This is a genomic window from Archangium sp. (genome assembly GCF_036277355.1).
GTDB lineage: Bacteria > Myxococcota > Myxococcia > Myxococcales > Myxococcaceae > Archangium.
The window spans coordinates 1-56785 of sequence record NZ_DASUNC010000078.1 but is presented as its reverse complement, the minus strand read 5'-3'; the positions used below and the strand labels follow the sequence as shown (position 1 = coordinate 56785).

The following is a 56785-nucleotide window of genomic DNA, read 5'->3' as shown; positions in this document are numbered from 1 at the left end:
TGGGGAGCGCCGCCTACAACTATCCGGCTCCCACCGGTCCGGCTCCCGCCTACTACTGGGGGGACATGCCCACCCGGCGCTGAGGCCTGACCCGCTACCACCCGGGCGGATCGGCACTCCCGGTCCGCCCTCCTGCCCCACCTGCTCGAAACCATGGACCCCAACGCTCCCGAGGCCGCGCCCCACGATGTCAGGGATTGGAGGGACCATGCGGCTTTCTTCCTCAACCTGAGCCGTCTCTGTCCGGATGAGGTCGTCCCCTACATGGCGCAGGGGCAGCCGGCCTTCCTCATCAACCGTCCAGAGCACGTCACGCATGTGCTGAGCACGGCCCAGGCCAACTACCGCAATCCCTATCATCCCTATGCGGAGCTGGCCGGGCTCTATCGCCCCGAGGGCTCCTTCCTCCTGCGGCTGGGGCACCGCGCCGAGCACCGCTCGGGCTATACGCACCTGCTCACGCGAATGGTGGCGTCCGCGCGGGCACGGTTTCACGCCCTGGGCGAGTCCTCGCGCCAGGGGCCCGTCGAGATGGAGCGCGAGCTGAAGGAGCTGATACTGTGCGTCTTCGCCCAGGCCCTCTTCGGCGTGGACGTGGCCGCGGAGAGCGAGCCCTTCGTCCGAGCGGTCACCCTCCTCGAGGAGGTCCAGGCCAACCACGTCTTCGCCCGGGGCGCGGACACCGGGGCCCTGCGCCTGCGCTATCAGCAGGCCGTGGAGGACCAGGGGCGGTTGGTGGAGCGCATCGTCCAGGGATGCCCGGAGATGCGCGAGGCCGTGGAGGAAGCACCCGAGCGGCACTCGCTCGTGCACACGGCCATCATCCGCACCCTGCTCAACGGGTACAACGCGATGGCCACGGGGGTGGGCTGGACGCTCCACCTGCTGGCCCAACATCCGGAGATCCAACGGCAGGTCCGGGACGAGGCGCGGGCGCTCGAGGACGAGCTGCTCTCCGTCAGGGACCTGCCCCGGCTGCACCTCACCCGCGGCGTGGTGCAGGAGTCGCTGCGGCTGTACCCACCGGCGTGGATGCTCGGACGCCACGCGCGGGGGGAGGACCGGCTCGGCGGCATCACCCTTCCCGCCGGGGCCGTCATCTCCGTCTCGCCGTATACGATGCAGCGTCACCCCGGGGTGTGGGAGGAGCCCGATGCCTTCCGTCCGGAGCGCTTCCTCCGAGCGGAAGGCCGTCCACCCGGAGCGTACTTCCCCTTCGGGGGTGGAATACGCTCGTGCCCGGCCGAGCATTCCGTGGTGGGGCCGCTGCAGCTCCTGGTGGCCACCCTGGTTCGAGAGCACCAGGTCGAGCCGGTGCCCGGGGTCACGGTACGTCCGCGTGGGCTCGTCTCGCTCCGCCCTTCCCCGACCCTCCGGCTGAGCCTGCTGCCCCTGGCATAGAGCAGGGAGCCAGCACGGGGAGTGTGGTGGGCGCCGATCTCGAAGATCGGGTGTGCTCGGGGCTCGTCCTCTCCTAGAATCCCCGGCGTGATGAACCTTCGACCTTCACGTTGGGTTTCGGTGCTGTCTCTCGCCCTGGTGCTCGGGCTCGGCATGCCGGGGCCGAGTGCCTGGGCCGCCAGGAGTGCCAGGTCTGCCAAGAAGGCCGGCAAGGCCAAGGCCCGGAAGGGGCCACAGCCCAAGCTGCTCCTGCCCGCGGAGGACGCGGAGATCGAACCGGGCAAGCGGGTCACCTTCACGTGGAAGGTGGCCGCGAAGCTCGTGCGCCTCGAGGTGGCGCGCGACGAGGAGTTCACCGACAAGGTCGTCGACCGTCCGGTGAAGGGGCGCTACGCGGTGCTCCCCATCGACGCCGGCACGTACTACTGGCGGGTGACGGCCCCGCGGGGGGGACCTTCCGACCCGCGCAGGCTGACCGTGGGCGCCGAGCCGGCACCGGAGCCGCTAGCCGAGGCGCCATCGGAGGCGCAGGCGCAGGCGGAGCCGATGACGACCGGAGGCCTGGGACTGGATCTCACCGGGGCCACCACCCCGAGCGACACCAGCACGGCCGCGCCGAGCGACACGGCCGCCCTGGCCTCCGCCGCGGAGACGCCGGTCGCGGCCCCCGTGACGAGCGAGCCCCCCACCCCGGTGGTGGCCGAGGCGGAGCGGCCGTCGTCCTCCTCGCAGCGCGGCAACCAGAAGCGGTGGAGCCTGTTCGTCGGCGGCTCGGCCGCGTTGGGCTCGACCGCGCCCAACTCGATGACGACGCTGCGGTACGAGGCCAGCGTCGCGTTCCGGATCGCGAATCCCTTCGAGCTGAGCCTCGCGGTGGGTGGCTCGTCCCTCCAGGTGTTGGGCACGCGTGACGCGACCTGGCCGTACTACACGTGGAGCGGGCAGTACTACTTCGACCTCGGAGCGCGGTACCGGCTGGTGCGCTTCGATGGCGGAGCGCTGTTCGGGCTCGTGTCGGGGCGGCTCGCCTTCTTCACCGCGGCGCAGGATCAGCTGGGCTTCCTGGTGGATCGCAGCCCGTTCTCGGCCGGTGCCGGCATCGCCTTCCGCTTCCGGGCGGGCCTCCCGTTGGAGCTCGGTCTGCGCGGCAACGTCCTCACCGGCAAGAGCCTCGGCGGCGAGGCCGAGCTCGGCCTGCGCGTCATGGTGTTCTGACGCGACCGGAACGAGCGTGAATCTCTCCTGCGACGCCATCGTGGACTGATACCGCCCACGACTCGTGTCAGGAGAGCGAGCGCTATTCGCTCCGGACTTCCTCCTCCCTGGAAGACAGATGCCTCGCCGGCCGTCCGCTTGATGTGCCGTCTGGCGCATCCAGATTTATCTGGATCTGGAATGCCAGCCGCGGGCATGGAGGGATGGCCGGTGGACGTCCGAAGGACCGCGATGGTGAGCAGCACCGTGCGGGATCTGGCCGAGCATCGCGACGCCGTGCTCCAGGCGTGTCTCGAGGTGGGCGTGTTCCCCAGGATGATGGAGCACCTGCCGGCGAGCGACGCCGAGGCGGTATGCGTCTCGACGGAGATGGTCGACCAGTCGGAGCTGTACATCGGCGTCTTCGCGCACCGCTACGGCTACGTGCCTCCGGGTGCCACTCGCTCCGTCACGGAGATGGAGTACGAGCGTGCCGTGCAGCGCTGCATTCCCCGGCTGATATTCCTGATGAGCGACGACTACCGCGGGCTGCGAGCGAGCGACGTCGAAACGGGAGCCGGCGCGGAGCGTCTGAAGGCGCTCAAATCACGGCTGCAGACCGAGCGTGTGGTCAGGTACTTCACGTCACCGGAGGATCTGCGCGCCAACGTGGTCGAGGCCCTCGTGAAGTACATGGCGACGGCCGAGCGGACGCCCTCGGGCTCGCCCGCCGGTAGCTCCGACCTGAACGTCAGCTCGCTCGACTCGCCGCGCCGGCTCACACCGCTCGACGGCCATCCGGTGCTCGCCCCGCCCGGCGGGCCGCCCCGGCTCTTCACAGGCGGCGTCCACGTCTCGTTCACCCTGGCGCACAACGGGGAGGGCAAGCACTCCATCAATCTGCACGCGATGGAGCTCGAGGCCGTTCGATTCACCTCCGGCCTCCGTCCGGAGTACGCGTATGAGCTCGAGGGCACGAGCCTGATCGGAGCCGGGATCGCAAGACCTCACGTCTTTACCGTCATGGTCTTCGGCAACCGCGTCATGCCAGCGCGGTGGGTCATCGACAGCAAGCTGGGCACCTTCCGCGAGGCGAAGAGCGCGAACTTCTTCGATACCGACGACCCTCGCATCCTCACCTTCCCCGCCGATGGAGCGGACATCGAGGAAATCAAGGGGACCGTGATGGCGTGCGAGCAAGGCCTGTACGAGCTGCGGTTCGTCTTCCACTACAGCGTGGCCGGCGTGGACCGGCAGCGAGCCTCCGAGGTGGCCCATGTCTACTCCGACGAGTGAGTACCTGAGTGGTCTCGCCATCCCCACTCCGCCACGGCGCGCCGGGCGGCCGCGACGGGACCCACGGATCGAACAGCTCGCGGGAACCATCCTCGCCTTCGAGGCCCTCTCCCAAGGCCTCATGGATTACGCAGGCGACACGCAGAATCCGAGGCCGGTGCGGCCGCGAAGCCTCTACGACCTCAAGAAATGGATCGCCGACTACTTCCCCTACGCGAACTACCGCGTGGCATTTCCCGATACGACGCTCTATTTCGCGTTCTGTAGCAACAAGGTGAAGCTGCCACTCGACCAGGCCGTGCCGGTCCCTCGCGAGGACCTCTGGTGGCTCGCGGCCCCGAATGACATGCTGCTCGTCTCCGACCGCCTCACCCACCACTACACCTCCGTGTGGTACGTGGACGACGACGCGGGCCGCATCCACCTGCTCGACCCGTGGCCCGACCGGATCTTCCTCAAGAAAGGGCTCAACGCCGCCGGAGTGGAGGCACGCGTCGAGTCAGTCACGAGCGATGCCAGGCACAAGCGCATCAGCATCACACGTGAGGAATTCCTGCGAGTCACCGTGGGCCTGCTCACCCGGGACACGCCGGAGCTGCTCGAGAACTACCTGGCCGCGCACTCCGATGCGCGCGAGCGGTTCGAGGTGCGGCTGGCCTTCGGCCTGGCGCTGATGGACGCGGAGCAGTACGTGCTCGCCCGGTTCGCGGCCGTGCACCTGGAAGCGGCCCTGCGCCTGGCCGAGGCGGCGGGAGAGGCCGAGCGCGCACAGGATGCAGCGGCGCGACTCCATGTCGCCCTCGTCTCCGCCATCCACCACCAGCGCTGGTCGAAGGACGACCTCGCTCCGAGGCCGTTCCAGGACGCACTGCGCCACCTCACGGCACGCTACGGGGAGGATCGCCTGCTCGCCGGGGCGTGGCTTCGGGAGTTGTGCGGCCTCGGCAACGCCGCGGGCCTCTCAGGGGCTCATGACGAGGCGCTCCGCTTTCTCGAGGCAGCGGTCTCCCGCTTTCCGGACGAGGAAGAGCCGTACCGGCTGCGGGCGAAGGTCCGGATGAGCCTCGGGGACCACGAGGGCGCGCTCGACGATGCCACCAGGGCCCTCGCGCTCAATGCAGCCGGCATTCGCGCGTTGGAGGCACGAAGGGACAGCTGGCATCCGGACGATCGCTTCAGCCGTGAGGACGATCAGGCGCGAATCGGCGGCCTGCGGAATCGCCGGTTCGATGAGCTCGACATGCGCGCCGCCGCGCTCATCGCGCTCCGGCGCCTCGTGGACGCCCGCGCGGCGGCCGGGGAACTGATGGCTCACGCACCGGCGAGCTCCGACGGTTACGCGAAGCTGGCCAGCATCGAGCACCTCCTGGGGAACGACGCCGCGGCGGCGAGCCACCTTCGCGAAGCGCGCGGGCGGGAGCAGAACCCACGACAGCGTGCGCTGATCGACGCGATGCTCGCGTCGCTCCAGGCGCCACCCGCCGTTGCCCCCAGCGCCGAAGCACCCGGCGCCGGCTCGGAGGTGCACCCATGACCCCCCAGACGTCAGCCGACGAGCACCTGCACGCCGGACAGGATGCGCTTCGGCGCGCCGTGCAGGCGCACGGCGCCGCCGGGTCCCGTGTCGAGGACGTGCCGTACGACCCTGCCCTGCTGAGGCTCGCGCGCGAGCACTTCGAAGCCGCCTCTTCGCTGTTCGACACCGAGGGCCGGGCCACGGAGTGGGCGCGGGCCCGGCTGGGGGCGGCGGAGGTAGGGCTCAAGATGGCATCGAGCGCGGAGGCGTACGCCGCCGCCGAGGCAAGCAGCCGCGCGGCCCTCGCGAGCCTCGATACGGTGACCGACCGGGCAACGAGCCTCGACGCGTACCTCCTGCTGGCCGAGGCGATGGCGGTCCCGATCGAGCACCTCGCGGATGGCGCCGAGAAGGAAGGCCGCATCGACCAGGCGCTTGGCGTGCTTCGGGCGGCCGAGTACCTCGCCAGTCAGCAACCGGATGCGTTCGCGCGGGCGCGTGTGGGCTCGCTGCTCTCGCACGTGCTCGGCGAGCGCTTCCGCGGCGACCGGGACGCCCATCTGCTGGATGCGATCCGCGCGGGCCAGCGGGCGCTCCCGGCCCTGCGCGAGCGGCAACAGGAGTCGCCCCTGAGCTACCCCGCGCTCCTCGTGCACCTCGGCAACTGCTTCATGAAGCTCGATGGACCCCGGGAGCGTTGGCTCGCCGAGGGGCTTGCCGCGTACCGCGACGGCCTGGCCGCCACGGACCCGCGGATTGCCCCACGGCTACACCACCTCCTCGACGCGAACGTGAGGATGGCGGAGTCGCTCATCGCCGCGCACGACGAAGCGCTTCCCGAGAAGGAGCGGGTGGGGCGCTTCGGCGCGCGGGTACAGGCCGCGCTCGATGCGGGTGACTTCGACACCGCGGAGGCAGTGGCGCTGGAGATGCTGCGGTGGGCGTGGTCGCTGCGGCAGGCTCCCAACCTCTGGGTGGGCGAGGCCCACAAGCTCCTCGGCAACCTGTTGCTCCACCGAGGCGACGCCGCCGGGGCGCAGAACCACTTCTATTGCGCGACCGTGGTGCTGTCCGCCGCGGCGGCGACGGGCGGGCCGCGCGAGGCGGCGCTCCTTGGCGGCGCCGAGCAACTCCTCGCGAGCGCGATGGAGCGGCTGGGACAGTCGGCGCTCACGGCACCGCTCACCGCGCAGGCCCGGAGAGCCTTCGCCGCGGCCCGTTCGAGCGTGGAGACGGGAATGCAGCTCCTGGCCCGCGATCCCGCTGCGGCGCACGCGCACTTCGACCGCGCGATCTCCCTCTATCCCCGCGATCCGCTCGCACTCTTCTGTCGTGGCGCCGCGGCGATGGCGCAGTCGGCAGTCGACGCCGCGCTGCGCGACTTCGACGCCGTGCTCTACCTGCAGCCACGGAACGTGGCGGCACTGTACAACCGCGCGCTCCTGCGAGAGCAGCGCGGCGACAACGACGGCGCGGTGGCGGACCTGGAGCACGCGCTGGGTGAGGTGTCGGATCCCCAGGAGCGCGCGTCAATCGAGGCCCACCTCCGTCGACTACGAGGCAGCGAACGGTGAGACGCGCCCCCCTCAGGCGGGAGAGACGCTGCGCACGCCCAGGGGAGGACGCGTGACGGGGGTGGGCTCCTCGGGCGACAGGATCGCCACGCTCGGCAGCCGCACGGTGAAGCACGTGCCCTTGCCGGGCTCCGACTCCACCTCGATGCGGCCGCCATGCGCGGTGATGATGCCGTAGGCGACGGCGAGCCCCAGGCCCGTCCCCTGCCCCACCGGCTTGGTCGTGAAGAACGGCTGGAAGAGCTTGTCACGCACCTCGGCGGACATGCCCACGCCGTTGTCGCGCACACGCACCAGCACCTCGCCGGGCTCGGCATGGGTGCTCACCTTCACCACGCCGCCCTTCTCGGGCAAGGCCTGCGCGGCGTTGACGATGAGGTTCACGAGCACCTGCCCTATCTGCCGGGCCTGGCCCACGAGCGGGGGCACTTCGCCGAGCTCCACCTGCACCTCGCAGCGGCCCTTGAGCTCGCCCTGCGAGAGCCGGAGCGCCGAGCAGACCTCGGCGTTGAGCTCGAAACGGGTGGGCGTGCCCGGATCATCGCGCGCGAAGCGCCGCAGGTCCGCCACGATGGCATTGACGCGGCGGATGCCGTCGAGCGTCGCGGGCAGCACTTCCTCCACGTACTCACGCAGCTCCTCCGGGCGCTGGTGCAGTTCCTGCAGATCCTTGGAGAGCGCGTGGACGTTGCTCGTCACGAAGGCCATGGGGTTGTTGATCTCATGCGCCACGCCCGCCGCCAACATGCCCAGGCTGGACAGCTTCTCCTGCGCCACGAGCCGGGCCTGCATCCGCTGGAGCTGCCGGTGGTTCTCGCGCGACGCCTCCAATGACGAGAGCAGCAGCTGGCAGCGCTCCTCTCCGATGACGTACAGCAGCCAGGCCACGATGCAGAACGGAACCACCGTCGAGAATGCGCAGCCCGCGTGAAACGCCTGCGCGGCCGTCACCGCGAGGAAGATGACGAGCGCGAGCCGCTGGACGAAGTGGTTCTCCCGCTCGCGGAAGCCATTGATGAAGACCGCCTGGAAGAGCACGTTGCACCAGCCCAACGCGTTCCACTGAAGGAGCTCGGACGTCACCGTGCTGATGAGCAGATTGCCGCCCAGCATGAGCGCCGTGCCTATCCTGTCGTGGCCGCTCCGGTTCACCCAGGCAGGCACCCCGGCGTTGATGCAGGCGCGCACCACGTTGAGCGCGCACAGCGCCCCCACCAGTGTCCACCGTCCCCAGGCGTCCACGACCAGGATGACCTGGAAGATGGCCAGGGAAACAAAGGCCCAGAAGATCAACCGCTGGTTCTCGGGATTGACTTCCGCCTCACCGCCGGTCCCCGTCGTCCCAACGGGTGGTGGTTGTCCCATGTTCATGCCGAGCGTTCCCCCCACTCGGAAGCGTAGAGCACTCCCAACGGAAGGGAGCGATCCAGCGGTAAGAGCGCGAGCACTTCTGTGAACTGGGAGACGAGGACCGTCCCGCGTTTCACGCGGAGTGGTTCACGGATTCACTCCGGCACGGCATCGGTGTCCTCCAGGAAATGGAAGACGGAGCCAGGCTCAGCGGAGCTTCCGCGACAGGAAGTCCACGAAGGCCCGTGTGCGCGGCGCCGCGAACCGTGTCGGCGGCGAAACGGCGAAGACCTGGTAGCCGCTGGGGTGGTACTCGCCCAGCACGCGCTCCAGCCGCCCTCGCTGGAGCGACTCGGCGACAACGAAGTCGGGCGCGAGGAGGATGCCCGCCCCTCCCTCGGCGGCCGTGCACAGCGCGATGCTGTTGTTGAGCTGGAGCGGCCCTCGCACGGAGACCGCTTCATGCCCGGTGGGCCCGGTGAACTCCCACTTTCCGGGGGTCGCGTGCAGCGCGTACGTCAGGCAGTTGTGCGCCGCCAGCTCCCGCGGGTGCTTCGGGGAGCCTCGCTTGCGCAGGTAGCCCGGCGATGCGCAGAGCACGCGCGCGCCCGTGGCCAGCTTGCGCGCGACGAGGGAGCTGTCGTCGAGGCTCGCCGCGATGCGCACCGCGACGTCGAAGCCTTCCTCCAACAGGTCGACGAAGCGGTCATTGAAGACCACGTCGAGCCGCACCTCCGGGCAGGCGGCCATGAAGGGGGCCAGCAGGGGCGCCACCCGCACCAGTCCGAAGGACATGGGCGCGGTGATGCGCAGACGCCCACGAGGCGATGACTCGAGATCGATGACCGAACGCTCGGCTTCCTCCAGGTCGTCGAGGAGCTGCGCGCAGCGCGCGAGGTACACGCGCCCCGCATCGGTGAGCGCCACCCGCCGCGTGGTGCGCACCAGCAACTGCACGCCCAGGTGCTCCTCGAGCTGGGCGACACGGGCGCTCACCCACGCGGTGGTGATGCGCAGCGAGCGGCCCGCCCCCGCGAAGCTGCCCACCTCGGCCACCGCGCGAAAGGCCCGCATGCACTCGAAGACGTTCATGGCTGGATTAGCAACGAATCATTGATGATGAGTCAAGGGGATGGCCGATTGTCGTTGATTCGTCGGGCTCCTACCGTGAGGGCCATGAACGAACCCACGACGCCCCTTGCAACCACGCCGCACTGCCCCTCGCCCGGGCGCCTCGCCGGGCGCGACGCCGCGGGAGGGGCGCGATGAATTCCCGCAGGGATCTCATCGTCAGCGCGGTGGGGCTCGGGTTCTCGTGGAGCCATCCCGTGCTCCGGCGAGCGGCCCCGGCCGTGCGCATCCAGCCGGAGCCCGCGCCCTCCGCTCCCGGCAAGGGCCCCGTGCCGGCCCTGGGCCCGGCCGGCGTGGTGCATGATGGGCGCGACCTGGGCCCGTTCGGCATCGACCCCGCGGTGCGCTACCCCAACGTCCGAAGCCATCGCAGGAAGTTCGGCGTGCTCCTTCCCGCGACGAACACCACGGTCGAGCACGAGCTGTGGCGGCTGATTCTCGACAACCGGGCGGCGCTCGACGGCGTGGGGTTGCACGCCACGCCGGTGTCCACCCCACGCCCGGTGCTGCGCACCGAAGCCGATCTCGACGCCTACCGCCGCCAGTTCGTCGGAGGGCTCGGCGCGGCCATCGACCAGGCCCTGCTCGCGGAGCCCGACGCATTCATCCTCGCCATGAGCATGGAGCATATCCTGTACGGGCTCGAGCCCATTCGGGCCACCCTGGCCAGCGCGGCGTCACGCACGAAGCTGGCGTGGGCGACGTGGCACGACGCGGCCTCCGCGGCGCTGCGCGCGGTGGGAGCCCAGCGCATCGGCCTGCTCACCCCGTTCGACCGCCAGGGGAACAAGAACGCCCGCCGCCTCTTCGAGGACCTGGGCTTCGAGGTCGTCTCGAGCGTGGGCTTCGCCTGCGCCAACGCGCAGCACATCGCGCACGTGCCCGACGCCGCCAAGGAGCGCGCGGTGCTCGAGCTGCTCGCCACGAAGGAGAACCGGCTCGACGCCGTCGTGCAGTGCGGCACCAACATGAGCTTCGTGGACGTCGCGGAACGGCTGGAGCCCCGCCTCGGCCTGCCGCTGCTCAGCATCAACGCCGTGACGTTCTGGCATGCACTGCGCCAGGGCGGCATCACCGCCCCGTTGGTGGGTGGCGGCCGTCTGCTACGCGAGTGAGCGGCTCCAGCCCACGCGCGGTGGGCGGGCACGGACAGGAACACCTGTAAGCGGACGGGGCCTCGCGCGTCGAGGTTCCCAGAACGGCATCATGGGCACTGAGAGGGGGGGCACGGTGCACCCCCCGGTCCCGCGGCTCGGGAGGGAGCACAGATGGCGATCAGGCGATGGCAGGGCTGGGTGGTGGCGGCACTGGGGCTGGCCGTGGCGGCGTGTGGGGGCGGCGCCGGGACGGGAGGAGACGGCACGCACTGCGCGGCGCCGCCCGCCGAGCGGCTGAGCCACCCGGAGGAGGACACGGCGCACCGGGATGCCGGCGCGCCCAGCGTGGCGGTGGATGGGGCGGGCAACGTGCTGGTGGTCTTCGGCGCGGGCGGCGAGGTGTGGGCGCGCCGCTACGTACTGGCCGAGGCGCGGTGGGAGCCCCTGGTGCGGCTGGACGTGGGCGGCCTGCGGGCCTGGACACATCCGCTCGTGGCGGCGGATGCCTCGGGCCACGCGCTGGCGGCCTGGGCCACGCCCGCGCAGGGGCTCGCGGTGGCCCACTTCCGGCCGGGGACGGGGTGGCAGGCGCCCCAGTTCCTGCTGAACGAGGGCGAGCTGCCGGACACGCGGCTCACCGGCGTCGCGCTGGATGCCGGGGGCCACGCGGCCGTCGCCTTCGCCGCCTTCAACACGCTCAGCGCCCGCTTCGACCACTTCGTCCAGCTGCTGCGGCCAGATGGGGACCCGCGCGCCGAACTGCCCATGGGCACCTCGGCGAATCCCGAGGCGGCGCTCGCGCTGCACGGCTCGGAGGAGCGGCTCGACGTGGCGCTGGTGTGGCTGGGCTCGGTGGGGCGTACGCTGGTGACGCGTGGCAGCTGGTGGTTCCCCAGGGACTCGATGGTGATTCAGGACGCGGAGGTGCTGCAGGCGGAGCTGGACGGCGACGTGCGCGGGCCGCGCGCGGCCTACGACGGCACCGGCCGGCTCCACGCCGCGTGGGCGCGCCAGCTCGTGTCCTCGGACGCCCTCATCCTCGAGCACCAGTGGACGGGGCCGGACGGACGCTGGCAGTCCGCGCCCGTGCGGCTCGGCGTCCTCGCGGGCCGGGACGACTGGGCGCTCGCCACGGACGGCAGCGCGAGCTTCGTGTGGGTGGAGGACGGCGGCGCGCGGCTATGGGCCTCGACGCTCACGGACGGCGGCTGGAGCGCCGCGGAGCCGGTGGCCGGGAGCCCCGCGCCCGCACGCACGCCCACCGCCGCGCTGGATGCGCGGGGGGCGCTGCGCGTGGTGTGGAGCGCGCCCGTGCAGGGCATGCCCGCGCTCCACCGCACGGTGCGTGAGGCCGAGGGCTGGAGCACGCCCACCGTGGCACACGCGGGCACGGACGAGGCGCACACCACCCCGGTGCTGCGTGCGCTGCCCGCGCGGGGAGAGGCGTTGGTGTGGCTGCGCCAGCGCGGCGGCGTGCACGCGGTGCTCGGAGCGCTCCCTCCTTGAGTCCGGGGCCGCGACGGAGGAGGCGCCTTGGAAGGAGCGCACTCCGTGGTCAGCGCCCCTGCTGCCCGGTGCCGCTTCCGCTCATGCGGCGCTGCATCTCAAGGGGTGATGGGGGCGAGTGGACCGTGGGCGGTGTCGGGCGGAGCCAACGCGATGTGGGTGGAGTACTCCGTCGACGGCAAGCCGAGCGTCGCCGAGCTGCGCGGGCCCGACCCCTCCACGCAACACGCCGGTGCGGGTGTGGGCTGGGGCGACAAACTCTACGGCCAGCTCGGCAACGGGACGACCACCCACCGCTCCACGCCAGGGCAGGTGCCGGGCTTCAGCTTGTAGGCCTCCCCGGTGCGGATGCCCGCGGAAGCCCACCTGCCAACCTTTGCGCTGGCCCCGCGGGAGTTGCTCCCCACAGCCTGGGGTGTGCACACCGTCCGAGACCCGGACGGTCCGGGCTGCGTGCGCGCAACCCCTTGCACCAACGGGCGATTCACCAGGAAAGGTCAGGACTCCTTACACGAAGTCCCAGGACGGCTGGTGCATCCATGCTCCAGGCCCCACCTCGCCCTGCCTGGTAAATCCCTGTCTTCCGGAGTGCCCGGGAGTTGGCCCGAGGGTTGCTCGCGGGCAGGGAGTCGGCGGCGTCCAACTTCAGTACACAAGGGAGAATGAAAATGTTCAAGCGAGCGGCAGTCCTCGTGGTGAGCTGTGGCGCGGTGCTGGCCGGCTGCGGAGCCGGCCCGGAGGCCGGGAGTCAGGAGCTCGTCTCCAACCTGCGCGAGGCCGGCTTTCCGGCCGGCGACATCCAGGTCCATGACGGGCAGGTGTTCGTGGGGAACGACGCGCACGTGACCCTCGAGGCGTCGCGCGAGCTGCTCCAGCGCGGCGAGGGGAGCCAGGAGCAATACAGTACGACCAATCTCGTCGGCCCCAGCGTGACGAAGATCTGCATCAATCCCACCGCCGCGTTCAACAGCTACGCCCGCCTCAGCCAGGGGCTGGATCTGGCCATCCAGAACTACAACGCCCTGGGGCTGCGCATCTGGTTCGCGCGGGGGCCGGCCACCGGCTGCACCGCGAACATCACCGCGCAGACCATGTCCGGCGCTGGCGGCTCCGCGGGCTTCCCCTCGGGCGGCCTGCCCTACGGCACCCTCAACATCGGCACCGGCCTGCAGAGCTACAGCATTGACGTGAACGAGCACGTCATCACCCACGAGATTGGCCACACCATCGGCATGCGCCACACGGACTACTACGACCGGTCCATCAGCTGCGGCACGAGCGGCAACGAGGGAACCGCGGGCGTGGGTGCCATCCTCATCCCCGGGACGCCGGTCAGCGATCCGAACTCGATCTTCAACTCCTGCTTCAACTCGACCGCGAACGGCGAGTTCAGCCAATACGACGTCGTCGCGCTGAACTACCTCTACTGAGAGATGGCGCGGCAGCCCCCGGAGTCCCTCCAGGACTCCGGAGGCTCGAGCTGGAGCCCCCCTCGCTGGGAAGCCCGCCTCGCCTTTGGCCTCGGCCCGGGCCACACCAGCTCCAACGGGTTTCTAGCAGGTGCCCTTCATCGTCACGTGGGTGTACGCCGTCGCCTCGAAGGGCATCGAGGCCGGGAAGCCCGCGCTGTTCCACGAGGCGTGGTCCGAGCAGCCGTAGCCGCACGTGATGTTGGTGTACGTCATCCCCGGCTGGTACGTGGAGATGAGGTGGGTGACGAAGGTGTTCTGCGCCGCGTGGGTATTGTCGCCGTCTGCCGCGCGAGCACTGAGCCGCGCCTCCGCGGGAATCACCCCCAGAGTCCGGGGCCGCCGCCCCCGTGGTCAGCGCCGCTGCTGTCCGGGTGCAGGCTGCTGACCCTGCTGTCCGGTGCCGCTTCCGCTCATGCAGTGCAGCATCCCCTGCACCATGCTCTGGACCTCCGCGACCTGGGCGGGGTCCTTCGCGGTGAAACGCAGGACGGCGCCCGTGGGGGTCTGCTCCACCTTCACGTCCGCCATTGCGCGCAGGGGACAGCTCATTCCCGCGCCGCCCATGCCCGGGCCCATCCGGCCGCCGCCCATCATCCCGTGTGGACAGCAGGGGTGCTGTTGCGCGTCCGTCCGTGGGTCCGGTGCCTGCCCGGTGCCCTGGGCCCCGGCGAGCGGTCCGATGAGAAGTCCCGTGGTGATGAGCAGTCCGTATCCAAGCTTCCTCATGGGGTTTCCTCCGTGAAGGGGTGGCTTCCTGGAGAAAGGTGATGCCGGCGGCGGTATCCCGCTGGCGCCTCGCTCCCGTGAGAGGTCCCCACGGGTGGCGAGCCCTCGAACTGGCAGGGCCCTCCCGCGATGGTCAGAGTTGAGCTGGAATCCATGGCACGCGGGAGGGAGCGTCGCTTCCATGTCTCGAGCTGGCAGCATGTTTCCCCTTCGGGGCGCCCGGTGGAGGGCGGCCAGGATGGGGCTGCCGGCCAGTCGCTGGGTGGAACTGCTGGGCTTCGCCCTGTTCTACATGGCGGTGGCCCGGCTGAGCATGCGTACGCTCGGAGCGGATGGAATCGCCGTGGTGTGGCCGGCCTCCGGACTGTCCCTCAGCGTGCTGCTCCTGCGGGGCAGCTGGTTGTGGCCCGGGATCGTCCTGGGCGCCATGGGGGCCAACCTGCTGGCCGGCTTCCCGCCCCTCCTGGCGCTGGCCCTGGGCTTCGCCAATGCCCTGGAGACGCTCCTGGCCATCTTCCTGATGGTGGACGTGGCCGGCAGCTCGCCCCGGTTCGATCGGTTCAGGGATCTCTTCTCCCTGGGACTGGCCAGCCTGCTGGCCACGCCGGTGGGAGCCCTGCTGGCGGGCGTGTCCTTCCTGCTGCTCGGGCCCCCGGGAGTCCAGCCCCTGAGCGTGGCACTGACCTGGTGGGCGGCGGATCAGCTCAGCATCTGGTTGATGACCCCGGCCGTGCTCGTGGTGATGGACCGCCGGGGCCTTCCCCACCGGACCTGGGGCCGCCGGCTCGAGATGGCCGTGTCCTACGCCTGCCTGCTGTGGCTGGGATGGAATCTGTTCTGGCGGCCCTTCCGGATGGACCTGTTCAGCCTGCCCTTCCTCGTCTTCCCCCTGCTGGTGTGGCTCGCCCTGCGCACCGGCTCCTTCGGCACCGTGCTCGGCAACCTGCTGCTCGGGGCCCTGGCGGTGGGCGGGACGCTGGCCAGGGGCGGGGTGTTCGGCGGCATGGAGAAGGAAGACTCACGCGTCTCCCTCCAGGTGTTCCTCGGGGCCGCGCCCCTCACCAGCCTGGTGCTCGCCCTGGTGACGGAGGAGCGGCAGCGCAACGCCGAGCGTGCCCGGCGCTCCGAGCAGTGGCTGCAAGCCTCGCTGAAGGCGGCCCACGCCGCCATCTGGGAGTGGGATGTGCGCGGCCAGCGGATGCTCCGCTCCTCCAACCATGACGCGCTCTTCGGCTGGCCCCAGTCCACCGAGGACTGGGGGCGCGAGTCCTTCCTCCTGCACATCCACCCCGAGGACCGGGAGCGCATCGCGGCGGAGTTCGACCGGGCGCTGCGCGAGCGGACCCCCTACACGCCCGAGTTCCGCGTGCGCTGGCCGGATGGAAGCATCCACTGGCTCGCCACCCAGTCCACCCCCCGGATGGACAGCGGTGTGTTCCACAGCCTGGGCGGCGTGGTGATGGACATCACCTGGCGCAAGCAGCAGGAGCAGGCGCTGGCCGAGAGCGAGCGGCGCTTCCGCCTCATGGCCGACACGGCCCCCGTGCTCCTGTGGATGTCGGAGCCGGACAAGGGCTTCAACTACTTCAACCGTCCCTGGCTCGACTTCACCGGCCAGACGCTCGAGCAGCAGCGCGGGGAGGGGTGGGCCGCGTCCGTGCATCCCGAGGACCGGAGCCGGTGCCTCGAGTCCCACGCCACGAGCTTCGCCGCGCACCAGTCCTTCGAGCTGGAATACCGGCTGCGCCGCCACGATGGCACCTACCACTGGCTGCTGGAGCACGGCGTCCCCCGCTTCGCCGGGGAGAGCCTGGTGGGCTACCTCGGCGCCTGCGTGGACATCCAGCGCCTCAAGGAGGCCGAGGCCCTGCTGCGCGAGCGCTCGCACACCCTGGCGGACCTCAACCAGGAGCTGGCCCGCTCCAACGCGGACCTGGAGCAGTTCGCCTATGTCACCTCGCATGACCTGCGGGAGCCCATCCGCATGGTGCTCAGCTATGGCGAGTTGCTGCGGCACCGCTACGGTGAGCGGCTCGACGACAAGGGCCTCAAGTATCTGGGCTACATGGTGGAGGGGGCCTCGCGGCTCCAGGAGCTGGTGTCGGATCTGCTGGCCTACTCCCGGGCGGGGCGGGCCAACCAGCGCCCGGTCCCCACCAACCTGGAGCAGGTGCTCGCGAGCGTCCGGAGCTCCCTGCGCCAGGCCCTGAGCGAGTCCCAGGCCCGGCTCACCTCCGCCCCCCTCCCCACCCTCGAGGCCTTCCCCAGCCAGCTGGAGGTGTTGTTCCAGAACCTCATCGAGAACGCCGTGAAGTTCCGGCGCGCCGTGCCCCCGGAGATCCACGTGGACGCGCGCGAGCTGCCCGAGGGCTGGGAGTTCGAGGTGCGTGACAACGGCATCGGCATCGAGCCCCCGTACCTGGAGCGCATCTTCGGGCTCTTCCAACGGTTGCACAGCCGCCAGGAGTACCCGGGCACGGGGATGGGCCTGGCCATCTGCAAGCGCATCGTGGAGCGCCACGGTGGCCATGTCTGGGCCAGCTCGACACCGGGGGTGGGAACCTCCATCCATTTCATATTGCCCCGGCACATGCCCCAGCCCATTTCCCAGGGAGCCGCCCCATCATGATGAGGCCCATCGAGGTATTGCTCGTCGAAGACAACCCCGCCGATGCGGATCTGACGAGGGAGGCCCTGGCCGAGAGCAAGCTCCTGGTGCACCTGGAGTCCGTGGACGATGGGGAGAAGGCCGAGGCCTACCTGATGCGGCTCAGCCCCTATGAGCATGCCCTCCGGCCGGATCTCATCCTGTTGGATTTGAACCTGCCGCGGCGCAACGGCCGGGAGGTGCTCAAGACGATCCGCGGGATGCAGCAGCTCAAGCACATCCCCGTGGTGGTGCTCAGCTCCTCGGACACGGAGATGGACATCCTCAAGAGTTACGGGCTGGGGGCCAACTGCTACGTCGTCAAGCCGGTGCGCTTCGCCGATTTCTTCGAGATCGTCCGCCATGTGGGCGAGTTCTGGTTCTCGGTGGTCCGCCTGCCGCCCCACGACGTGGAGGAGTCGGGCCTGCTCCAGGCCACCCCGCCGCCGGCTCCCCTCACCACGCCGGCGGAGACGCCCCTGCGCATCCTGGTGGTGGAGGACAACCCGGCCGATGTCGACCTGGTGCGGGAGTATCTCCAGGAGCGGCGGTTGTGGACGCTGTCCGCGTGCGACCTGCTGCGCAAGGCCCTGGCGCTCGCCGAGCAGGAGCCGCCCGACGTCATGCTGCTCGACCTGGGCCTGCCGGACAGCCAGGGCATGGAGACGCTGAACCGTGCGGTGGATCGGCTGCCCCATGTGCCCATCATCGTGCTGACGGGCCGGGAGCAGCTCGGGCTCGGACCGCTCGCGGTGCGGGCCGGGGCCCAGGACTACCTGGAGAAGGACGAGCTGAGGGGCAGCATCCTGTCGCGCTCCATCTGCTATGCGGTGGAGCGGGCCTGGGCCAACCGCGAGCGCGACATGCTGCTGGCCCGCGCCAACGCGGCCCGAGGCCGCGCGGAGGAGGCGGTGCTGCTGCGCGACGAGTTCCTCCTGGTGGCCTCCCATGAGCTGAAGACCCCGCTCACCTCCCTGCTGCTGCAGGAGCGGATGCTCGAACGCTCGGTGGAGCAGGCCGGGACCCCCTCCGGGATGGAGCGGCTGCGGCGCTGCTCGGTGGCCATGCGCCGGCAATGCGAGCAGCTCGCGCGCCTCATCGACTCGCTGCTGGACGTGTCCCGCATCACCTCCGGCCGGCTGGTGCTGGAGCGGAGCCGGGTGGACCTCGTCCAGCTCGTCCAGGACAGCATGGAGCGGCTGCGCTCCCAGGCGGAGTCCGCCCGCTGTCCCCTGCACCTGGAGGCCGGGCCGCCGGTCTTCGGACAGTGGGATCGCTTCCGGCTCGAGCAGGTGGTGGTCAACCTGCTCACCAACGCCCTCAAGTACGGGGCGGGCAAGCCGGTGGACCTCCGCGTGCACGCCGAGGGCTCACAGGCCGTGCTGGTGGTGCGGGACCACGGCATCGGCATCCGCGAGGAGGATCAAAAGCGCATCTTCGGGCGCTTCGAGCGCGCGGTGCCCACCCGGCACTTCGGAGGCGTGGGCCTGGGCCTCTACATCAGCCGGCAGATCGTCAACGCGCACGCGGGCACCATCGAGCTGACGAGCCGTCCGGCAGAGGGCGCCACCTTCACCGTCCGCCTGCCGCGCGGCGAGGGCTGACAAGAGCGCGGAGCGTCTCGCGCACGCGCCAGAGCCGCTCGGGATCCAACCCCCGCCGGGCGGCCCAGTCCCGGGCCCGGCTAGATGCAGCACATGACGGGCACGGGGTAGCTCCACACCCTGAAGCGGAGATCCCCCAGCGGGTCCGAGCCGGAGCTGGGCATGCACTGGTTCAGGATCGTGTTCTTGTCGGCGACCTGCGTGACGGTCCCCGCGGGGCACGCTCCGGCGGACGCCGCATCCTGCGTCACGATCTGGACGATCTGGCTGTAGTTCGCCGTGATCCACGCATCGGTGAAGGATCTCGCCGCGGCACAGTCCGCGAACTGATTCGTGTGGGTCGACGCCGGCAGCCCGGGCATCGAGATCTGTCCCAGGTAGGTGGGAGACGTGTAATTGCTGACCACGATCCCCGCGTGCCGCCAGGTCGCCATCGTACACGGCGGAGGCGGAGGCGGCCGCTGGCTGCATCCTCCCTCGATCTTCATCATCACCCCCGTGATGTTCGGCTGACCGTTGATGGACCCGGTCACGTGGTTGGTGCACGAGACCACCAGCGAGTTCGGCGTCAGGATGTAGGGATCGGGGCAATCACAGAAATACGGATCGTACCCATTGCCGACGTTGGCGTTGTATTGCCCCGTCAGCGGATTGTACTGGATGCCAAAGGTCCCGTAATCCGTCCGGATCTGCGACAGCAGGTTCGTCACGGCCGAGGCGCTGCAGCTCGTGACGCCGGTCAAGTCGTAGCTCTTGCCACAGAACGACAGCTGCCGGTTCGAATCGGAATTCAGCTTGGTGATTTGATTGATGAAGGCATGGGCCCCCGCGGGCAGGACCAACATCATCAGCATGACGATCTTTTTCATGTGTCTCCCGTGTAGCGCCACTGTTGACTGAAATCCGGATGAGCGCGCCCTCCTGGACCCTCACAGGAAGCCATCGAGCCAGGTGAGCTGCGCGTCGAGGGTCTCGGAGATCACGCGCGGTTGATCCGACGTGCTGGGCTCGGTGTAGGGGTTGCCGATCTCCTTGTGCTGCCAGCGCACCCAGGTCTGCTTGTACCAACCCCAGTCGAGGTCGCTGCCCGTCGACGGGGGCGAGCTGCCCGAGTACGCCGAGAAGGCGCGGATCCCCGAGGCCGGAGCCACCTCCTCCCCACCCGCGATGTGGTAGATGCGCAGCCGCCCCTTCCGGGGGAACTGCGCGGAGAGATCCGTGGCCCAGCCGCCGTAGAACGTGCCCCAGGGGCGGACGGGGTTGTTGATCTTCTCCCCGAACGTGCCCAGCTCGCCCTGGCTGTACTTGCACACCCCGTCGAACGACGACACGTAGAGATCGATGCCGTCGTAGGCCGGGTTGGCGCGCAGCGCCTGGGCCATGCGCATCACCAGGCAGCCTCCGCGCGAGCTGCCCGCCAGGTAGATGGACCGCGTCTCGGGGCGCACCTGCGCCTGGAGCCAGCCCACGAAGCCATTCACGAGCTGTTGCTTCTTCCCGCTGTCGAACAGGTGATCGAAGTTGTTGTCGTTGACCACGGCCAGGTAGGTGGAGCCCGTGGGGAACCAGCCCAGGGTGCGCAGCTTCATCGCCAGCGAGCGGCCATCCAGCGTCACGTTCGGACAGGAGACGGCATCACAGGTGGCGTCCCAGCTCGCCCCCTGCCCCGTCACCCCGCTGTTGTGCCCGCTGCTGGAGATCTTCTGGCCGGCCGACATCACGACGAGCGCCTCGCGCGTGAGGGGCGCATCCACCTCGGCGATCCGGATGTTGTGGAGATCTCCATCCGGTGCACCGGCCGCGCGGAACTGCTCGAAGCCCGGCGCGGCCTGGTAGTTGCCCGAGCCATCCTTGGAGACCACCCGCTTGGACACCACGGTCCGGCTACTCCCATTGGGGTAGCTCAGGGCGGAGGTGCGCGTGCCCTGCTGCTCCCCGGGGGCTTCCGGGGACTCGGGCTCCGGTTGACCACAGCCCGGCCCCAGGGCCAGCACCACCGCCGAGAGAAACCCTATCGAGCTCCGTTCGAAGCGCATGTCTTCCTCCGTTACGGGAGCGGGGTGAGGATGGGCGAGCAGAACTCGTTGAGCGGCTGCGTGGTGCCCGCCGGATTCAACAGATCCAGGAACGAGTCGCTGTCGGCGAGGGACAGGTCGGTGAGGACGTCGGCGGCGCGATCGTAGAAGCGGGACACGAGCATCTCGTCCTTCGTGAGGTTGTTGGGGTAGCCGGCGGTGGAGTTGGCCAGGAAGACCTTCAGCACCTGGGCGAAGGTGAGCGACGGCGGGTTGCAGCTGTAGAGGATGGGAGACGGATCCCTCGGGACGATATAGGTGGGGGTGGAAGCCGTGCCGCCCGTCCAGGCCGTCTTGAAGGTGTAGTCGTCCAGGTTGGCCGTGGTCATGATGTGGAAGGCCGACCACCAGCCCATGTCGTGGCGCTGCACCAGGCTGAGGCTCGTCAGCGGCGTGCCACCGATGCCGCGGGTCAGCCGCTCGCGGTTGTAGGGCAGCCGCGGCGTCTCGCCGAAGATGATCTGCTGGAGCTTGTCGCTGCCGTACTCGGCGAAGCCCTCGTGGAATGCCACCCAGGGCTCGTCCACCAGGCCGTGCGTGCTGCCGTTCTCCATCAGCTCCCAGGCCAGGCCCAGCTCGCCACTCACGTGCTGGTAGGCCCAGACGTGCATCAGCTCGTGATAGAGCGTGCTGATGTTGAAGTGGCTCTCGAAGATGTAGATGACCTGCGTGGCCGGGTTGGCGTAGCTGGCCTCGACGGTGTCGGAGACCACGTCGCTGTTGTGCGGGAACTTGACGCGGATCTGCGAGGTGAAGGCGCGATCCGGGCCGTAGCCGTTGATCTTCTCGATGGCCTTCTGGTACGCGACCCAGATGTCGGCGTGATCACGCGCCTCCTGGAGGTTCAGGTCGCGCGCGCCGGTGGGCGAGAAGGTCCTCGTCCCCACGTCCAGCGTGCCGGGGCCGTGATCCACCGTCTCGTCCTCGAAGATGAGGTACCACTTCACCTTGGTGGTGGAGGACGTGGACGTCTCGTGCCGCACCTCCAGGTCGTCGCTCTGGAACTTCACCTCGATCTTGTAGCGGTGGTCGTAGCAGGCCTTGGTCTGCGTCAACGAGAACTCCCCCAGCGAGTTCGTCGTCACCTCGTCCCAGACCGCGTACCAGCCCCAGACGCCCAGCACCTTCGCCTTGCCGGAGATCTGCACCTTCACGCCCTTGAGCGGCGAGGTGCCATGGGCAGTGACGAGCTCCGGGAGCTGATGCTGCACGGCCAGCTTGCCCTTGACGGTGTACGTGCAATCGGCCATCGCGCTGTCCGCGGTGAGCAGCAGCGCCAACCCCATGAGCACGGCGTGAGGTGTCCTCGTGAAGCCCTTCATCCAGTTCATGTGTGTCTCTCCACGTCGGGAAGGCGCCGGTGGGGGCCGGTACCTGGAGGGAGGCGGGAAAGTGCCCTCTCGCGGTATGTTTCGAGTCCGACTGTATTGATAAACAGGAATTCCTGGCATACCATGTTCATGGGAGGACCATGTCGTCACCTCGGATGAGTCAGCGTTCCGTTCGCGTCCTCGTGGTGGAGGACGATCCACGCGTCCGGCGGGGGCTGCTGCAGGCGGTGCCGTGGGAGAGCGGGGGCATGTCGGTGGTGGGGGACTGCGAGAGCGTGGGGGAGGCCCTGGCGCTGGTGGAGCGGGGCCTGGAGTTCGAGGTGGGGCTCATCGATCTGGGGCTGCCGGACCGGCCGGGGACGGAGCTGATGGCGGCGCTGAGCCGGCTGCTGCCGGAGGCGTGCCTGCTGGCGCTGACCAGCTTCGATGACGCGGACAGCATCTTCGGGGCGTTGAAGGCGGGAGCGCGGGGCTACCTCCTCAAGGACATGCCGCCCGAGCGGCTGGCGCGGGCGGTGCGGGAGGCGGCCGAGGGGGGCGCGCCGATGACGCCCGCGGTGGCGCGCAAGGTGGTGGAGAGCTTCTCCCGGCCGCCGCCCGGCGCGGGGTGCGAGGAGCTCACCCCCCGGGAGCGCGAGGTGTTGCAGCTCCTCACCCAGGGGCTGGCGTATGCCGGGGTGGCCGAGCGGCTGGGAATGGGGCTGGGCACGGTGCAGACGTACGTGAAGAGCCTCTACCGCAAGCTGCAGGTGCGCTCGAAGGCCGAGGCCACCGCCGTCGCACTGCGCCGGGGGCTGGTATCCCCGAGGTGACGCCCCCCGTGCCAGGGATGGATCCGCCGATGCACGCGGCCATGCGCTCGCCGCTGCTGGCCTCGGGGCTGCTGCTGCTGGCCGGACTGGTCGCGGCGTCTCCACTCGTGCCCGGCCTGGGGCCGCTGCTGGGCGTGCGGCTGGGAGACACGGGGCCGGTGATGCTGCTCTTCATGACGGTGTCGCTGGGGGCGACGCTCGCCTTCCACGGGGCGGGCCGCCACGCGTGGACCTACCGCCTCCTCAACTGGCTGGAGACGGCCGTGTGGGTGGGCGGTGAGCTGTACCTGGTGTGGGCCTCGGGCAACGCGAGCAGTCCCTTCTGGGTGCTGTACTTCGCGCTCGTCTTCCACACGGCCGGCACCGGAAGCGCGCGCCTGTACAACACCGTGCTGCTGGCCGGAGGCCCCACGGTGCTGGGTGCCGCCTTCTGGGTGGCGCGCAAGGACGCGGGAGCGGCGGCCGTGTGCGTGGGGACGGGCGCGATGGGGGGCCTGGTGTACGTGACGCTCAGCCGGGCGGCGGCGCAGCTGCGCGACATGGTGGCGGAACGGGAGCGGCTGCAGGCGCGGGTGGCCGAGCTGCTGGTGCACGAGGAGCGGGCACGCATCGCCCGGGATCTGCACGACGGGGTGGGCAGCGAGTTGAGCGCGCTGCTGTGGAGCGTGCGCACGCTGGAAGCCCGGCTGGGCGAAGGAGGCCGCGCCGAGGAGCTCTCCGGCTTCGCCGAGCGCATCCGCCAGGGCACGGACGAGCTGCGCAGCGTGGTGTGGGCCTTGCGCGCGGAGAGTCAGGACTGGGAGTCCCTGGTGGCGCACCTGCGGGGGCGCTGCCTGGAGCTGTGCGGCGAGCAGGTGGTGCTGCGCTTCTTCGATGAGGGGGCACCCGCTGGCACGGTGCTGCCGGGAGAGGCGCGGCTGCAGGTGGTGCGCATCGTCCAGGAGGCGGTGCGCAATGCCGTGCGCCATGCGCATCCGCGCACGGTGACGGTGCGCCTGAGCGGGCACGAGGAGCTCCGCGTGGTGGTGGAGGACGACGGGTGCGGACTGCCGGAAGGCGCCCTCGAGCGCAGCAGTGGGGGCCTGCGCAACCTGCGCCACCGTGCCATGGCGCTCGGGGGGACGCTGCGCTTCAGCACCTCGCCCCAGGGGACACGCATGGAGGCGATCCTCCCCGGAGCGCGGCGTCCGTGACGCTCAGCGCCCCTGAAAGACGGGAGCCCTGCGCGCCGCCGCGGCCGCGAGCCCCTCGCCCAGGTCCTCGCTCCCGTAGCTCTCCGCCTGGAAACGCGCCTCTTCCTCCAGGGCCCGCTGGAGCGCGGCCCGGTCCGGGGCCAGCCTGCGCTTGAGCGCGCGGGTGGCCAGCGGCGCATTCGCTGCCACCTGCGCCGCGAGCTTCCGGGCGCGCGCGAGCACCTCGGCTTCTGGCGCCGCCTCGAGCGCCAGCCCGAGCCGCACCGCCTCACGCCCATCGAAGCGGCGGCCCGTCAGCAGCAGCTCCGCGCCCCGCTGCGCGCCCGCCCTCCACGGCACGAAGTACGTCGCCCCCATGCCCGGGTGCAGGCCCAGCTGGACGAAGTTGAGCGCCAGCTTCGCGTCCTCCGCCACGACACACAGGTCGCACGCGAGCGCCACGCACAGCCCGGCACCAATCGCCGCGCCCTCCACCGCGGCCACCGTGGGCACCGGCAGGTCCAGCACGCTGAGGTAGCGCGCGTAGAAGTCGAGCATGAAGGTGCGCGACTCCTCCGAGGACACCCGGCGCAGCCGCTCGAGCATCTGGAGATCTCCCCCCGCGGAGAACGCTCCGCCGGCCCCCGCGAGGACGACGGCCCTCACGTCGGAGCGTTGCTGGAGCTCGGCCACCCGGCCCCGCAGCGCCTCCCCGAGCTCGGGGGTCATCGCGTTGCGGCGGGCGGCATCATTCAGCGTGAGGGTGGCGACGGCACCCTCCACCTCGAGCAGGACGGCTGTGGACGGAGTGGACATGGCGCTCCTTTTATCAGGCCCGGCCCGAGGCCCCAGCACGCCTTGGATTTGATGGTATTTTCAAACCCATGCCCCTCGCCCCCCTCCGAATCCGCCCCTTCCTGCTGTCCACGCTGCTGCTCGGCGCCTGCGGTGCCCCCCTGGAGTCAACGTCCCTTCCCCCTGAAGGGACACCGGGCGAGGTGGAGTCCGCGATGTGCGCGGGCCTGAGCGTCACCTCGCTCACCCTGGCGGGGGCCAGCTCCTACGGGGGCGAGCTGGGCGCCGCGGGCAACTGGGCGGTGTCCACCTTCGCCAATGGTGTCCGCCTGGAGTACTACGTGGACGGCCAACGGCAGGCCTGGTCCGAGATGGCCTCCCCCACGGGCACCTGGAATCACAGCAGCTCCGGCATCGCCTGCGGCACGCATACCCTCGAGGTGCGCGCCTGGCCCATGGTCATCGACAGCAATGGCAATCGCACCACGTGCACGGCGCAAGGCCCGCGCGTCGTCTCGAGCACCTTCTCCCAGGCCTGCCCTTCCGCCTCCGTCCAGTGCCAGCGCAATAACATGCAGCAGGTCACCTGCACGGGCTCCGCCTGGGGAGGAACCGGCTCCCACACCCCTGTCTGGCAGCAGGTGAACCGGTTCAATCACATCCCCGAGCCGTACGTGAGCATGCCCTGGTACGAGGGCTCCTGGAGCCATGTCTTCTATTGCGAGGCGCCCCTCTACGCCTCCCTGGAAGACGCCCAGGTGCAGATCCAATTCAAGGTGCGCGACAGCACGGGGATGGAATCCACGGAGCTCAGCAACTTCTTCTACTGCAAGGAGTACTCGGTCGAGCAGCCCTATTGAGCTGAGGCCACCTGCACGGGCAGGGAGCGGCTGGTGGTGCTCCCATCCCCGAGCTGTCCGGAGCTGTTGAGGCCCCAGGCCCACACGGTGCCATCCTGCTTCAGCGCCAGCGAATGGGAGCCACCTCCGTCGAGGGCGAACACGCCACCGAGGCCCGTCACCTGCACGGGCAGGGAGCGGTTGAGGGTGCTCCCATCTCCGAGCCGGCCAGAGCCATTGGCGCCACAAGCCCAGGCGGTGCCATCGAACCGCACCGCCGTCGTGTGGTAGTTGCCACCTTCAATGGAGATGATGCTGCCAGGGCCCCGCATCTGCACGGGCAGGGAGCGGCTGGTGGTGGTCCCATCCCCGAGCTCGCCATCGTTGTTGAAGCCCCAGGCCCACACGGTGCCATCCTGCTTCAGTGCCACCGTGTGGTAGTTGCCCGAGGAGATGGCGCGCACGCCGCCGAGGCCCGGCACCTGCACGGGCAGGGAGCGGCTGGTGGTGGTCCCATCCCCGAGCTGGCCGTAGATGTTGTAGCCCCAGGCCCACACGGTGCCATCCTGCCTCAGCGCCACCGTCTGGAAGATGCCCGCGGCAATGGCGATGACGTTGCCCAGGCCCGCCACCTGCCCCGGCGTGCTGCGCTGGGCATTCGTTCCGTTGCCGAGCTGGCCGGAGCCGTTGTGGCCCCAGGCCCACACGGTGCCGTCCTGTTTCAGCGCCACCGTGTGGCTCTCGCCCGCGGCGACGGCGATGACGTTGCCCAGGCCCCCCACCTGCACCGGCGTGGCACGGTTGAGGGTCGTTCCATCCCCGAGCTGGCCGGAGCCATTGTTGCCCCACGTCCACACGGTGCCGTCCTGCTTCAGCGCCACCGTGTGACTCGCGCCCGCGGCGACGGCGAGCACATTGTCCAGGCCCCCCACCTGCCCTGGCGTGGCGCGGCTGGTGAGCGTCCCATTGCCGAGCTGGCCGGAGCCATTGCCTCCCCACGTCCACACGGTGCCATCCTGCTTCAACACCACCGAGTGGGCATCACCCGCGGCGCTCTCGGAGAGGGAGCTGAACACCGCCTGCACGGGCGCGTTGCGCGAGGAGAACGTCCCGTCCCGGAGCTGGCCGTAGTCATTGCCGCCCCAACTCCAGAAGGTGCCGTCCTGCTTCATCGCCAGCGTATGAAGGCCACCCGCACTGATGTAGGCGACGCTGGCCAGGCCCGTCACCTGCACCGGCGTGGAGCGTTGGAGGGTGGTTCCATCCCCGAGCTGGCCGGAGCCATTGTGGCCCCAGCTCCACACGGAGCCATCCTGCTTCAGCGCCACCGAGTGGAGCGCCCCCGCGCCGATGGCGACGACGTTGCCCAGCCCCGCCACCTGCACCGGCGTGGAGCGGCTGAGGGTGGTTCCATCTCCGAGCTGGCCGGAGGCGTTGGAGCCCCAGGCCCACACGGTCCCGTCCTGCTTCATCGCCAGGGCGTGGGTCCCGTCCGCGGAGATGTCGGACACATTGGCGAGACCCGCCACCTTGACCGGCGTGGAGCGGTTGAGGGTGGTTCCATCCCCGAGCTGGCCGGAGCTGTTGTAGCCCCAGGCCCACACGGTGCCATCCCGCTTCAAGGCCAACGAGAAATGCTCGCCCGCGGCAATGGCGAGCACCTCGGACAAGCCCGTCACCTGCACCGGCGCCGTGCGCAGCTGGGTCGTCCCGTCCCCGAGCTGGCCAGGGCCGTTATGGCCCCAGCTCCACACGGTGCCATCCTGCTTCAGCGCCAGCGTGTGATAGCCCCCCGCGGCGATGGCGAAGACACCGCCAAGGCCCGGCACCTGCACGGGCAGCAGACGCGAGGCGGTGTTCCCATTCCCGAGCTGTCCGACGGCGTTGGAGCCCCAGGTCCACACGGTGCCGTCCTGCTTCAGCGCCGCCATGTGATTGCTGCCCGCGGAGAGCGCGACCACACCGCTGAGCCCTACCACCCGCACGGGCGCGGAGCGCGGCGCGCCCATCGTCCCATCTCCCACCTGACCGTAGTAATTGTCTCCCCAGGCCCACACGGTGCCGTTCTCCCGGAGCCTCGCCGAGTTCATCTCGCTGGCGGACAGCGGGCAGGTCTCGGCGACGGACTGGGTCAGCACCCTGACGCTCTCCCAGCAGGTGGTCCGATTGCCATTGCTGTCCACCACCATCGGGTAGACCTTCATCTCGAAGGTGTGCAGGCCACAGGTCATCCCCCGGCCACTGAAGTACCAGGAGCCGGAAATGCCGGTGCGATCCTCGGAGCTGCGAAGGCGGCCATCGACGTAGTACTCCAACCGCGCCGCGTTGGCGGAGGTGGACACGGCGAACTCGCCACTGCCGGCCAGCTCGCGTTGGTAGGAGCTGAGGCCCGTCAGGGTGAGGGTCGTGACGTCCACGCTGGCGCACAGCCTCGCTTCCTGGCGGCCCAACGGCTCCTCGGGTGCCGCCGGCTCGGCCTCGGGGGGAGCACCACAAGCCACCAGCAGCATTCCGCCCCACAGCGCCCCCACGGAAGAACGCATCAGCACCTTCAAGCTCAAAGGACACCTCCAGAACACAGAATCACCAGAATCCAGGCTATCCTCATTAAATCAAGAAAATCCAGAAATACAACAACTGAGAGTGAAAATCCTGAAAATCTGTTATGGCGGGCTTTCAAACCAAGGAACCCCGCATGAGCCCTCCCCTCCCCTGGCCCTGTTCTCGTTCGCTGTCACGCCTCCTCGTCCCCCTGCTGGGACTCGCGCTGTCCGCGACGGAGGCGGCCGCGGCGACGCGACCCTCGCTGGTGAATACACGCATCTCCACGCCCTTTGGCTCCAACGGCCACACCTCGAGCCTCGATGGGCGGATCTTCATCGGCAACGTGGGAGAGGATCAGGCGACGACGACCACGACCTGGAGGGCCCGCGTGTTCCGGCCCGAGGCGGTGACGTACGACGCCGAGGGCAAGCCGGGCTTCACGAGCGCCTTCTCTCCCGGAAAGACCATCCAGGTGCGGAACGGGGAGAACGCGCTGGCCTTCTGCTTCCTCAACCCGGCGCAGCCCTACACGCTCAGCAGCGGCGTCGCCGTCTACCAGCCCTACATCTTCGACTCGATGATGTTCAACGGCCCGAACCGCTTCCGCCGCCGCACCGCGGATGTCCGGGTCAGCCAGCCCTTCACGGTCCAGGCGGAGATCGCCTCCTTCTCCACGGGGCCGTTGGAGGAGCTGAAGACCGTCTCGGGCGCCCCCATCATGGGCATCGAGCCGACGATGACCTCCGACGGGCGGCTGCTCCTCTTCCAGGGCGGTCCCCTCAACAACGGCTCCATCGACTACCTGATGTACAGCTACAACCCCACCCCCTGCGCCGCCACGGGTTGGAGTGAGCCCCGGCCCCTGTCCATGATGTTCAACGACCCCAACCCGGGTCTCAAGCGCTACCCCATGGCCTGGCAGCGGATGAAGGCGGCCACCGGCGAGGACTTCGGTGACACCGTGGCGGGCGGCAATCTGATTCGCGCCGCCTATCCCTGGGTGGACCACGAGGGCCGCAACGTCCTCTATGCCGCCGTCGGGTTCACCGGGGCCGCGGGCGGACGCCGTGAGGCCATCAGCCTGATTGGCGCGGACACGGGGTGGATCGCCCATCACATCGACGGGAGCCTCAACACCGACCGGCAGGACATCGCGCACCTCTTCTACTCGGGCCCCATGTGGAACTTCGAGCAGGAGCGCGCCCCCTCCCAGAACTTCCCGCCGGGCTCGAGCAACGAGACCCGCTTCCTCCCCGTCACCAAGACGCACGACGTGCTCTCGCTCTTCGGCAGCAACACGGCGGACTACAACGAGGTGGACCTGGGAGAGCTGCTCAATCCCTTCCAGCTGCTCTTCCTGCCCATGAACGAGATGGTCACCCGGACGGGAACGTATGATCTGACGCGCACGCCCGACAGCGCGGGCCGCTTCTACACGGGCACGCTCGTGGGCACGGCGCAGATCTCCGCGAAGAACGACGTGACGCAGCCGCCCTCGGGCTCCTTGTGGGAGCCGCACGGCAAGGGCAAGGCGCTCGTCCTCCCCGGCGGCGGCGCCGCCACCGTGAACCTGACCGACGCCACCAACACCATTCCAGGTGTCGGGGCCACCGTGCGGGGCTTCACCGTGCAGCTCGCCATCCGCCCGGACGCCGCCATCAACCAGGGCTGCACCGGCAATCCCTACCGCTACCTGCTGGCGAAGTCCGGGGGCCTGGATCTCATCTACGAGGCGAACGGCGCGGTGCACATGTCGTTCGTGATCAACGGACAGCGGGTCCGCCTGGGATTCAGTCAGCCGCTGCCCAAGGGCGTCTGGACGCACCTGGCCTACACCTGGGATGGAGTCACGGGACAGTTCGGCGAGTACATCAACGGCCAGGCCACGGGACGCGCGCTGCCCAACGCCCCCGGCTCGCTCCGGTTGGGCACGGGGACGCTCTTCGTGGGCGCGGGTCCGAACCTCGACACCCAGAGCTGCCCGGCCAACGGGGAGGGCTCGTTCAAGGGCTTCATCGACGAGGTGCGCCTCTTCACGAATGCCCGCTCCAACCGCAGCATCTGCCTGACGACGCACGGAGCGGACTGCAAGGAGGCCGCCATCCAGGAAGAGCCCACCGGGGGCCAGTTCGTCATGAGTCAGCAGCACCCGTCCTGCAACAGCCTGTCCGCGCTGGGTTCGCAGGCGTGCGCCGTGGCCATGCACCGCGTCTGCGCCCAGCGCGGGGCGGATGACGCGCTGAGCAGCGCCACCAACTTCTACGAGACCCTCCAGCAGGTCATCGGCAACCGCCCGCCCATCTCCCTGCTGGGCGTTCCCGCCTCCGCCACCACCACGGAGGCCGGCGTGGCGTGTGCGCCCATCCAGCACCAGAGCCTGGGGGTGACCTTCGAGGAGTTGGCGCGCCGTCACCCGGGCTGCACCGACGAGCGGTTCTCCATGTCCACTGACTGCACCGCCGCCACGCACCGGTGGTGCCAGGGCCTGGGGTGGACGACTGGAATGCTCTTCGAGATGACCTCCCGGCCGTGGGTGGGCTGCTTCAACTCGGGGCTCATCCAGGATGTGGCCCGGTCGCAGATCGGGTCCGTCACCAACGCGGGCAACCTCACCTCCGGGGAATCGCGGCTGGAGGTCAGCAGGTGGTGCCAGGCGCGGGGCTACGGGGCGGGAGTCATCCAGGAGGTGCCCAGCGCCACCACCGTCCATGTCCACTGCTTCCAGCCCGCGGTGACGCGGAGCTGGAAGTTCGTTCCCTGATCGCTGGATTGACCGGGGAAGGGTGGCCTCTCCCACAGCCGTCTGAAAAACGGCCTTGTGAGAGGCCGTGCGATCTGAGCGATCCTGCGCCCATGCTCAAGCTGCACTACCTGGTCAACTCCCGCGCGCAGCGCATCCTCTGGCTCCTGGAGGAGCTGGGACTCGACTACGAGATCGTCATCTACCCGCGCGACCCGAAGACGGGCTTCGCGCCTCCCGAGCTCAAGGCGATCCATCCGCTCGGCAAGTCCCCGCTGCTGGAGGACAACGGACGGGTCCTCGCCGAGTCCGGTGCCATCATCGACTCCGTGGTGCGCCACCATGGAAAGGGACGGCTGGCGCCCGCACCGGACTCGGCCGAGTACGACACCTACGTGCACTGGCTGCACTACGCCGAGGGCTCGGCCATGCTGCCGTTCATCATGGGAATCTACATGGGACGCCTGGGCGAGGCGGCCGCGCCCCTCATGCCGCGCATCTCCAGCGAGATGAAGAACCACCTGGGCTACATCTCCGGAACGCTGGAGAAGGGGAACTACCTGCTGGGCGACACCTTCAGCGCCGCCGACATCCAGATGAGCTTCGTGCTGGAAGCGGCACGGCCGTCGGGGCTCCTGGAGTCCTTCGCCCCCCTGGGCCCCTACCTGGAGCGGCTGTACGCCCGTCCCGCCTATCAGCGCGCCGTTCAGCGCGGGGGACCCATCCAGGTGGGCCGCCCAGCCAACCGCTAGCCTCGGCGGCCTGGCGTGCCGGTGAATGGGGGCGCGACACGGGCCACGAAGCTGTACGTGAGCTCTCCGTGGTGCAGCACTCCGGAGCCCCCGGTCACCCGGCGGACCTCGAGCTCAAGGAGCCGGAGCGCCCCTGAGCTGCCCGGTCTTGGCGAGCAGGCGTTCGAGGTCGGCGCGAAGAGGCTCGGCCTGGCTCGCCCCCGCGGCGACCGCCTCGGCGAGCGTCGAGATCGCCTCCTTGAGGTTCCGTTGGCCGGCCAGGCGGGCGCCGCGGACATGCTCCGCCTCTCCGGGCCGATCCACGCCCCGGACGGGTATCTCCGATTGCCCCACCGAGCGGATCGCTTGCAACAGCTCTCGCTGCTGGGACGGGGGAAAGACATTGCCGCGAGGCGTGGAGTACTCGAGGTAGAGGTTGTCGTCCGTCGAGACGAACCCCGAGGGCCGCCCCGAGTCCGTGGCCATGTACCGCTGGATGTACGCCTCGACGCCCTGCTCGTTGAGCAGGGTCTCGCCGGCGAGCATCAGGAAGTCACCGGCCGGGACATTGTTCGCGGCGAAGGTCCCTCGCAGCTTGTCCGAGAGCTCGCGAACGTGCGTGTAATCCATCACGAGTGGCTCGCGCGAGGCGATGATCTGTCCTTGCCGCCCGCCATAGAAGAGCGCGACGTGCGGCAGCTCCTGACGGACGGTGTGGAGGATGATCGCCAGGTCCCGGGGCGTGAGGTGGTGCAGCTGCACCCACTGCTGCAACACCCCCTTGGGCCGCAGATGGTTCTTCACCAACGCATAGAACTCGCGGTTGTAGAGATCCGCTTCTCCGGCGATCCAGATGCTGGTGACCTCGATGGTGATCAGGTCATACACATGCGGGCTCAGCATCAGCATGTTCCGTCCGTCGGCGTAATGGACCTGCACGCGCGGCGAATCGAGAGCGCCCTTGTTCACCTCCCGGAAGTGCTCACGTGAGGCGCGCAGGATATCCGGAGACAGCTCGGCGGCATCGATGTGCTCGAAGGGCGATGCGGCCAGCACGGCGACCGAGGTGCCGGTGCCCACGCCAATGAGCAGGGCCCGCTCGAAGCTGTCCTGGAACAACAACGGAATCTGCGAGAAGCGGACCTGCGCCACGAGCTCGCCGCCGTTGTTTCCCTGGAACTTGCCGTTGCTGAGGAGCACCTTGCGCGGGGGCGCGTCGCTGTATTGCACCACCGTCGTCATGCCGGATTGAACACTCTCGGCGGAGTACAGCAGCTTCCCCCCCTGGAAGTACTGCGAGAGGAAGTAGACGTTTTCTCCGGACGTGAGCCGCAACATGTCCCAGCCGGGAAGCGCGAACCCAGCCACCATCACCCCCACCGCCGCGGCGGCGAGTCTCGGACGGCCACGAAAGCAGAACAACGCGATGACACAACCCGCGGAGACCAGGACGAGCAGCGTGCCCCTGCTGCCAAGGAGCGGCAGCATGCCGAACCCGGTCACCAACGAGCCGAGAACGGCGCCCGAGGTGTTGAGCGCCGTCATCCCACCCACCGCATGCCCGAGCTCTCGATTGGCGGCGGCGACGCGCAAGAGCAGGGGAAAGAAGACGCCCAACAACAGCGCCGGAGGGAGCAGGACGGCGGCGGCGGCCACGAACCGCACCAATTCGCGGCCCTCGAAGGTCGTCACGTGGGGGCCCACCGCCGAGAAGACCCCTGGAATCTCGTCCCACAGCGGCAGCGTCACCAGGACGGCCACCGACACCGAGAGCTGCACGTAACCGATGTGGCGCCACTCGACGGATGGCAGCTTCAACCGGGAGATGATCGCCGACCCCAGCATCAGCCCGAGCAGGAACAGGGACAGCATCATGCCGAAGGCGTAGGCGCTGCTTCCGATGACCAGGCCGTTGAGCTGCGTCCAGACGACCTCATACGCGAACACCGAGAACCCCGACCACGCCGCCGCCGCCAGGAGCACCCGGTTCGCGAGAGGCGGTGCCGAGGCGTCCTGCGCTGGAAGCGGCGCGCCGGGTTCGTCGCGCAGGACCAGGGCGATGGCTCCCGCGATGGCACTGAAGGCGGCGCCGAGCCACAGCGTCTTCGACAGGCCGAGGTTCGGCAGCAGGAGATACGTCGCCGACAGCGAGCCGAGGAACGCGCCCAGGAGGTTGAGGGTGTAGAGCGTCGTCGTCGCCCGGGCCACCTCGGCCGCGCCGACGAGCTTCGAGACCGCGCGTGCCATCGCGGGAAGCGTGCCACCCATCAGGAGCGTGGGGGGCAATGCGAACAGCAACGCCAGCAGCAGGCGGAGCACGATCAGCCGGGTCGCTTGAGGGTCCACGCCGCTGGCCAGCCGCACGAACACGCCGGAGACCGCCGCCGTCAGCGTGGGCGTGAGCAGCGCGTACACGGCGATGCCCAGCTCGAGCGCACCATACAGGCGCAGCGGACGGGCCACCCGGTCCGCGAGCGCACCGAACAACCGCGCCCCCAGGGCGATGCCACCCATGTACGCGGCGAGCACCGTGGCGGACGCGAACGCGGTCACGCCGAAGACACGGGAGAACTCGCGCTGGAGCGCGACCTCGTAGATGAGTCCGGCGATGCCCGAAAAGGTGTAGAGCGTGAGCAACTGCAAGCGCGAGGTCGCCTTCATTGGGCCGCGACTGTAGCGTGCGTCATGAGGCGAACCAACCTTCAGCGATCCATGTGTCCCGCGAGGCCGGCGGCCAGTGCGTCGAAGACGACTCGGCATTCTCTTGAGCATGCTCCGGATCGCCGGTGTCCCCCGGTCGAAGCCGATCACGCTGTGTGTGGCGAGGTCCTCGAGGCGCTTCGGTGTGCCCCGTCGCGCGAGGTAGCGCCGATGGGCGTGCATCCCGAGCGTGAGGGTGCCGAGGCGCTTCACGACCAGGGCCTCCTGGCTCCGGACCACGCTGGTGGGCCTCGGCTGCCTGACGGCCAGTCCCGCGCCCCTGGCCGTCATGGCCTGAGGTTCCCTCTCCCTCGGAAGAGGAAACCCGCGCCCCGGGGTCACTTCGAGTAACGTGGGGAGCTCCCAACTCGAGGAGACGATTCACATGCGCATGACCCGCAACATTGGCCTGATGACCCTCGCTCTGGCGCTCGGCACCGCGAACGCGGCCCAGGCCCAGGGCAAGGCCGAAGCCCCCGCCCACGCCCAGGGCAAGGCCGAAGCCCCCGCCCACGGCCAGGGCAAGGCCGAGGAGAAGAAGGCCGAGGCCCCGGCGGGCGACAAGGCCCAGGGCGAGGAGATGAAGGCCGCGGCGATGTCGAAGAAGGAGGCGAAGAAGGCCGCCCAGCAGGCGAAGAGCGCCGCCCAGGCCGCCGAGCGCGCCGCGAAGAAGGCCGAGGCCGACGCGGCGAAGGCGGCGAAGTTGGCCGAGTCCGCGAAGAAGAAGGCCGACGACGCCGAGGCCAAGGCCGCCGAGTCCGAGGCCAGCGCCGCGAAGCTGTCCACCGACGCCAGCACCGAGACCGACGCGGCCAAGAAGAAGAAGGCCGAGTCCGCCGCCAAGGCCGCCCTGAAGAAGGCCGAGGCCGCGAGAAAGGCCGCCGACAAGGCCAAGGCCGACCATGACAAGCAGCAGGCGGCGCTCGCCAAGGCCGAGGAAGCCAAGGCCGCTGGGATGAAGAAGGCCGAGGAGGCCAAGGCCCTCGCCGAGCAGGCCGCCGCCGACGAGGCCAAGGCGCAGTAACGCCCTGCCCGCTCCGCCCGGCACGAGCGAAGAGCCGCACCCGCTCGTGCCGAGGCGGAAGGGAACTCCCCGCGAAGTCGTGGCCCCCGCGCCGATGATGAGTCTCGACGCCGTGCCTCGTCACACGCTATTCTCAGAATCCACGGAAGTCAGCTCTGGTGGGTCCAGAGGGAGAATGTGACATGTGCCGGATGCTCTGTGGAAACGACGCGAACCATGACGGTCAGCCCGAGCAGGAGGGCTCCTCCCGTCGCGAGTTTCTCACCCGGGGGGCTTCCGCCCTCGGGGCCGCGGTGGCCGCTTCGGCTCCCCTCCCGGCCCTGGCGGCGCCCACGCAGGGTGACCTGTCACAGGACAGCGAGGCCAGGCTCCAGGACCTGCCCAGGGAGACCGGGGCCCCGCACCGGCGTTACCTGATCAAGGGTGGCGCGGTCCTCAGCATGGATCCCCAGGTGGGCAACTTCGCCCGGGGTGACGTGCTCATCGAGGGCAAGCGGATCGTCGCGGTGGGAGCCAACCTGCACGCTCCCGGTGCGGCCGTCATCAACGCCGCGGGCATGATCGTCATGCCCGGGTTCGTCGACACGCACCACCACCAGTACCAGACCGCGCTGCGGAGCTTCCTGCCGGACGGCCTGCTGTTCAACGATGGGCTGCCGCACGGCGAGAAGAACTACCTCGACTACATCTACTACAAGATCACCCCGGTCTTCAGGCCGGAGGACGCCTACCTCGCCGAGCTCGTCGCTTCGCTCAGCCAGCTGGACGCGGGGGTGACCACGGTCGTGGACACGTCGCAGGTGGGCCATACCCCGGCGCACACCGATGCCGTCATCCGGGGGCTCCAGGACGCGGGCCGCCGCGCGGTCTTCGTGTACTCACCCGGCGCGGGCCCCGGCAACATCTTCCCGAACGATCTCCAGCGGCTCCGCAACCAGTACTTCTCCTCGACCGATCAGCTCCTGACCCTGGCGATGGGCGGAGAGGTGTTCGACCCCGCCTTCCGGACCTACTGGGCCATCGGGCGCCAGAATGGCCTGCCCATCGTGACGCACCTCGTCGGCAGCATCGGCCAGGCCACGCTCGTGGAGCAGCTGGAGAGCGAGGGCCTGCTCGGGCCGGATCTCGTGTTCATCCACGCCAGCCGCATCTCCGAGGGCTCCTGGCAGGCGATCGCCCGGTCGGGTGCGAGCGTCTCCATCGCCGTCCCCATCGAGATGGCCATGCGGCACGGCATGCCGCCGCTCCAGTCCGCGCTCGATCATGGCGTGCAGCCCGCGCTCAGCACGGACGTCGAGTGCACGATGACCGCGGACTTCTTCACGCAGATGCGGACCGCCTTCACGCTCCAGCGGGCGCTCATCAACGAGCGCGCGCTGAACGGCGAGACGAACCTGCCCGAGCTCCTCACCTGCCGCGATGTCATCCGCTTCGCCACGGTCGAGGGAGCCCGGGTGGCCCGGCTCTCCCACAAGATCGGCTCGCTGACGCCGGGCAAGGAGGCGGACATCCTCCTGCTGCGCGCGGATGCCCTCAACGTGGCCCCGCTCAACAACGTGCCGGGGGCCGTCGTCACGTTGATGGACCGCGGCAACGTGGACACGGTCATCGTCGGGGGAAGGATCCGCAAGTGGCGAGGCGCCCTGCTCGATGTCAACCAGGCCCGCCTCCGCACCGCCCTCGAGGCGTCCAGGGACTACCTCCTCCAGGCGGCGGGCGTCCAGCGAGAGCTTTTCTGAGCGGGAGAAGGGAAGCCCGCGGGGGGGGACTTGCATGAGCACGACCCTGGCGGTGGACTCCCCCCATGTTGAAGCTTCCAGGCTACACGCTCCGCCGTCCGGTCCGCGCCACTGACGCCAACATGCTGTTCCAGGCGGTGCGCGAGGCGGATGGCGCACCGGTCATCATCAAGACACCGGCGGGCCCCTTCGTGGGCCCACGCGAGGACGAGCGGTATCGCCGGGAGCACAGCATCCTGCGGCGGCTCCAGGGCGTGCGCGGCGTCACCCGGCCCCATGCTTGCGAGCGGGTCAACGACCGCCCCGTCCTGATCCTCGAGGAGGTTCACGGGGTGGCCCTCTCCGAGGCCGTGGGCAGACCCTTCGAGCTCGGCCGATTCCTCGAGCTGGCCGTCTCCCTGACCTCGACGCTGGCGGAGATCCACCTCCGGGGCGTCATCCACAAGGACCTCAAGCCCTCCAACATCATCGTCACGCCCACGGGAGAGCCGCGCATCATCGACTTTGGCGCCGCCACCCTCCAGCGGACCGAGCACGTGGACGCGGCGCCGAGCCACCAGCTCGAGGGAACGCTGGCCTACATGTCCCCGGAGCAGACCGGGCGCATGAACCGCGCGGTGGACTACCGCACCGACTTCTACTCGCTGGGCGTGACGTTCTACGAGCTGCTCACGGGAGTCCGGCCCTTCCAGGGGCGTGACGCGCTCGAGTGGTTCCATGCGCACATGGCCCAGCTGCCGAGGCCGCCACACGAGCTCGTCGCCAGCGTCCCGCCCGTGCTGTCCGCGATCGTGATGAGGTGCCTGGCCAAGGTGGCCGAGGAGCGCTACCAGAGCGCCGAGGGGCTGAGGCACGATCTCGCGGAGTGCGTGGAGGGCCTGCGCCGGGGCGCCCTCGAGCTCTTCGTGCTGGGCAAGCGGGACATCCCCAGCCGCTTCCAGCTCCCGCAGCGGCTCTACGGGCGCGACGCCCACGTCGCCACCCTGCTCCAGGGCTTCGAGCGAATCGTGCGCGGAGGCAGGCCCGAGCTCATCCTGGTCCGCGGCTACTCCGGCATCGGCAAGTCGTCGGTGGTCCACGAGCTGCACAAGCCCGTGGTTCAGCGGCGAGGGTTCTTCCTGAGCGGCAAGTTCGATCAGCTCCAGCGGGATGTGCCCTACGCCACCCTCGCCCAGGCCATCCGCGGGCTGGTGCAGCACCTGCTGGTGGGCACCGACGAGGAGGTGGCCCGGTGGCGTGAGCGCCTGCACGAGGCCCTCCAGGGCAACGGCCAGGTCCTCGTGGAGCTGGTTCCGCAGCTCGCGCTCCTCCTGGGCCCGCAGCCCGCGGTGCCGGAGCTCCCGCCCGCCGAATCGCAGCACCGCTTCAAGCAGGTCTTCCTCCGGTTCCTCGGCGTCTTCGCCACCGCCGAGCACCCGCTCGTCATGTTCCTGGACGATCTGCAATGGGCGGACCTGGCCAGCCTCCGGCTCCTCCAATCCCTGCTCACCGAGGAGGACGCGCCCCCGGTGCTGTGGATCGGCGCCTACCGGGACAACGAGGTCAGCCCCTCCCACCCGTTGATGATGACGCTCGGGGAGGTGCGCAAGGCGAACGTCGCGGTGACGGACCTCCAGCTCGAGCCGCTCAGCCGGGAGCAGCTCCAGGAGCTCGTGGGCGATGCGCTCCCGGGCGCGGGGGCGGAGCTCATCGTGCCCCTCTCGTCGCAGGTGCACGAGAAGACGGGCGGCAACCCGTTCTTCCTCCTCCAGTTGATGCAGACATTGCACCACGATGGACTCCTCAGCCGCACGCCCGGAGGGGGATGGCGGTGGGATGCCGAGGGCGTCCGGTCCAGGGGGTACTCCGACAACATCGTCGACTTCATGGCTCGCAACCTGCACCAGCTTCCCGCGAGCACCCAGCACCTGCTGCCCCTGGCGGCGTGCGTGGGCAACAGCTTCCCGCTCGGGATGCTGGCCCTCGTCTCCGGCCTGGAGACGGGCGAGGTGGAGCGGGGCCTCGAGCCGGCGCTCCAGGAGGGCCTGGTGGTGCGCAGCGCCTCGGAGCAGTACCGGTTCCTGCATGACCGCATCCAGCAGGCGGCGCACGCCCTCATCCCCGAAGGCGAGCGCAAGGCGCACCACCTGCGCATCGGGCGCCTGCTGCTGGAGCACCTGTCTCCCGAGGAGGTGCGCGAGAAGCTCTTCGAGATCGTGAGCCAGCTCAACACCGGCGTGGAGCTGATCAGCGACCCCGAGGAGCGCCACCGCCTCGCGCGCCTGAACGCCGAGGCGGGCTGGAAGGCCCAGGCCTCGAGCGCGCACGACTCGGCCGCCGCCTATCTCTCACTGGCCTTCACGCTCATCCCGGGCGATCCCTGGGAGACGGACCCCGCGCTGGCCTTCAAGGTGCAGTTCGATCAGGCGGGCAGCGAGCTCGTGAGCGGCAACTTCGCCCAGACGCTCCGCCTCCTGGAGGGGCTGCGCGCCCGGGCGCGGAGGCGGGTGGACATCGCCGCCGTCTACGGCCTGAGGCATGAGTTGCACCTCATCGCCGGAGAGCTCCAGGCCTCCGTCACCTGCCTGCTGGAGTGCCTGGCCCTGCTGGGCATGCCGATGGACCCCCATCCCTCCTGGGAGGAGGCCCTGGCCGCCCGGGAGGAGGTCCAGGCGCTGCTGGGAGCCCGTTCCATCGAGAGCCTCGTCGAGCTGCCGCTGATGACGGACGCGGACATGAAGCCGGTGATGAGCGTCCTGGCCCGCCTCTTCCCGTCCGCCTACCTCACCGACAACAACCTGCTCGTCCTCCATGTCTGCCGGCTGGTCTCCCTGAGCCTCCGCTACGGCAACACCAACGAGTCGGTGATCGCGTACAGCTCGCTCGGCGTGCTGCTCGGCCAGTTCTTCAAGAGCTATCAGGAGGGCCATGCCTATGGAATGCTCGCCTGCGCGCTCGTCGACCGGCACCACCTGACCCATGAGCGGACCCGGGCGCTCTTCAACCTGGAGATGATCAGCTACTGGTGCCGGCCCCTGGCCGTCGCACACGAGCACGCCCTGAGCGCCTTCCAGCACGCACTCCAGACCAACAACTACCTGTACGCCTGTTACATCGTGGGCCATGTCGTCTGGAACCGGCAGGCCATGGGACACCCCCTGGACGACGTCTACCAGGACGCGATCGTCCGGATGGACTTCATGCGCAAGACGGGCTTCGTGGGGGTGGTGGACACCACCCTCATCGTCCTGCGCTACCTGCAGACACTGCGGGGCCACTCGCCCACGTTCGGCACGCTGGATGGGGAGGGCTTCGACGAGAAGGCCCTCGAGGCCTCGCTGTCGCCGGCCCACATGAGCAGCATGGTGTGCCAGTACTGGCTCTCCAAGATGCAGGCGCGCTTCATGTGCGGCGCCTACGCGGAGGCCCGGGAGGCGGGGGACAAGGCGGCGGCGTTCATCTGGTCCTTCATCAGCATCATCCCGCGCCTGGACTTCTACCTCTTCCGCGCCCTGAGCCTGATCGCATGCTGCGAGGGAGCGGCGGAGCAGGAGCGGCAGCGGTACCTCGAGGCCGCCGAGGTGCACTGGCAACAGCTCGAGGAGTGGGCCGTCAACTGCCCCGAGACGTTCCGCGCGCTCGAGCGGCTGGTCTTCGCGGAGCTGGCCCGTGTCCGGGGCCGCCTGGAGCAGGCGCTCCCCACGTACGAAGAGGCCCTTCGCGAGGCCCGCGAGAACGGCTTCATCCAGCACGTGGCCCTCGTGTGCGAGCTGGCGGCGAACTTCTACCGCAAGCGGCAGGCCCCCTTCATCGCGGAGGCCTACGCGCACCAGGCCCGGGAGGCGTACGCGCAGTGGGGGGCTCACGGCAAGGTCAGGCAGCTGGACGCCCTGTGGCCGTCCCTGGTGGGCCTGGCGGCCCCCTCGAGCACCGCCACCACCACCTCCTCCTCGTCGGAGTCCCGGGAGATCGACGCGCTCGCCGTGGTCAAGGCGCAGCAGGCCGTCTCCAGCGAGATCGTCCTCGAGCGGCTGGTGTCCACGCTCATGCGGGTCGCCACCGAGAACGCGGGGGCCCAGCGGGGCGCCCTGCTGCTCCCGCGCGGTGACAGGCTCGAGGTCGTGGCCGACACGGAGAGCGCCGGGGCATCAGAGGCCACGCTGCCCTGGACGATCATCTCCTACGTCCGGCGCACGCACGAGCATGTGCTCATCGGCGACGCGGCGGCGCCCCACCCCTTCTCGGGAGAACCCTACCTGCAGCACAGCGGAGCCAGGTCCGTGCTCTGCCTGCCGCTGATGCGCCAGGAGTCCCTGTCGGGAGTGATGTACCTGGAGAACCGGTTCGCCTCCGGGGCGTTCACACCGGAGCGCATCACGCTGCTGGGGCAGCTCGCCTCGCAGGCCGCCATCTCCATCGAGAACGCACGGCTGTACGCCGAGCTCCAGCGCACCGAGGCCGCGCTGCGCTGCGCCAACGACGGGCTGGAGCGGCGGGTGGAGGAGCGCACGCGCGAGCTCAAGCAGGCGCAGGCCCAGTTGGTGGACACGGCGCGCGCTGCGGGCATGGCCGAGGTCGCCTCGGATGTGCTGCACAACGTGGGCAACGTCCTCACCAGCGCCGTCATCAACCTGGAGCAGATGCGCTCCTCGGTCGCGGCCTCGCGCTACGACCGGGCGGCTCAGCTCTCCGCCCTGCTCGAGGAGCACCAGGAGGATCTGGTGGGGTTCCTGACGCGTGACCCGCGTGGCCGCATCCTGCCGGACTACCTCCTGGCCCTCACCGAGGAGCTCGGCCAGGAGCGGACCCAGCTCCAGAAGAGCCTGAATGAGATGGGCCTGCACCTCGAGCACATCCACGCCATCATCCGGGTGCAGCAGGACTACGCCAAGACGTCCCTCATCCTCGGGGAGTGGGACCTCGCCCAGTTGATCGAAGACAGCCTGCGCTTCCAGATGGTCACGCTGCAGCGCCACGGCGTGTCCGTGACGCGCGAGCTCACCTCCGTCCCCAGGATGCAGGTGGACAAGCACAAGGTGCTGCAGATCCTCATCAACCTGCTCAACAACGCCAAGGACGCCATGGCCGAGCTCCCCGAGGGGCAACGTCACCTGTGCGTGCGGCTCACGGCGCAGGAGAACATGGCCCGGATCCAGGTGGTGGACAACGGCAAGGGCTTCACGCCGGAGCTGCGCAAGCAGCTCTTCGCGCTCGGCTTCACCACCCGCAAGGAGGGGCATGGCTTTGGCCTGCACTCGAGCGCGCTGGCGGCGCAGGCCATGGGGGGACGCCTGCTGCTGGAGAGCGAGGGTCCCGGCAAGGGCGCCACGGCCACGCTCGAGCTCCCCGTCTCGCCGTCCCGCTGACCGGGGTGCTGACGCTCGGCCGCATGCCGGGCCACCAGCCGCTCGTCGTCGAGCTGCCCCGGAGTGGCCAGGCGCGTCAATAGCCGATGGCCACGCCACAGCGCAGCCAGGTGCGCTCGGCGGCTTCCGCGACCATGAAGCGCGCCAGGTCGGCACGGGTAATCTCACTGCCACCGGGCACGCCCGCGTCGCGAGCGAGGCGGTACCCCCCCCGGGCCGGTCCATCGAGCAGCCTCGGCGGGCGGACGAGCGTCCAGTCGAGCCCGCTGGCCTTCACGTGCTCCTCGAGCCGCAGGTGGTCCGCATGCACGTGGCGGAGCAGATGACGGCCGATGAAGCGGAAGAACAGGGGCTCCGTGCCCGTGGGGGTGACCATGCCCGAGGTGATGGCCAGCAGGCGGCTCACGCCCTCGGCCCTCATCGCGGCGATGATGCTCGCCGTCCCCTCGGACATCACCGTGGTGGGTGACAGATCCCTCCCCGTCCCCAGCGCGGAGAGCACCGCGTCGGCGCCTGAAATGGCACGGCCCACCTGGGCGGGCTCCCGGAGCTCGCCGGACACCACCTCGATTCCCGGCAGGCCGGCCAGCGCCTCCGGGCGGCGGGCGAAGGCCCGCACCGTGTGACCTGACGCCAGGGCGGCGGCGAGCAGCTCCCGCCCCGTGGCTCCCGTGGCTCCGAAAACAGTGATGCGCATGTGTCTCCTCCGGCCCGGCCATGGGCGTGGCGGGCCTGCTTGAAATGCCTGGGGTGAAACGGGCCGCCCGGACTCGCGGCGGTGCCGTCAGCGGCGTCCGGGCGTCCGGCCAGGCCGGCGCGGGGGGACGCGGGTGGTGAGCGTCTCGACGCGCGCGGCGAACACCTCGAGCACCTGCGCGAAGGCGGCGAGCCGCTCATCCTCGAGCTCCCCCGTCAGCTCGCGCATCAGCGGCTCGAGCACCGCACGGCAGCGGGCCGCGGCCCCGGCGCCCTCCTCGGTGAGCACGACGCGGACCTCGCGGCGATCCTCCTTGGACGGACGGCGGGTGACGAAGCCCGCGCGCTCGAGCCGATCCACCAGCCGCGAGGTCCCCGCTTGATCCAACCGCAGGCTGGAGACCAGATCGGAGATCCTCCGCGGGCCGTCGGCCTCGAGCGCCGCGAGCACCTTCCACTGCGCCGCGGTGACCCCGAGGGGTGCGAGCACGCGATCCCCCAGCACCATCAGCCCGGCGCTCGCCTCGTGCAGCCGCCGGCCGAGCGTCCGCAGGGCCTGGCCTCGTACCTCAGTCCTCGACTCCGAGCTGCTTCTTGAGCGCGGGCGGTCCATGTCCCTCGGGAATCTCACCGAAGATGCGGCGGATCCGATCCTTCTCCACGTAATAGGTGAAGTACTCGGCGGGCAGATCGATCGTCCGGCCCGTGGGCCCCATCTTGGGCACCTCGTCGATAGGGTAGTCGAGAGGCCCGGTGTGCGTCCCGGTGAGGTACACCGCGATGGTGACGGCGTTGCCCTCCTCGCGGACCACCTGCTCGTTGAACTGGAAGTCGGGGAAGGCCGTCTTGCGCGCCTTGTGCATGTCCAGGCCATTCGGGCGGCCAATGGAGACCCAGAAGGGCATGCCCTTCATCTGCATCTCGAAGTCGTCGGCGAGGTGGGCCTCGGCCGTGACCCAGTCCCCCTGCTCCGCCGCGCGCAGGTGCGCTCGCACCAGCTCGGCCGGTGCGAGGGTGTTGCCCGCCCCCTCGGTGAGGGGCGCGGGCGGGGAGGCGCACGCGAACAACGCGGGGGCCAGCAGGGAGAGCAGGATGGGCAGGCGCATATCCATGTCATGACATGGAGTTGACCGGGAGACAAGGGGGGCATCCGACGGGCGGGGGAAGATCCGGCGCAACTTCCTCCCGCCACGTCCGACAATTCCCCTGCGAATCAGGATTCTTCGCGTCCGGGGAGACATCCCCCAACCAGAATGGAGGGCAGCATGCTCAGGCGTCTTGGTCAGGTGGGAGCTAGCATGGCGTTCGGTGTCGCGACGGAGGCGATGAACCGCCGGGTCAACGAGCGGGAGGGAGCCAAGGGGCAGGCCCCAGGCCCGATGAAGCAGGGCGCCGGTCTGCCCTCGGGCGCGGACGGTGGCTCCTCCTTCGAGCGCGGGGACACGAAGCTCTCGCGCCTGGCCGGCAACATCCGGCCCGACGCGCACGCCAACCCCTTGCAGGACGGGATGCAGGGCTTCCTCGAGAGCCGCCAGAAGGCGGTGTCCTCGGTGGCCAACGTGGGCTCCGCCGTGGTGAGCGGCAAGGTGGACCTGAAGGATTTCAAGGAGTCGATGACGCAGATGACGGACCAGGTGACGTTCAGCGCCAAGGCCGTCAAGGTGGCCGGCCAGGGCCAGCTCGATACCCGGGACGGGGTCCGCATCGCGGGCGCCGGAGCGAAGCATGCGGGCGAGAAGGCCCTGGCGGCGCTCGCCGAGGGCGATCCCCTGGCCGCGGCCAAGGGCCTGGCCGTGGCGACCAAATCCGGCGCCGAGGGCGCCTTCGCCACCGCTACCGTCTCCGACGCCGGCATGGGCACGCTCACGGAGGCCATCGACGCGCGCACCCGGCATGAGACGAAGAAGGTGCTCACCAGCGCGGCGCTCTCGACGGGCGCTGGCGTGCTCGCGGGGATGGTCAACCCCGGGCTCGGCCTGGCGGTCCGCACCGTGGGAGGGCTGGCCTTGGGTCATCAGATTGGCGAGGCCGCGGACAAGATTCACGGCGGCTCGCAGAAGGGCGAGGTGGGCGCGATGCGGGCCGAGTTCCGCAAGCTCGTCGAGGAGAAGGCCTGACGAGGCTCGAAGGCGCGGGCCAGGTGGCGGCAGCTCGAGAGCCTCACCACCCCGCAGCGGTACAGCTGGCTTGACTCCACTAGACGACCGGTCTACTAGTGAGCCCATCGGTGTTGGATGAAATCCACCGAGCGGGAGAGACACGTGAAGATCGGCATCCTCGGCAGTGGCAACGTCGCCAAGAAGACCGCAGCGCTGTTCATCCGGGCCGGGCACGGCGTGCTGTTGGGGGAACGCGGCACGTTCTCCCAGGCCGCCGAGTACGGGGAGGCCGTGCTGATCGCGCTCCCGTACCTGGCGTGCAAGGAGGTGCTGCCGGCGCTGCGCCCGGCGCTCGCCGGGAAGATCGTCATCGATGCGACCAATCCCCTCAACCCGGACTGGTCCCCGGTGCTGCTGGGTGAGGAGAACTCGGCGGGAGAAGAGATCGCCCGTCTGCTCCCGGAGTCCCGGGTGGTGAAGGCCTTCAACACCGTCTTCGCCGATTCCATGTTCCCCGAGAAACTCAACCGGGGAGGCCTGCCGGCCGCTGGGTTCCTCTGCGGAAATTCCGCCGATGCCAACACCACCGTTGCCCGGCTACTCCAGGAGCTCGGCTTCGCTCCCATCGACGCCGGACCGCTGCGGTGTGCGCGGTACCTCGAGGCGATGGCCCATTTGAACATCCAGCTCGCCGTGGGCATGAGCGGAGGAACCGATGCCGTGTTCCTCTATCATCAGAACAAGGCCTGAAGACCCGGGAGTCGACGATGAGCGGAACAGGGACCCGGCAAAAACTCCTGCACGAGGGGCTGCGGCTGCTGCTGCGTGAGGGATACTCCGCCACCGGAATCAAGCGCATCGTCGACGCCGCCGATGTCCCCAAGGGCTCCTTCTACCACTTCTTTCCTGACGGAAAGGAGGACTTCGCCCTGGGCGTGGTCGAGCTGTACGCCGAGCTCGCCGCGCAAACCCGCCGGGAGCTGCTGCTGGAAGGAGCGGGTCCGCCGCTGCAGCGGCTCCGGCGGTATTTTCTCCACTACGCCGCGTATTTCGAGGGAGTGGGTTTCCGGGAAGGATGCCTGCTCGGCAACCTCAGCGCCGAGGTGTCGGATGTGAGCGACAACCTGCGCGCGAAAATCCAGTCCGCCTTCGCGGCGTGGGAAGTGGACCTCGAGCAGGTGGTTCGCGAGGCGATGGACAAAGGCGAGGTACGGCCATTGGATTCCCCCAGGCGCATCGCCCGGCATCTCATCCACGGCTGGGAAGGCGCCCTGCTGAGGATGAAGGCGGAAAAGAACGCCACGGCGATGGATGACTTCATCGCCATGACGTTCGACGCCTGGCTCACGGGGCTCGAGGCGCAGGACTGATGGCGTGCCGTAGCGGTGGACGAGCCGGGGTGTAGGCAGTGGGGACCGGACGAGGAGCTGCTCGTGGCGTCACCACTGGAGGCCCCTGGCGCCGCGCGAGCGCGTCGACAGCCACCGGTACCAGGTCGTCTGCCCCCGGTGGGCATACCAGCGCAGCCGCCGCGTGTCTCATCCGCCAGCGCCCTGGTGGCCTCCACCGGGCCCGAGCTACGCCTGCCGTGCCCTGGTGACCATCAACACCCTGGGGGCGCCTCCACCGGCCCGAGCTTCGCCTGCCCGGTTCTAGCGCGCTCTTCTCAAGATCAACCGTCGGGCTTGTCCCGCTTGCTCCCCCTCCGTCTGTCGGTAGTGCCGCGCCCCGTGCGTGGTCGGCTGCGCTGGCTGGGCCGTGCTGGGCCAGGCGCTTCTGGCTGCCCCGCAGCATCCTCGGCAGGGTCCAGGGCCCACGTGCCGCTTTCCCAATTCTTCAATACTAACGAAGCCTCAAAGGGAATCATCCCCACACCCTTCGCCGCCTCTTCCAGTATCGCTCGGGCCTCTGCTGTCCGGTATCGGAGCAAATACGCAGCCGCCGACACTCGAACATCCATGCGGGGGTGCGTAAACAGCACAGTGAGCGCATTGCGCCCGGCATCACCATGTGCGACCAATCTGTCGAATGCGGCAATGTATCTCTTGGCGTGCTTGTTGCCGGTCTTCGAGTCACCTTTCCAGATTGAATCCGTCTGTGCAGCCACGTTCTCGGCAAACTCCGCAACGAGCTTCTCAATATCAGTCACCGGATACCTCCGGCAATGTTCTTGATGGCCAACAAGCCGAACTCGCGCTGTGCCTCATAGGACTGGGTACCAAGCCACTCCCGCACTGTCAGCGCTTTTGAGTTCGTGATCCTTGGCTTGATTGCGGAGTAAAAAGCGCTCACCTTGTCGTGCAGCGCCTTATCCAACGCAATAACGTTTTCAGTGTTGTGCAGGGCTTCTCCGCCAAACCGCTTCGCGTTGCCCGGAGTCTGCTCCACGATGTGATGCCATTCCTTTCCGGGGCCTGCCTTTCCCATTGCCGACTTAAAACCACCGTACGATCCCCACGCCCTGTGTCCATTGGGGAGGAGCTTACCCCGAGTCGGGGCAGGACTCCCAGCGGCAACGCCCCGGGCAGCCATGGCCACGGCATGAGGCGCCAACACCACGCGAATCGTCCCCTCTGGCACAGAGACAATCAGGCGCTCGGCTCCGGTTGCCGTCTCCAGCAGGCCCAAGCCGGTGCTAGCCCCGACCCTCTCCGACGCTTGCGCGAATCCGGGGAGCTTCGGGGCCTTGGAAGCAAGGGCTACCGTTTCACCGATGGCCGCCGTCCCAACGATGACGAGAATCCGCACACTGTTAGGACCGATGACGCGCCCGAAACGCTCGCCAATTTCGCGCAACTCCGCAAAGGTAGAGGCCCGGGGTGCGTCCTCGTAAAGCTGCGCATAGGCCCGCAACAGGTCGAAGAATTCATAACCGAGATAACCCCACAGGGCGGCACTAAACACCAGGGCCGCGCCCTTTGTTACCGGCTCGGGCACTGGCGCCAACAGCAGCGCCATATAAACCGTGATGCTCATGCTAATCATCGCGAGCATTCGCGTAGGGTCGAGCATGGCCCGCACTTCCGCGTTTACGCCTTCCAGGGCAGGACCCACCGCCTGGGCGAGTGCAAGGCTTCGCTTGTCGTCATCCTGAATGCGGGGCCCGTCTTCAAACAGCGTCAGGCAATCCCCTGGCGTGCCGCACCGCTCGTAGTGGCGCAGGCGGCGGTCCAGTGCGCGGCTGGTGTCCTGGGCACCCAGGTCGAGCAGCAACTGGGAGGCGGTGACGAAGAGAGCGGAGTGCCCCTTGAGGACGGCCTGGTGGGCGATGTTCTGCGCGATCATCGTCTTGCCCAGTCCCTGCGGCGCGACGATGACGACGTTGCGCGCGCCCTCCAGGAAATCCAGGCGCAAGGCGGACTCGACGGCCTCGCGGTCAATCTTCCTGGGCCATCCCCAGTCGTAGTCCGCCATGGGCTTGAAGCGGCCAAGACGGCTGCGAGACAGGCGCCGCTCGAGACTTCTGCGGCCCCGCTCCTTCTGCTCCTCGTCGGCCAGGTGCTCCAGCAGCTCGGTAGCACCCCACCTGGCCTTCGTGGCGCGGGCGATGAGGTCCGAGAGGCCCTGGGAGGTGGCGTGCATCCCGAGGGAGGCCAGGCGGTCAGCGAGTGGAGTGGTCATCGGAGGAGTCCTTGTCGAGGAGGCTGGCGTTGGAGGCGAGGGAGTGGGGGCGGGTGCGTGAGGCGGCGATGCGCGGGTCATCCGGAGTACAGTCGGCGCACCTCCGCCTCCACCTGCGTGTCCACCGTCACGGCAACCCTCCCACCGGCGGCGCCTCGCGCAGCGCGTGCATGTCCTCGAAGTCACCCAGGCCGTGCACCTCGGCGGCCATGCGCTTGTCCCGTGGCGCGACGAGCTGCACGTCGTAGAAGAGGCCTCGCATGCCCACGCCACGTGCGTCGGTCAATCCCAGCCAGTACGAAACGGCCGTGGCGTTGGCACACAGCACAACGCGCAACGGCGTCCATCCACAGCGCCAGTCCTTCCAGCAGCGTCGTCACCGCCCGGCCGTGGCGCAGGTGCGTCAACGGGGGCAGTACCGCCCTCAGCTTCTCCTCCGGGCCGTGCGTCAGCAACAGGCGCGTCTGCGTGGCCGAGGGCCACAGCAGCAGCGAGGGGCAATCCATGCTCAATCTCCACGCCGGCTCGCTCGAGCGCACCGCCCATCGGTGCGCTCGGCTCGCCCGGCGCCGCGCACTCCACAGCAGATGGAGGTGACTGCGAAGGTGGATCCGTCACGCCGCACCTGGTGCGTCGGCTCAGACGCCGCCTGTAGGCGCGTTGCCGGTCGCGGTGGTCCAACCGCCCCTCCTCGCTGCGCTGATGTCGGGCCCTGGCCGCACGTACCACCCGCTGGCGGCCGGCCTCGCGGCACTCCGGGCCGCAGTAGGCCTGGCCCAGATAGCAGGAGGGGCAAATGAAGAAGACCCTGAGACACCAGGAGCAACGCTCCTCGAGAAGAAGCTCCACGTCCGCACACTCCGAGCGGACGGGCAGGAACTTGACGGAGCTGCGCAGCGGCGGCAGGCACTCATGCCGCCAGCCGACCGCAACACTCCGGAGGGCTCGGGTGGCACAGACCCGGGCCCTCTCTTTGCTTGGCCTGAAGGTGCTCGGCTCGTTCACCGGACATGCCGGCTACGACGGCGTGATGCTCGGCCTGCCCGACGCAGGCGTTCATCTGGAGCTCACGCACCATGAGCAGGGCAGCCCCGGAGAGGCACCGTCACGTGACAACCTGCTCGTCCTCTACATCCCCGAGCGCGCGGCTCTCGCACGAATCGTCGCGCGCCTGTTCTCGATGGGGTACCCGGAGGTGGAGCCCGCAAACCCCTACTGGAAGGGGCGTAGCACGACGATCGCCGATCCCGACGGCTGGCGCGTCGTGCTCTTCGATGGCGTCTGGGCGTGACTCAGGGCACGACGCCATGCTGGCGGTACCAGTCCCGCACCCGTGCCAGCATGGTGGGGTCCAGCGCCATCTGCTCATGGGTGTAGCCCGGGTAGACGTGGAACACGTGAGGCGTTCCGCTGGCGGTGAGGATCGAGTCCAGCGTCTGGTCCTGGGAGATGTGGACCACGGTATCGGCGTCACCGTGGTGGAGCTGGTACGGCGTGCGGATCTGCTCGGCCACCGGGCGTTTGGTCGCATTGACACCGTCGCTCACGCCTCCGGCGGTATGCGAGGCCGCGCGGAAGTCCGCCGGATGGGTCCCCAACAGCTGGCCGGTGACGAAGGCCCCCATGCTGTGGCCATGCGCCGTCACCCGGGAGAAGTCGGCCTGGCCTACGCAGGAGAGCAGGTCGCGCGTCTTGTGAGCGCGCAGCACGTTCTCGGGCGAGGCTCCATCGGCCCCGGCCGGCTCCGTGCCCGCCGCGTCAGCGGCGTGGGTATACGTGGTGCCGATGGCAACCATTCCCCACGGAGTCATGGTCTTGGCCACGTTGGCCGAGTAGCCGCGCGCCGTGCCGCCCTTGCCGTGGCTGATGACCACCGCCGGGAATGGCCCCGTACCGATGGGCTTGAACAGGATTCCCCTGAGCACGTAGCGCACGCCCTGGTCCGTGGAATCATAGGTCCAGGTCGCGCCGGTGGTGGACGTCGGGTTGCCCGTGAGCACGAACTTCGAGCAGTCCGCCTGGGGCGTGGAGGGCGCGGTGGAAGGGGGGAGCACGGCGTCCAGGAAGGCGGCGGAGGTGTCCTGCACCGGAGTGCTGAGCCACGGCGTCCCCCCATGGCCCGCCCCCACGACCCTGCGCTGGAGCACGCAGCCCTCCGCTTGCTGCATGGAGGAGGATAGCAGGGTGCTCTGCGCGGCCGGGACGACGCAGTCCGCGGAGCCGTGCAGGATGAGCATGGGAGGAGCGCTGGCGCTCACGTAGGTGATCGGGTTCGCACGCTGCACCGCGCTCGCGCAACCGGCGGTGCCGACGGTGCAGCCCAGCAGCTGGCTCTCGGCCGAGTCCGGCTGGCTGTGGCTCGCCGAGCCGGCGCTGCATCCCTGCGCCAGCAACTGCGCGTCCATCCGGGCGAAGTCGGTGGGGCCGTACCAGTCGATCACGGCCTGCACGGCGCTGGAGAACCCGGCATTGCCCTGGGAGAGATCTTCCAGCTCGGCGACCCCGTTGCTGGTGGCCGCGAGCGCGGCCAGGTGGCCGCCCGCGGAGCTGCCGAAGGTGGCGAAGCGCTGCGGATCCAGCCCATGGCTGGCGGCGTTGGCGCGAAGGAAGCGGATGGCCGCCTTGACGTCATGGATCTGCGCCGGGAAGGGGGCCGTGGTGCTCAGCCGGTAGTCGATGGAGGCCACCGCGTAGCCGCGGCACACCAGCCGCCGGGCCTGCTCCACGTTCAGCCGGGAGCCGCTGCGCCAGCCGCCACCGTGGATCCAGATGACGGTGGGAAAGGGGCCGCTGCCCGTGCTCGGGCGGTAGAGATCGAGCAGGTGGCTGCTGCCGCTGGCATACGCCAGCGTGGTGGGGGCGGCGGTGGCATCGGCGCAACTGGGGGCGGTGCTCGTATCCGGCACGAGATCTCCGCTGGGCAGTCCTGCCGCAGGGCAGGCCGCCATGAGCTCCGCCGCGCCTGGCGACAGCTCGGAGGGGCGCGCGCTTGCCGCGCTTCTGCTCCCGCTCCCGTCGCCACAGGCCGCGAGCATGAGGAGCGCAACCCCTGCACCCAAAACCGAACGACTCGAGCTGACGTGTCTCACGGTGCTGCCTCCGTGGATATTCATTAAAAGCTGCTTAAGCGGCAATGCGAGTATTGATCATCGGGGTCAGGTTGGCAATCCTCCTTCAGTCTCTGGGCGCCTGATGCGTGGGGCTCGGGTACGGGGTTGTCGCCCTGGGCCCACGGGCAGGCAGGGAGAGCATGGTCAGAACGACCAGGACTCATCCCGCGAGCACCTGCCTCTTCATCATTGTTACCGCGCACGCTTGTTGATGGAGATTTGGACCGGCTGGTTGATAGCCACATCCGCCGGGTTGTGGCCCGCGCCTGCAAGACCCTGCGGATCAAGCCGGTGCATTTCGGGGAGTACCGGCACAGCTTCGTTACCTGGGCATCGGAGTGCGGGCAGGAGGTAAGGCCCAATGCGGGAGGGCTGCCGCTGTCTGCGATTGCCGCTGTCGTCGGGCACCACTCCGCAAACACAACCAAGCGTTTTTTATGACAACGTGAAGGTGCCCCCGATGATCAAGATTCCGATCAAGCTGGAGCATCCCGAGGATCCGGCATACCTGCCGGTCAGGCTTGCCGAATCAGCTTGAGGATCGCGTCCTTCTCCGCCCGCCCGGTTGACTGCTGGGCGGGTTGCCGCTTGCGCTTGGGGGCAGGCTCGCGGGCGAAGCACTCTTGAAGTGCTTCGATGCTGTCCAGGGTGCTCATGGCGACCTTGCCCACCTTGGGAGCACGGCGCAGCGCCCCCGAGCGCAATAGCTCGAAAATCCGAGAGCGCCCGCAGCCGAGAAGGGCCTTGCGCGGCATCAATCGAGATGGCGCGGGCCGCTTGAACCGGGGCTGCGTTGGCGATCCGGTTCTGCATGTCTCCGACCATCGCGCGCAGCTTGCACAACTCGGCGTAAATCTCCCGCAGCAGGTGGGGCTCGGCTCCGCTGTCCGGTGCAGGGGTTGGGGTTGGCTGGGGTTCGTCCTGAATGGCCGCCGAATCAGACGGCGCGGACAGGAAGACCCTCCTACGTCTGCTGATTGAGAGAGTGGACGTCACCGCGCACGACGACAGCGAGAGGGTGGACGTCGTGGTGCATTGGGCCGGTGGCCAGCAGACACGCACCCAGATGGCACGTCCCGTGGGACGGCTGAACCAGCTCGCCCGCCACAAGGAACTCCTCGAGCGCATCCGCATCCTGCGCAGGCAGGGCCTCACCGTCGAGCAGATTGCCGAAGCGCTCAACCAGGAGGGCTGGAAGACGCCCACCCAGCGCAGCCCCTTCAACGAGCGCCTGGTGCGCGCCATGGTGCACCGCCACGGCGCGCCTGTACGAGGCCCGCGTCCCGTGCCCAGCACCGCTCCAGATGCATGGTGGCTGGCCGATCTGGCGCGCGAGTTGAACATGCCCGTCATTACTCTCTACGGATGGATACGTCGTGGCTGGCTGAAGAGTGAGAGCGTGAAGGGCCAACGTGTCGCTTACGCGGATCGCAAGGAACTCGCGCGCCTGAAGAAGCTGCGCGAGCGGCAGCTGCGCTTCCGGCCCGCGACCCGGACGAAGGAAAGCCGAGCGTGACTGGAGGTGCATTGTGGATGGTCGAAGACCACGAATCTGGCGTTTTCGGACTGGCCGACCATTTTTCCCAACGCCGCGTGCGCCACCGCGCTGATTGACCGCGTCATCCACCACGCGGACGTCCTCGCTATCGAAGGCGAGAGCTACCGCCGCCGCGAGGCCGAGGAGGCCGCGACGACCAGGAAGGCGAAGTCCAAGCGCTGAGCCTCACCTCGGACCGGGATGCCGGAGCCCCGGCACTCCTCCGGCGTCCCGGTCCAAATTTCCGCGCTTCCTCGTGAACGCCAACAGGCCGCCACCGGCCCGAGGTGTCCACCGTGGCTGCCGGGCTACCCTGGTGGCCTCCCCCGGCCCGAGCTTCGGCTGCCCGGCCCTGGTGGCCTCCAACCGGCCCGAGGTGCCCACCGTGGCTGCCTTCGGGTTTGGAAGGAGACACCGGGCAAGCGACTCTAATTTCTAATCAACGTCCAAGCTCCAAGTGCCCTCATCCCAATACTTCAACGCCTGGGATGCCTCAAAAGGAATCAAACCTTCACCCTTAGCGGCTTCCCTAAGAACGGGCAAGGCTTGTTCCGGCCTATCGCCAAGCAAGAAGCCTGCCGCGTAGACTCGCACATCCATGCGTGAGTGCGTCAACAGCCGTGCAAGTGCATCCCGTCCAGCCTCGCCATGGTCGCGTAGCTTCTTATAGGCGGCTATGTATCGCTTCGCTTCCTTGTCTCCTCCCTTGCCACGGTCGCCACGCATGATCGCATCTGTCTGTGCAGCCACGTTTCGGGCAAACTCCTCCACTATACTCTCCAAGTCCATCACCAAACCCCGTTCTTGATGTTCTCTATCGCAAGCAAACCAAACTCCCTCTGCGCCTCGTAGGATTGAGTGCCAAGCCAATCTCTTACAGCAAGCCTTGTTGATTTGGTGATGAAAAATCGAATTCTTGAGTAAAAAGCACTCACCTTGTCGTGCAGCGCCTTATCCATCGCAATGACGTTTTCAGTGTTGTGCAGCGCTTCTCCACCAAACCGCTTCGCGTTGCCCGGAGTCTGCTCTACGATATGATGCCATTCCTTTCCGGGGCCCGCCTTCCCCATAGCTGACTTGAAGCCACCAAACGACCCCCACGCCCTGTGTCCGTTCGGCAGGAGCTTACCCCGACTCGGCGCAGGACTCCCAGCACCAACGCCCCGGGCGGCCATCGCCACGGCATGAGGCGCCACCACCATGCGGATCGTCCCCTCGGGCACAGAGATAATAAGGCGCTCGGCTCCGGTTGCCGTCTCCAGCAGACCCAAGCCGGTGCTAGCCCCGACCCTCTCCGACGCTTGCGCGAATCCGGGCAGCTTCGGGGCCTTGGAAGCAAGGGCCACCGTTTCACCGATGGCCGCCGTCCCAACGATGACGAGAATCCGCACACTGTTAGGACCGATGACACGCCCGAAACGCTCGCCAATTTCGCGCAACTCCGCAAAGGTAGAGGCCCGGGGCGCATCCTCGTAAAGCTGCGCATAGGCCCGCAACAGGTCGAAGAATTCATAACCAAGATAGCCCCATAGGGCGGCGCTAAACACCAGGGCCGCGCCCTTGGTTATCGGCTCGGGCACTGGCGCCAGCAGCAGCGCCATATAAACCGTGATGCTAATGCTCAGCATTGCGAGCATTCGCGTAGGGTCAAGCATGGCCCGCACTTCCGCGTTTACGCCTTCCAAGGCAGGGCCCACCGCCAAGGCTAGCGCAAGGCTTCGCTTGTCGTCATCCTGAATGCGGGGCCCATCTTCAAACAGCGTCAGGCAATCCCCTGGAGTGCCACACCGCTCGCAAAAATGCACATAAGACCGGGCCAGGTCTGATTGCCACGCTTCGCCACTCAAGGGCGCGGAAGCCAACGCCAGCCTACGGCCGACATACAATGGCTGACGGGACGCGGCCACCCGAAGCGGCATGTTGAGCCAAAGCGTTGTCATGGCCGCCGAAAACTCGGCGTCACTTACCTGCACAGGCGCGAAGTCCGTGGGCAGCTTGGCAAAGAGTGCCTCTCCCTGCTGGCCCCCATCCTCGGCTTCCTCGGCTTCTGACTCCAGCGCCCACGGCTCGGGCGAATCGCGCGGCACGGGTGGACGGTAACGGGAAGCCGTCAACCCTCCACCCATGGGGGCCCCCGTGGCGCACGCTGTAACCAGCATCAGCGCCGCCAGCGCCAGCGCACCCGCGCGCTGGGGCCGCCGTATGTCAACGGGGCGAGTATCGACAGAATGCCTAGACATTGCCGCACCTCTCCGGGCGAGCCGCCCGAGCTGGAATCCCAAACCCGTCGATTACAGAAAGCGGCTGACAGCCAGGTCAAGCCGTCGGGTCTGGTAAGGTGCTGAAAACCCATCGGGTAGGTTGGTTTTCCCTCCCGCCGGATGGGGTGGCGGCACTACTCGCGCGCCGCGCCTTGCTTCCCAGCTTGCTCCCCAGCCGGGAAGGTGACGTTCCCGAGGGTGACGGTGCGGGGCCCTTGCGCCTCCCACAGTTTGAGGGTGCAGGGGCAGGCGAGTTGCCCCGGCTCCCGCTCGGCGCCCACCACGACAAAGCCCATTGCGCCGGGGGCAATGGCCGACACCTGCCACGCGGAAAGCTCCACCTCCTCCGCGCCCGTCGCGTCCTTCAACACCGCCCCCGCCACCGTCCAGGGTTCGGCGCCAGGGTTTAGGAGTTGAAGCCTTACCGCCATGCCTCCCGGGAGGGTTACGCCTTGGCGCTGGCTGTAGCTTCGGGGTACGCGTTCACGGGTCAGGCTACTCGATGGCCCACCTATTGGGGTAGGGCAGCCGAGCAAGAGCAACATCATGGACCAGCGATTGGCTGATTCACGATTTTGCTCTGGCGTCGGCGCCATGCATTGCTTTGCAAGTGTCCGAAATCAGGGGCTTTCCTCTCCTTGGCCAGACCCGTGAACGCGTACTTTCACGAAGCCGCCACGGAGTTGTGGGGCCTCCTTCACCCATACACGGGGTATTAGCAGATGCCGCGCCTCTACAAGCCCGGGTCGTTCTTGAGAATTCCTCTCGCAGACGGCTCCTTTGGCTACGGCCGGGTGCTGAAGATGCCGCATGATGCCTATTACGATTACAGGACCGACACTCCGGATTCTGACCTGGACCGGATTGCCTCCATGCCCATCCTTTTCAAGATGGCTGTCCGCCACATGAACGAGAGGGGGTGGGAAGTCATCGGGTGGAGGAAGCTGGAAGAGCCGTTTTCTCAACCCATCGTTCAGTTCATGCAGGACCGGGGGAACTTCCGCGACTGCTTGATCTTCGACACCGCCGGCAATGAGAGACGTGCGGAACCGCAAGAGTGCATCGGGCTCGAGCGCGCCTCTGTTTGGGAAGAGGTGGGG

The 56785-nt window shown here is 68.8% G+C and carries 47 protein-coding genes and 1 pseudogene (1 of these 48 cut by a window edge); 27 read left to right on the top strand and 21 right to left on the bottom strand.

The annotated features are described in order from the left end of the window. The 6 genes from VFZ09_RS21605 to VFZ09_RS21580 all read left to right on the top strand — a co-directional run. Positions 1 to 83 carry the 3' portion of a hypothetical protein gene (locus VFZ09_RS21605; RefSeq protein ID WP_329729528.1) on the top strand. It extends 742 nt beyond the left edge of the window, so the window shows 83 of its 825 coding nt (coding positions 743–825); its start codon lies beyond the left edge, outside the window; its stop codon occupies positions 81 to 83. 70 nt (positions 84 to 153) lie between these two features. Continuing rightward, positions 154 to 1401 carry a cytochrome P450 gene (locus VFZ09_RS21600; RefSeq protein WP_329729527.1) on the top strand — a complete coding sequence of 416 codons (1248 nt, stop codon included), beginning with the start codon at positions 154 to 156 and terminating at the stop codon, positions 1399 to 1401. A 120-nt stretch (positions 1402 to 1521) separates the two neighbouring features. Next, entirely contained in the window at positions 1522 to 2616 is a 1095-nt protein-coding gene (locus VFZ09_RS21595) for a hypothetical protein (protein ID WP_329729526.1), read from the top strand. A 210-nt stretch (positions 2617 to 2826) separates the two neighbouring features. Next, positions 2827 to 3891 carry a DUF4062 domain-containing protein gene (locus VFZ09_RS21590; RefSeq protein WP_329729525.1) on the top strand — a complete coding sequence of 355 codons (1065 nt, stop codon included), beginning with the start codon at positions 2827 to 2829 and terminating at the stop codon, positions 3889 to 3891. Further along, complete coding sequence (locus VFZ09_RS21585; protein WP_329729524.1) at positions 3872 to 5425, top strand: hypothetical protein; 1554 nt, start codon at positions 3872 to 3874, stop codon at positions 5423 to 5425. The genes VFZ09_RS21590 and VFZ09_RS21585 overlap by 20 nt, the downstream gene beginning before the upstream one ends. Then, positions 5422 to 6981, top strand: a complete 1560-nt coding sequence (locus VFZ09_RS21580; protein WP_329729523.1) for a tetratricopeptide repeat protein — start codon at positions 5422 to 5424, stop codon at positions 6979 to 6981. The genes VFZ09_RS21585 and VFZ09_RS21580 overlap by 4 nt, the downstream gene beginning before the upstream one ends. A gap of 12 nt (positions 6982 to 6993) precedes the next feature. Here VFZ09_RS21580 and VFZ09_RS21575 read toward each other — a convergent pair whose 3' ends face one another. Then, complete coding sequence (locus tag VFZ09_RS21575) at positions 6994 to 8352, bottom strand: sensor histidine kinase (protein WP_329729522.1); 1359 nt, start codon at positions 8350 to 8352, stop codon at positions 6994 to 6996. Positions 8353 to 8538: 186 nt separating this feature from the next. Further along, a complete protein-coding gene (locus VFZ09_RS21570; protein ID WP_329729521.1) occupies positions 8539 to 9423 on the bottom strand; it encodes a LysR family transcriptional regulator in 885 nt (294 codons plus the stop codon). 173 nt (positions 9424 to 9596) lie between these two features. Here VFZ09_RS21570 and VFZ09_RS21565 point away from each other — a divergent pair, with 173 nt between their 5' ends. From VFZ09_RS21565 to VFZ09_RS21550, 4 genes are all read left to right on the top strand, one after another. Further along, entirely contained in the window at positions 9597 to 10577 is a 981-nt protein-coding gene (locus VFZ09_RS21565; protein ID WP_329729520.1) for a hypothetical protein, read from the top strand. A 153-nt stretch (positions 10578 to 10730) separates the two neighbouring features. Further along, positions 10731 to 12065, top strand: a complete 1335-nt coding sequence (locus VFZ09_RS21560) for a hypothetical protein (protein ID WP_329729519.1) — start codon at positions 10731 to 10733, stop codon at positions 12063 to 12065. Between the two features lie 108 nt (positions 12066 to 12173). Next, positions 12174 to 12398, top strand: coding sequence for an RCC1 domain-containing protein (locus VFZ09_RS21555; RefSeq protein ID WP_329729518.1), 225 nt, complete (start codon positions 12174 to 12176; stop codon positions 12396 to 12398). A 335-nt stretch (positions 12399 to 12733) separates the two neighbouring features. After that, on the top strand, positions 12734 to 13495 hold the full coding sequence (locus tag VFZ09_RS21550; protein ID WP_329729517.1) for a zinc-dependent metalloprotease: 762 nt from the start codon (positions 12734 to 12736) through the stop codon (positions 13493 to 13495). Positions 13496 to 13618: 123 nt separating this feature from the next. On the opposite strand, the gene VFZ09_RS21545 is transcribed toward VFZ09_RS21550, so the two are convergent. Further along, positions 13619 to 13858 carry a hypothetical protein gene (locus tag VFZ09_RS21545; RefSeq protein WP_414640726.1) on the bottom strand — a complete coding sequence of 80 codons (240 nt, stop codon included), beginning with the start codon at positions 13856 to 13858 and terminating at the stop codon, positions 13619 to 13621. A 30-nt stretch (positions 13859 to 13888) separates the two neighbouring features. Beyond that, the gene (locus VFZ09_RS21540; RefSeq protein ID WP_329729516.1) at positions 13889 to 14263 is read right to left on the bottom strand and encodes a hypothetical protein; all 375 of its coding nucleotides are present in this window, start codon (positions 14261 to 14263) and stop codon (positions 13889 to 13891) included. Positions 14264 to 14501: 238 nt separating this feature from the next. Between VFZ09_RS21540 and VFZ09_RS21535 the strand changes: the two genes are divergently transcribed. Both VFZ09_RS21535 and VFZ09_RS21530 read left to right on the top strand, forming a co-directional pair. Continuing rightward, positions 14502 to 16892 (top strand): PAS domain-containing protein, encoded by a 2391-nt coding sequence (locus tag VFZ09_RS21535; RefSeq protein WP_329729515.1) that lies wholly within the window; start codon positions 14502 to 14504, stop codon positions 16890 to 16892. Then, on the top strand, positions 16889 to 18514 hold the full coding sequence (locus VFZ09_RS21530; RefSeq protein ID WP_329729514.1) for a response regulator: 1626 nt from the start codon (positions 16889 to 16891) through the stop codon (positions 18512 to 18514). The genes VFZ09_RS21535 and VFZ09_RS21530 overlap by 4 nt, the downstream gene beginning before the upstream one ends. Before the next feature lie 80 nt (positions 18515 to 18594). Here VFZ09_RS21530 and VFZ09_RS21525 read toward each other — a convergent pair whose 3' ends face one another. Genes VFZ09_RS21525 through VFZ09_RS21515 form a run of 3 tightly spaced genes read right to left on the bottom strand, consistent with a single transcriptional unit; the run spans position 18595 to position 21920 of the window. Next, positions 18595 to 19383 (bottom strand): hypothetical protein, encoded by a 789-nt coding sequence (locus tag VFZ09_RS21525; protein WP_329729513.1) that lies wholly within the window; start codon positions 19381 to 19383, stop codon positions 18595 to 18597. 60 nt (positions 19384 to 19443) lie between these two features. Then, positions 19444 to 20550 (bottom strand): hypothetical protein, encoded by a 1107-nt coding sequence (locus tag VFZ09_RS21520; RefSeq protein ID WP_329729512.1) that lies wholly within the window; start codon positions 20548 to 20550, stop codon positions 19444 to 19446. An 11-nt stretch (positions 20551 to 20561) separates the two neighbouring features. Continuing rightward, a complete protein-coding gene (locus tag VFZ09_RS21515) occupies positions 20562 to 21920 on the bottom strand; it encodes a hypothetical protein (RefSeq protein WP_329729511.1) in 1359 nt (452 codons plus the stop codon). A 155-nt stretch (positions 21921 to 22075) separates the two neighbouring features. Between VFZ09_RS21515 and VFZ09_RS21510 the strand changes: the two genes are divergently transcribed. Beyond that, complete coding sequence (locus VFZ09_RS21510; RefSeq protein ID WP_329729510.1) at positions 22076 to 22732, top strand: response regulator transcription factor; 657 nt, start codon at positions 22076 to 22078, stop codon at positions 22730 to 22732. 17 nt (positions 22733 to 22749) lie between these two features. Continuing rightward, positions 22750 to 23925 (top strand): sensor histidine kinase, encoded by a 1176-nt coding sequence (locus VFZ09_RS21505; protein ID WP_329729546.1) that lies wholly within the window; start codon positions 22750 to 22752, stop codon positions 23923 to 23925. 3 nt (positions 23926 to 23928) lie between these two features. On the opposite strand, the gene VFZ09_RS21500 is transcribed toward VFZ09_RS21505, so the two are convergent. Further along, a complete protein-coding gene (locus VFZ09_RS21500; protein ID WP_329729509.1) occupies positions 23929 to 24720 on the bottom strand; it encodes an enoyl-CoA hydratase/isomerase family protein in 792 nt (263 codons plus the stop codon). A 68-nt stretch (positions 24721 to 24788) separates the two neighbouring features. Here VFZ09_RS21500 and VFZ09_RS21495 point away from each other — a divergent pair, with 68 nt between their 5' ends. Next, the gene (locus VFZ09_RS21495; RefSeq protein ID WP_329729508.1) at positions 24789 to 25559 is read left to right on the top strand and encodes a hypothetical protein; all 771 of its coding nucleotides are present in this window, start codon (positions 24789 to 24791) and stop codon (positions 25557 to 25559) included. Here VFZ09_RS21495 and VFZ09_RS21490 read toward each other — a convergent pair. Next, complete coding sequence (locus VFZ09_RS21490; RefSeq protein WP_329729507.1) at positions 25553 to 28081, bottom strand: RCC1 repeat-containing protein; 2529 nt, start codon at positions 28079 to 28081, stop codon at positions 25553 to 25555. The genes VFZ09_RS21495 and VFZ09_RS21490 overlap by 7 nt on opposite strands. Positions 28082 to 28233: 152 nt before the next feature. Here VFZ09_RS21490 and VFZ09_RS21485 point away from each other — a divergent pair, with 152 nt between their 5' ends. Further along, positions 28234 to 30843: a LamG domain-containing protein gene (locus tag VFZ09_RS21485; RefSeq protein WP_329729506.1), complete on the top strand. Its 2610-nt coding sequence runs from the start codon at positions 28234 to 28236 to the stop codon at positions 30841 to 30843. Positions 30844 to 30935: 92 nt separating this feature from the next. Further along, positions 30936 to 31574, top strand: coding sequence for a glutathione S-transferase (locus VFZ09_RS21480; protein WP_329729505.1), 639 nt, complete (start codon positions 30936 to 30938; stop codon positions 31572 to 31574). A 114-nt stretch (positions 31575 to 31688) separates the two neighbouring features. Here VFZ09_RS21480 and VFZ09_RS21475 read toward each other — a convergent pair whose 3' ends face one another. Continuing rightward, on the bottom strand, positions 31689 to 34214 hold the full coding sequence (locus tag VFZ09_RS21475; RefSeq protein ID WP_329729504.1) for a fused MFS/spermidine synthase: 2526 nt from the start codon (positions 34212 to 34214) through the stop codon (positions 31689 to 31691). Positions 34215 to 34644: 430 nt separating this feature from the next. Between VFZ09_RS21475 and VFZ09_RS21470 the strand changes: the two genes are divergently transcribed. The 3 genes from VFZ09_RS21470 (at position 34645) to VFZ09_RS21460 (ending at position 42361) form a co-directional block, all read left to right on the top strand. Then, the gene (locus VFZ09_RS21470; RefSeq protein WP_329729503.1) at positions 34645 to 35277 is read left to right on the top strand and encodes a hypothetical protein; all 633 of its coding nucleotides are present in this window, start codon (positions 34645 to 34647) and stop codon (positions 35275 to 35277) included. Between the two features lie 182 nt (positions 35278 to 35459). Beyond that, on the top strand, positions 35460 to 37016 hold the full coding sequence (locus tag VFZ09_RS21465; protein WP_329729502.1) for an amidohydrolase family protein: 1557 nt from the start codon (positions 35460 to 35462) through the stop codon (positions 37014 to 37016). A 65-nt stretch (positions 37017 to 37081) separates the two neighbouring features. After that, entirely contained in the window at positions 37082 to 42361 is a 5280-nt protein-coding gene (locus VFZ09_RS21460; protein WP_329729501.1) for a trifunctional serine/threonine-protein kinase/ATP-binding protein/sensor histidine kinase, read from the top strand. A gap of 76 nt (positions 42362 to 42437) precedes the next feature. Here VFZ09_RS21460 and VFZ09_RS21455 read toward each other — a convergent pair whose 3' ends face one another. The 3 genes from VFZ09_RS21455 to VFZ09_RS21445 all read right to left on the bottom strand — a co-directional run bounded on the left by VFZ09_RS21455 (position 42438) and on the right by VFZ09_RS21445 (position 44163). Then, positions 42438 to 43058 (bottom strand): SDR family oxidoreductase, encoded by a 621-nt coding sequence (locus VFZ09_RS21455; protein WP_329729500.1) that lies wholly within the window; start codon positions 43056 to 43058, stop codon positions 42438 to 42440. Between the two features lie 87 nt (positions 43059 to 43145). Continuing rightward, the gene (locus tag VFZ09_RS21450) at positions 43146 to 43670 is read right to left on the bottom strand and encodes a MarR family transcriptional regulator (protein ID WP_329729499.1); all 525 of its coding nucleotides are present in this window, start codon (positions 43668 to 43670) and stop codon (positions 43146 to 43148) included. Then, complete coding sequence (locus tag VFZ09_RS21445; protein ID WP_329729498.1) at positions 43627 to 44163, bottom strand: ester cyclase; 537 nt, start codon at positions 44161 to 44163, stop codon at positions 43627 to 43629. Before VFZ09_RS21445 ends, VFZ09_RS21450 begins: the two co-directional genes overlap by 44 nt. Before the next feature lie 192 nt (positions 44164 to 44355). Between VFZ09_RS21445 and VFZ09_RS21440 the strand changes: the two genes are divergently transcribed. The 3 genes from VFZ09_RS21440 (at position 44356) to VFZ09_RS21430 (ending at position 46526) form a co-directional block, all read left to right on the top strand. Then, on the top strand, positions 44356 to 45174 hold the full coding sequence (locus tag VFZ09_RS21440) for a hypothetical protein (RefSeq protein WP_329729497.1): 819 nt from the start codon (positions 44356 to 44358) through the stop codon (positions 45172 to 45174). A 144-nt stretch (positions 45175 to 45318) separates the two neighbouring features. Further along, positions 45319 to 45906 (top strand): NADPH-dependent F420 reductase, encoded by a 588-nt coding sequence (locus VFZ09_RS21435; RefSeq protein ID WP_329729496.1) that lies wholly within the window; start codon positions 45319 to 45321, stop codon positions 45904 to 45906. 17 nt (positions 45907 to 45923) lie between these two features. Then, the gene (locus VFZ09_RS21430; RefSeq protein ID WP_329729495.1) at positions 45924 to 46526 is read left to right on the top strand and encodes a TetR/AcrR family transcriptional regulator; all 603 of its coding nucleotides are present in this window, start codon (positions 45924 to 45926) and stop codon (positions 46524 to 46526) included. 431 nt (positions 46527 to 46957) lie between these two features. Here the strand turns inward: VFZ09_RS21430 and VFZ09_RS21425 are convergent. The 3 genes and pseudogenes from VFZ09_RS21425 to VFZ09_RS21415 all read right to left on the bottom strand — a co-directional run. Then, positions 46958 to 47305: pseudogene (locus tag VFZ09_RS21425) on the bottom strand (DUF2019 domain-containing protein); the annotation flags it as partial. Beyond that, entirely contained in the window at positions 47302 to 48777 is a 1476-nt protein-coding gene (locus VFZ09_RS21420; RefSeq protein WP_329729494.1) for an ATP-binding protein, read from the bottom strand. The gene VFZ09_RS21420 and the pseudogene VFZ09_RS21425, both read right to left, overlap by 4 nt. A 127-nt stretch (positions 48778 to 48904) precedes the next feature. Then, entirely contained in the window at positions 48905 to 49114 is a 210-nt protein-coding gene (locus VFZ09_RS21415; protein ID WP_329729493.1) for a hypothetical protein, read from the bottom strand. Between the two features lie 612 nt (positions 49115 to 49726). Here VFZ09_RS21415 and VFZ09_RS21410 point away from each other — a divergent pair. Further along, positions 49727 to 50068, top strand: coding sequence for a VOC family protein (locus VFZ09_RS21410; protein WP_329729492.1), 342 nt, complete (start codon positions 49727 to 49729; stop codon positions 50066 to 50068). A 1-nt stretch (position 50069) separates the two neighbouring features. Here the strand turns inward: VFZ09_RS21410 and VFZ09_RS21405 are convergent, their stop codons facing one another. After that, a complete protein-coding gene (locus VFZ09_RS21405; protein WP_329729491.1) occupies positions 50070 to 51683 on the bottom strand; it encodes an alpha/beta hydrolase fold domain-containing protein in 1614 nt (537 codons plus the stop codon). A 719-nt stretch (positions 51684 to 52402) separates the two neighbouring features. Then, complete coding sequence (locus tag VFZ09_RS21400; protein WP_329729490.1) at positions 52403 to 52543, bottom strand: hypothetical protein; 141 nt, start codon at positions 52541 to 52543, stop codon at positions 52403 to 52405. Between the two features lie 269 nt (positions 52544 to 52812). Here VFZ09_RS21400 and VFZ09_RS21395 point away from each other — a divergent pair, with 269 nt between their 5' ends. Together VFZ09_RS21395 and VFZ09_RS21390 are read left to right on the top strand one after the other, a co-directional pair. Then, positions 52813 to 53403, top strand: a complete 591-nt coding sequence (locus VFZ09_RS21395) for a hypothetical protein (protein ID WP_329729489.1) — start codon at positions 52813 to 52815, stop codon at positions 53401 to 53403. A gap of 6 nt (positions 53404 to 53409) precedes the next feature. Next, entirely contained in the window at positions 53410 to 53607 is a 198-nt protein-coding gene (locus VFZ09_RS21390; protein WP_329729488.1) for an ATP-binding protein, read from the top strand. A 252-nt stretch (positions 53608 to 53859) separates the two neighbouring features. On the opposite strand, the gene VFZ09_RS21385 is transcribed toward VFZ09_RS21390, so the two are convergent. The 3 genes from VFZ09_RS21385 to VFZ09_RS21375 form a co-directional block, all read right to left on the bottom strand. Continuing rightward, positions 53860 to 54213, bottom strand: a complete 354-nt coding sequence (locus tag VFZ09_RS21385) for a hypothetical protein (protein WP_329729545.1) — start codon at positions 54211 to 54213, stop codon at positions 53860 to 53862. Beyond that, the gene (locus tag VFZ09_RS21380) at positions 54213 to 55538 is read right to left on the bottom strand and encodes a hypothetical protein (RefSeq protein WP_329729487.1); all 1326 of its coding nucleotides are present in this window, start codon (positions 55536 to 55538) and stop codon (positions 54213 to 54215) included. Before VFZ09_RS21380 ends, VFZ09_RS21385 begins: the two co-directional genes overlap by 1 nt. A gap of 281 nt (positions 55539 to 55819) precedes the next feature. After that, positions 55820 to 56116 carry a DUF2381 family protein gene (locus tag VFZ09_RS21375; protein WP_329729486.1) on the bottom strand — a complete coding sequence of 99 codons (297 nt, stop codon included), beginning with the start codon at positions 56114 to 56116 and terminating at the stop codon, positions 55820 to 55822. A 291-nt stretch (positions 56117 to 56407) separates the two neighbouring features. Between VFZ09_RS21375 and VFZ09_RS21370 the strand changes: the two genes are divergently transcribed. Beyond that, positions 56408 to 56785 (top strand): immunity 26/phosphotriesterase HocA family protein (locus tag VFZ09_RS21370; RefSeq protein ID WP_329729485.1); only part of this gene is annotated, 378 nt, incomplete at its 3' end.

Excerpts from the sequence above, each read along its gene's own strand:
- VFZ09_RS21480 (WP_329729505.1), top strand. The coding sequence starts at position 30,936 with ATGCTCAAGCTGCACTACCTGGTCAACTCCCGCGCGCAGCGCATCCTC.
- VFZ09_RS21500 (WP_329729509.1), bottom strand. The coding sequence starts at position 24,720 with ATGTCCACTCCGTCCACAGCCGTCCTGCTCGAGGTGGAGGGTGCCGTC.
- VFZ09_RS21520 (WP_329729512.1), bottom strand. The coding sequence starts at position 20,550 with ATGCGCTTCGAACGGAGCTCGATAGGGTTTCTCTCGGCGGTGGTGCTG.
- VFZ09_RS21440 (WP_329729497.1), top strand. The coding sequence starts at position 44,356 with ATGGCGTTCGGTGTCGCGACGGAGGCGATGAACCGCCGGGTCAACGAG.
- VFZ09_RS21540 (WP_329729516.1), bottom strand. The coding sequence starts at position 14,263 with ATGAGGAAGCTTGGATACGGACTGCTCATCACCACGGGACTTCTCATC.
- VFZ09_RS21515 (WP_329729511.1), bottom strand. The coding sequence starts at position 21,920 with ATGAACTGGATGAAGGGCTTCACGAGGACACCTCACGCCGTGCTCATG.
- VFZ09_RS21395 (WP_329729489.1), top strand. The coding sequence starts at position 52,813 with ATGGCCGCCGAATCAGACGGCGCGGACAGGAAGACCCTCCTACGTCTG.
- VFZ09_RS21505 (WP_329729546.1), top strand. The coding sequence starts at position 22,750 with ATGGATCCGCCGATGCACGCGGCCATGCGCTCGCCGCTGCTGGCCTCG.
- VFZ09_RS21470 (WP_329729503.1), top strand. The coding sequence starts at position 34,645 with ATGACCCGCAACATTGGCCTGATGACCCTCGCTCTGGCGCTCGGCACC.
- VFZ09_RS21530 (WP_329729514.1), top strand. The coding sequence starts at position 16,889 with ATGATGAGGCCCATCGAGGTATTGCTCGTCGAAGACAACCCCGCCGAT.
- VFZ09_RS21580 (WP_329729523.1), top strand. The coding sequence starts at position 5,422 with ATGACCCCCCAGACGTCAGCCGACGAGCACCTGCACGCCGGACAGGAT.
- VFZ09_RS21565 (WP_329729520.1), top strand. The coding sequence starts at position 9,597 with ATGAATTCCCGCAGGGATCTCATCGTCAGCGCGGTGGGGCTCGGGTTC.
- VFZ09_RS21465 (WP_329729502.1), top strand. The coding sequence starts at position 35,460 with ATGTGCCGGATGCTCTGTGGAAACGACGCGAACCATGACGGTCAGCCC.
- VFZ09_RS21420 (WP_329729494.1), bottom strand. The coding sequence starts at position 48,777 with ATGACCACTCCACTCGCTGACCGCCTGGCCTCCCTCGGGATGCACGCC.
- VFZ09_RS21550 (WP_329729517.1), top strand. The coding sequence starts at position 12,734 with ATGTTCAAGCGAGCGGCAGTCCTCGTGGTGAGCTGTGGCGCGGTGCTG.
- VFZ09_RS21375 (WP_329729486.1), bottom strand. The coding sequence starts at position 56,116 with ATGGCGGTAAGGCTTCAACTCCTAAACCCTGGCGCCGAACCCTGGACG.
- VFZ09_RS21535 (WP_329729515.1), top strand. The coding sequence starts at position 14,502 with ATGGGGCTGCCGGCCAGTCGCTGGGTGGAACTGCTGGGCTTCGCCCTG.
- VFZ09_RS21585 (WP_329729524.1), top strand. The coding sequence starts at position 3,872 with ATGTCTACTCCGACGAGTGAGTACCTGAGTGGTCTCGCCATCCCCACT.
- VFZ09_RS21485 (WP_329729506.1), top strand. The coding sequence starts at position 28,234 with ATGAGCCCTCCCCTCCCCTGGCCCTGTTCTCGTTCGCTGTCACGCCTC.
- VFZ09_RS21575 (WP_329729522.1), bottom strand. The coding sequence starts at position 8,352 with ATGAACATGGGACAACCACCACCCGTTGGGACGACGGGGACCGGCGGT.
- VFZ09_RS21495 (WP_329729508.1), top strand. The coding sequence starts at position 24,789 with ATGCCCCTCGCCCCCCTCCGAATCCGCCCCTTCCTGCTGTCCACGCTG.
- VFZ09_RS21445 (WP_329729498.1), bottom strand. The coding sequence starts at position 44,163 with ATGCGCCTGCCCATCCTGCTCTCCCTGCTGGCCCCCGCGTTGTTCGCG.
- VFZ09_RS21525 (WP_329729513.1), bottom strand. The coding sequence starts at position 19,383 with ATGAAAAAGATCGTCATGCTGATGATGTTGGTCCTGCCCGCGGGGGCC.
- VFZ09_RS21510 (WP_329729510.1), top strand. The coding sequence starts at position 22,076 with ATGAGTCAGCGTTCCGTTCGCGTCCTCGTGGTGGAGGACGATCCACGC.
- VFZ09_RS21450 (WP_329729499.1), bottom strand. The coding sequence starts at position 43,670 with ATGGACCGCCCGCGCTCAAGAAGCAGCTCGGAGTCGAGGACTGAGGTA.
- VFZ09_RS21490 (WP_329729507.1), bottom strand. The coding sequence starts at position 28,081 with ATGCGTTCTTCCGTGGGGGCGCTGTGGGGCGGAATGCTGCTGGTGGCT.
- VFZ09_RS21460 (WP_329729501.1), top strand. The coding sequence starts at position 37,082 with ATGTTGAAGCTTCCAGGCTACACGCTCCGCCGTCCGGTCCGCGCCACT.
- VFZ09_RS21600 (WP_329729527.1), top strand. The coding sequence starts at position 154 with ATGGACCCCAACGCTCCCGAGGCCGCGCCCCACGATGTCAGGGATTGG.
- VFZ09_RS21555 (WP_329729518.1), top strand. The coding sequence starts at position 12,174 with ATGGGGGCGAGTGGACCGTGGGCGGTGTCGGGCGGAGCCAACGCGATG.
- VFZ09_RS21430 (WP_329729495.1), top strand. The coding sequence starts at position 45,924 with ATGAGCGGAACAGGGACCCGGCAAAAACTCCTGCACGAGGGGCTGCGG.
- VFZ09_RS21400 (WP_329729490.1), bottom strand. The coding sequence starts at position 52,543 with ATGAGCACCCTGGACAGCATCGAAGCACTTCAAGAGTGCTTCGCCCGC.
- VFZ09_RS21560 (WP_329729519.1), top strand. The coding sequence starts at position 10,731 with ATGGCGATCAGGCGATGGCAGGGCTGGGTGGTGGCGGCACTGGGGCTG.
- VFZ09_RS21455 (WP_329729500.1), bottom strand. The coding sequence starts at position 43,058 with ATGCGCATCACTGTTTTCGGAGCCACGGGAGCCACGGGGCGGGAGCTG.
- VFZ09_RS21385 (WP_329729545.1), bottom strand. The coding sequence starts at position 54,213 with ATGGACTTGGAGAGTATAGTGGAGGAGTTTGCCCGAAACGTGGCTGCA.
- VFZ09_RS21570 (WP_329729521.1), bottom strand. The coding sequence starts at position 9,423 with ATGAACGTCTTCGAGTGCATGCGGGCCTTTCGCGCGGTGGCCGAGGTG.
- VFZ09_RS21475 (WP_329729504.1), bottom strand. The coding sequence starts at position 34,214 with ATGAAGGCGACCTCGCGCTTGCAGTTGCTCACGCTCTACACCTTTTCG.